The sequence below is a fragment of the Halobellus sp. GM3 genome (genome assembly GCF_052545375.1).
Genome location: NZ_JBQWLT010000014.1, coordinates 1 through 54,756, shown reverse-complemented (window position 1 = coordinate 54,756; position 54,756 = coordinate 1). Strand labels below are relative to the sequence as shown.

The following is a 54,756-nucleotide window of genomic DNA, read 5'->3' as shown; positions in this document are numbered from 1 at the left end:
CGCGCGGACGGTCTGGCCCTCCTGGGCGCCGGTGACGAAGACGGTGAATTTGCCCTTCTCGGCGACGCCGTCGCCCTTGCGGCCGGTGCCGGTGATCTCCAGTTCGTAGGTCTTGCCCTCCTCGATCGCCGGGCCAGACTGCGACTGGGTCTTGGCGGCGCGCTTCGCGACGGGACGGAAGGCCCCACAGGCCTCACAGCGGAGCATGTCGACGCCGTCTTCGGTGACCAAGCGCGTGTCGGGCAGTCCGCACTCGGTGCAGGTGACGTACTCGGCGACGTACTCGTCGATGGCGGCCTCGAAGTCCGCGACGGTGAACGAGCCGTTATATCGGGCGCGGTCGCCTTCGAGCTGGCCGTTCGTCCCCAGTTCGCGTTGGATGTTTCGGTGGACGTGTTCGACGTCGCGGCCGAGCGCGTCGGCGATGTCGCCGAGGTTCGTCAGGCGGGTGAACGCCCCGTCCGTCTCGCCGGCGGGATCCGGGATTCTGAGCCGCGACTGCTCTTCGTTTCGCTCCGGGAGCGTTTCCATCGCCCGGTCGAGGGAGTCGGCGTAGTCCATACCTTCGAAAGCGGACGGGGGCGTATATCCGTTCCGTGTTACGGCTTCGCGGGCTCGTGTCACGACCTCTCGAACGGGCCCGTGCGCGGAGTTGGGAGCCGCGGGGACCGGTCGAGCGCCGGGTCATACTGTTTGTTCTCGCTATCCACCGGTGTGCGCCGCCCCGTCGGCGGCGCGCACCGGTAAGAGACGAGAACAATCAGTATCAGTGCGTCTGCTGTGCCGCCCGCTCCCGCGCGGCGGCGACGACGAGCGGGAGCGTGACGGTCGCGTCGCCGACGACGGTGGCGTTCCGCGCCGACTTCTCGAGTTTCCCCCACGAGCGCGCCTCATCGAGCGTCGCGCCCGAGAGCCCGCCGGTGTGGTCGGGGTCCATCGTCAGCTGGACGGCGTAGTCGTAGGCGTCGGGAATCGTCAGCATCGTCTGCAGGACGTAGTTCTTCGGGACGCCGCCGCCGACGACCATCGCGCCGGCGCGGTCGGCGCCGAACGCCAGGTCCGAGAGGTGCGTCATATCGCCGAGCGCGTCCAGTCCGAACTCGGAGGTCTGCGAGTAGATCCACGACTGGATGCCAAGCACGGAGTCCTGAATCGCCGGGCAGTAGATGGGGACGTCGTGCTCGTACGCCGCGGCGGCGATGCCGGCGTCCTCGTCGACGTTTCGCTCCCGGTTCTGCTCGGCGTTCGCTCGCCCGAGCTCGGCGGTGAACTCCTGGATCGATACCCGGCGCTCGACCTCGGGGAAGACGTTCTCGCGGAGGTGCGACTCGAACAGCGCGAAGTGCTCCTGCGGCAGATAGACGTTGTAGATCCGGTCGACGCCCTCGTCGCGGAGGTGCTCGTCGTGCTCCCGGGCCGTCTCGCCCGTCGGCTCGGCGTCCGGCGCGGCCGGGTGCGGATCGTGCGGCTCCGCCCGCCCGTGGTGGTGCTTGCCGCCGACGGCCTCGATGGAGTCGTGCGTGAGGTTCGCGCCGGTCGTCACCAAGGCGTCGATGTGACCGTCGCGGATCAGATCGGCGACGATCGCCCGCATCCCGCCGGGGACCATCGCCCCCGCGAGGCCGAAGAAGTTCGTTACGTCCTCGCGGGCCAGCATCTCCGCGTAGACGTCGACTGCGCGGTCGACCGTGGCCGCGCCGATCCCCGCCTTCCCGTACTCGGTGGCGAGCTCGCCGACGGTCATCCCGCCGCGGACCCGCGCGTGTCCGATCGGCGCCTCGTGGAACTCCTCGCGGTGCGGCGCGTGGTGGTCGTCGGCGCTGTCGTCTCGGGATTCGCTCTCGCTACCGGATACGCCTCCCGCGTCGTCTTCGGATGTCTCACCGGTCATACTGGCACCTGTGACGTCCGTCCGGTTATGCACCGCGGTCCGCGTCGCGGCGACCGATGCGGCGGAGCCGCTCACAGCCCCGTCGGGTGCGAGAGGACCGTCGTCTCGAGGCCCCACTCGGCGACGAGGTCCGCGAGCCGTTCGACGCCGAACGTCTCGGTCGCGTAGTGGCCGGCGAGAAACACGTTCACGCCCGCCTCGAGCGCCTCGTGGTACACCTGCTGTTTGCCCTCGCCCGTGACGAGCGCGTCGACGCCGGCGTCGAGCGCCTCCCCGAGCCAGTCGACGCCGGACCCGGTGACGATGGCGACGTCGCGGATCGTCTCCGGCCCGAAATCGAGCACCCGAGGGTCGCGCCCGCCCGTGTCGAGTCTCGACAGTCGGTCGCGGAGTTCCTCGACGGTCCGGGGCTCGGACGTGCTCGCGCGCTGTCCGATCGTCACCGGCCCCAACGACCCGAACGGCTCGCGTTCCTCGTGGAGGTCGAGGTAGTCGGCGACCCCGGCGGCGTTCCCCAGGGTCTCGTGGCCGTCCAGCGGGAGATGCGAGACGTACAGCGCGAGGTCGTTCTCGACGAGCGCCGCGACGTTCTCGTACTCGCGGCCGGTCACGCGCTCGAGCCCGCCCCAGACGAGCCCGTGATGCGTCACGAGGAGGTCGGCACCGGCGTCGGCGGCCGCGTCGATCGTCGCCGCGGCCGCGTCGACGGCGAACGCGACGTGGTCGACTGACGCCCCGTCGGGTCCGATCTGGAGGCCGTTCGCGCTGGCGTCGACCTCGGCGTAGGCGGCGGTGTCGAGTCGATCGTCGAGTCGCTCGGCGAGCGTCGGGAGTTGCATACCTTCGGCGAGGGACGCCGGATGCTTGTATCTGTATGACGGCGTCGGCAGGGTACGGACGGGGCCGACAGTGCCTCGACGGCGCCGAGAGTCAGATGCTATCGGTCCGCGTGCGCGAAGACGAACTCCCGGACGAGCTTCGCCGCCAGCGACGCCGCCTGCCCGTCGTCTCGGTCGTTCACCTCGACGGCGTCGAAGCCGACCGCTAGCGGCGCGACGGCGCGGACGACGCCGCGGAGTTCCCGCGGCGTCAGGCCGAACGGCTCCGGGGTTCCCGTCCCCGGCGCGAACCCGGGGTCGGCGGCGTCGATATCGAGGCTGAGGTACGCGCTGCGGCCATCGAGATGCGCGCCGAGGTCGAAGTCGGCGACGTCCTCGGGCGGAACGACGGTCACGTCGTCGGCGTCGGCTCGCTCCCACTCTTCGGGCGAACCCGTTCGAGCGCCGAGAACGACCGCCTCCTCGACGCCCGCGCTGGCGCGTTCGCCGTCTTCGGCGCGTTCGTCGCCGAGCCCGTCCAGTATCCGCCGCGTGACGGTGGCGTGGCTGTGCTCGTTGCCGTCGTAGACCTCGCGGAGGTCGAGGTGGGCGTCGAGACAGACGAACACCTCCGGCGAGGTGGCCTCGACGCCGGCCGCGGTGACGGTGTGTTCGCCGCCGAGAAGCAGCGGCACGGCATCGTCCGCGACGACGTCGCGGAGTTCGCCCGCGAGCCACGCGAGGTACTCCGCGGCGTCGTCCCACGCGCGGACGTCGCCGTGGTCGTGGACGGAACACTCCGAAAAACGCAGGTCGGTCCGCCGGTCGTAGTCGTCGAACGGCCGGGCGAACCGCCGGATTCTCTCGGGACCGAAGCGGGTCCCGGGTCGGAACGAAGTCGAGATATCCAGCGGAGCGCCCGCGACGACGTACGCGGCGTCGGCACGCGATGCGGTCGCCCCGGGGAACATCTCGATCAGACGATCTTCCGCTGACCCTCGTACTCGAGGTACTCGATCTCGTCGTCGGGGTTGAGATCCTCGTCCTCGGGGATGCGCATCGTGAACGTCTGGTAGGTGTCGAGGTCCATAATCTGGGCGTCATCGCCGGTCACGGAGACGACCTGTCCCTGTTTGCGCTCGATGATCGGGACCCACACCTTCGCGTCGACCGGCTGACTCAGCGAGCGCTTCTTGCCGTCGAAGACGCCTCGGCCCTCAACACGGGCCTTCGCGCTGCCGTGTTTACCGGGCTTGGCCGTGCTGTAGGCGTTGATCTTGCACGGGGAGTCTTCCATCATCACGTAACTGCCTTCCTGCAGATCGCGGACCTGCTTCTGCTCTTTCGGCATACGTCCGGATTGACGTGTGGTCGGTATAAACGGTTTGGAAACGGCCCGTGCCCTCGGCTAAGCGAGGTCTCCGGCTCGCGCGGACGTGGCCATACGGTCGCGCTGACGGGGTCTCCGGTGCGCGCCGACGTCGCTGTCGGGCGCGTGGGCGCCGATCAGGCTTCCTCCGGATCGCCGTCGGTGCCCCCCTGTCGAGGCCGTTCGTCGGACAGACGGACGGTGGCGTCGCCGCCCGCTGAGGGGTCGTCCTGCCGCCTCGTTAGTGTCCCGAGGGCCCCGGCGGCGACGTTCGGGAGGCTCGCGCTCAGCAGGATCACCGCCGTCGCCTCGCCGGCGCTGTCCAGAAGCGGCAGGAGGAACTCGATCGGAAACGGCAGCGGCGCGTCCGTCACGACCGAGAGCGCGACCAGCCCCGGGATGAGCACGATCCCCCACGCCATCGCGGTCAGGAGGCCGTGCCACGCCCCGTCCTCCGGTCGCCCGCCGGCGAGATACCCCGCGAGCGCGCTCCCCGCGAGGCCGCCGACGAGCGTCACCCGCCCGGTCGCCGCGAAGACGAGCGCCTCGCTACAGGCCGCGAGCGCGAACCCGGCCGCGACGGACCGCCACCGCGTCATACCCCTCGGTCGTTCCGCATCACGAATAAACGTACGTATCAAATATTCAACCGTGATAACCGGTGGAGCGCGGCCAGCGGAGCTCTCGGCGATCGGCGGCCCCCGCGAGCGGCGATCCGATCGAGGCCGCGTCCGCTACTCCCGTCTGCGCCGGTCCCGCATGCTCTGTCTGGTGAACTGCGGCTGCGCCCGGATGCCGCGCTTCGCGCGGAACGAGCGGTACAGGCCGATCAGGGGAAGGACGGTGAGCGACGCCGCGACGACCGCCGGGAGCACGCTCGTCCCGTCGAACGCGTACAGGATGGCCGTCGAGAGCGCGCCGACGGCGACGAAGAGGGCGTAGACGACCCGTCGCGCGAGGCGGTCGATCGGCCCGCCCTCCCCCTTCAGCCGGATGTTGACCGTGAGGTTCTCGTTTTCGATGCGGTCGAGCGTCCGATTCAGCTTCGGCGGGACCTCGAACAGGGCGCGTGAGGTCTGTTGGACCTGTCTGCTCCCCGATTCGAGCAACTGCCGGGCCGTCTCCTCGTAGTAGCCCTCCTCCTGTAAGTAGTCGGTCGCGACGGCGATGAAGTCGAACTCGGGGTCGAGCGTCACGCAGACGCCCTCGACGACCGTCGCGACGCGGAGGATCAACGCGAGGTTTCGCGGCAGGCGCAGCGGGAACTCGTACATCGTCGATTCGACCTGCTCGATGATCTGCTGGACGCGGTACTGCTCGATGTCCTCGCCGCGCGCGTCCGCGATCGCGAGTTCCATCACCTCGCCCATCACCCGCCGGTCAGCGTCCGGCGAGAGCGTCCCCATCTCGACGAGCGTGTCGAGGATGCCGTCGATATCTTGGTTCGCGACGGCGACGTAGAAGTCGACGATCTTCTCTTGGACGTGCGGGTCGACCGTCCCCGACATCCCGAAGTCGTAGAAGATGATCTCGCCGTCGTCGGTGACCGCCAGGTTCCCGGGGTGGGGATCCGCGTGGAAGACGCCGTCGTTGATGATCATCTCGAAGTAGACGCGCTGGAGCGTCGTCGCCAGCGCGGTGCGATCGATTCCCTTTCGGTCCAGCGCCTCGACGTCGTTGATCTTCGTCCCGGGGAGGTACTCCATCGTGAGGACGCGGGGACCCGAACACGCCGGGACCGACCGCGGGATGGTGACCTTCGGGTTGTCGGCGAGGTTCGCCCGGATCTCGTCGAGAATCCGCTTCTCGCGGCTGTAGTCCATCTCCTGGCGGATGGTCTTCGCGAACTCGTCGGCGAGGTTCTCGAGCGAGAACGCGCGCCCCTGCCCGATGAACCGCCTCACGACCGGCAGCGACCACCGGACGGCTCGCAGGTCGGCCTCGACGAGCGACTCGATCCCCGGCCGGCGGACCTTCACCGCCACGGGCTCGCCGTCGTACCGGGCGGTGTACACTTGGCCGAGGCTCGCGCCGCTTATCGGGTCGCGGTCGAAGTCCTCGAAGACGTCCTCGACCGGCCCGAGCTCGTCCTCGATGACCGGCTCGGACTCCTCCCACGGGGCCGGCGGGACGTCGTCTTGGAGGCTGGAGAGGACGTCGATGTACTCCGGCGGGAGGATGTCCGGCCGCGTCGAGAGGAGCTGGCCGAGCTTGATGAACGTCGGTCCGAGCGTCAGCAGCGACTCCAGCAGGATCTCGGCGCGCTCGACCCGCGTCTCGGCGTCGACGGTGCGGCTGCCCCCGAAGAGGACGTATCGCCGTCGGTCGCGCGTGTACGCGACGATCAGCGGAAAGAACTGCCGGACGACGAGGAAGAACCGCCAGTACGCGCGGAGGTTCACTAGCGTGACCACCCGGGCGTTAGGCGTCGTCTCCGGCCGCGGTGATCGGAATCGATCGCTCGGGCGCGGCGTCGCGCTTCGGTACGCGGACGGTGAACACGCCGCGGTCGACTTCCGCGGACGCGCCGGCGCCGGTCGCGTCCGGCGGCAGCGGGAGTTCGGCGTCGAGAAAGAGCGGCCGCGACTCGTCGACGTACTCGAACGCCGTCGGCACGTCCTTCTCGCGCCGCGCCTCGACGACGAGCCGACCGCACTCGACCCGGAGGTCGACGGTCTCGGCCGTCGCACCGGGGAGGTCGAGGACGATCAGGTACGCGTCCTCGGACTCCAGCAGGTCGGCGAACACCGACTCCGGCAGTTCCCGAAGCGCGTCCCGCAGTGGTGACATACCCTCCCGTAGGGCCGGCGGGTCGAAAAAGCCCGCGGTTGGGTCCGCAGCGGCCGGCCACAAGAGCTTCAACGGATGATTTCGCCGCCGCGCTCGTCCCGTCCACGGCGGCGTGTCGTGACCCTCTCACGGTCCCCGTTCGCCGCCGTCACAATTCCCGCGTCCGCCGACGTCGCGGTTCTTTTTGTACTCGCGCTCGCATCCTCCGGTATGAACTCCCCGGACCCCGATGAGACGGCGCACGACCGTCGGTCGGCCGGATTCAAGGACCGAACGCGCGTGGCCGACGCGTGCCGCCGGGTCCTCGAGGCCGCGACGCCGACTGACCGAACCGAACGGCGCTCGCTCGTCCCCGCGGACGGCCGCGCGCTCGCCGAACCCGTCACCGCCTCGCGGGCCGTCCCGGACTACGAGCGGTCGGCGATGGACGGCTGGGCGGTCCGCGCGAGCGACACTTTCGGCGCCTCGGACCGCTCGCCGGGCGTCCTCCGCGTCGCCGACGCCGAACCGCGATCGGTCCCGGAGACGCCCGTCGCCCCCGAGACGGCGGTCCGGGTCCACACCGGGAGCGAACTCCCGGACGGCGCCGACGCGGTCGTGATGATCGAGCACGCCGAGCACGTCGGCGACGAACTGGAGGTGTTCGACGCCGTGACGGGGGGCGAGAACGTCGCGCCCGTCGGCGAGGACGTCGCCGAGGGGCAGACGCTGTTCGAGCCGGGACACCGCCTCCGACCGTCGGACCTCGGCCTCCTGAAGTCCGTCGGCGTCGACCGCGTGACCGTCTACGAGCGTCCGACGGTCGGCGTGATCCCGACCGGCGAAGAGCTCGTGCAGGCGGACCCCGGCCCCGGCGAGGTGGTCGAGACAAACGGGCTCACCGTCTCCAGACTGGTCGACCGCTGGGGCGGCGAGCCGACGTACCGCAACGTCGTGACCGACGACGAACACGCGCTCCGGGCGGCGATCCAGCGCGACCTGACGAAGGACGTGATCGTGACGACCGGCGGCTCTTCGGTCGGCGCCCGCGACCTCATCCCGGAGGTCGTCGACGACCTCGGCGAGGTGCTCGTCCACGGCGTCGCGCTCAAGCCCGGTCACCCCGTCGCGCTCGGCGTCGTCGAGGACACGCCCGTGGTGATGCTTCCGGGCTACCCCGTCGCCGCCATCGTCAACGCCGTGCAGTTCCTCCGTCCGCTCGTGAAGCGCGTCGGCCACCTCCCCGACGACCCGCCGCCGACCGTCGAGGCGGAACTCTCGCGGAAGATCCCGAGCGAGCCCGGTGTGCGGACGTTCGCGCGCGTCCGAGTGGCCGACGGAGAGCGCGGCTCCGGCGACGGAGACGCGTCTGACGCCGCCACGTCAGACGACAGTCCCGCGCTCCCCACCGCGACGCCGACGCGCGCGTCGGGGTCGGGGATCCTCTCTTCGGTGGCGCTGGCCGACGGCTGGGTCGTCGTGCCCGAGGGGCGGGAGGGATTCGACGCGGGTGAGACCGTCGACGTCGAGCGCTGGGAGTGGTCAGCGTGACCGACCGAAAGCAGTTCCGCGACCTCGCGACCCCCGGGGCGGCCCGGGAGGCCATCGCCTCGCTCGATCTCGCTCCGGGCGACGAGGCGGTCCCGCTGTCGGACGCGCGCGGTCGCGTCCTCGAAGAGCGGATCGACGCCGCCCTCGACGTGCCGGGCTTCGACCGCGCGAGTATGGACGGCTACGCCGTCCGCGGGCGCGACACCTTCGGCGCCGACGAGGCCGACCCGGTCGAACTCGACCTCGTCGGCACCGTCCACGCGGGGAGCGAACCCGACGTGACGGTCGACGCGGGCGAGGCGGCCGAGATCTCGACCGGCGCGGTGATGCCCGGGGGCGCCGACGCGGTCGTGATGGTCGAGCGGACCGAGCAACTGGTCGAGCGGGGCGGCGAGGCGCTCGCTGAGGGCGACGAGCGCGCCGGCGCCGTCGCGGTCCGCACCGCGGTCGCGCCCGGGGACAACGTGATGCTCGCCGGCGCCGACGTCGCCGCCGGCGCCCGCGCGCTCGGTCCGGGCACGCGGATCACACCGCGGGAGATCGGCCTGCTCTCTGCGCTCGGCGTCGACGAGGTGCCCGTTCGGGGCCGTCCCACCGTCGGCATCGTCTCGACCGGCGACGAACTCGTCCGGCCGGGCGGGGAGCTCCGGAGCGAGCGCGGCGAGATCTACGACGTCAACAGCTACACGATCGCCGCGGGCGTCGAGGAGGCGGGCGGCGAGGCGACACTGTACCCCCACGCCGGCGACGATTACGAGGCGATGGAGCGCCTGCTCGTCGAGGCCGCCGAGGAGTGCGACCTCGTGCTCTCGTCGGGGTCGACCTCCGCCTCGGCGGTCGACGTCATCTATCGCGTGATCGAGGACCGGGGGGACCTCCTGCTCCACGGCGTGGCGGTCAAGCCCGGCAAGCCGATGCTCGTCGGCGAGCTCGGCGACAGCGCCTACGTCGGCCTCCCGGGATACCCTGTCTCGGCGCTCACCATCTTCCGGACGTTCGTCGCGCCCGCGATCCGCGACGCCGCCGGCCTCCCGGAGCCGCAGACCGCGACCGTCCGGGGGAAGATGGCCGTCCGCGAGCGCTACGGCGAGGGTCGGCTCCGGTTGATGCCCGCGGGTCTCGTCACCGATTCGGGCGGCGAGACGCTCGTCTACCCGGTCGATAAGGGATCCGGCGCGACGACCTCGCTCGTCGAGGCCGACGGCGTCGTCGCGGTCGACCCCGACACCGAGTACCTCGGAAAGGGTGAAGAGGTCGAGGTACGGCTGTTCTCGCCCGACGTGCGCGCGCCGACGCTCCTGGTCGTCGGCGAGGACGACCCCGCGCTCTCGCGGCTGCTCGACCGACTCGAGAACCCCCGGTTCCTCCCGGTCGGGAGCCGCGAGGGACTCCGTCGGCTCGGCGGCGGCGTCCCGGACGTCGCCTTCGTCGCCGGGCCGACCGAGCGCGACGTCGAGAGCGTCGACCTCGGCGGCTGGACGCGCGAGTGGGGGCTCGTCGTCCCCGCCGGCAACCCCGAGGGCGTCACCGGACTCGCGGACCTCGTCGACGGCGACCTCGCGTTCGTGAACCGCGGCCGCGACGCCGGGATCCGCGCGAGCTTCGAGGCCGCCGTCGACGAGGTGGCGACCGATCGCGACGCGTCGCGGCGGGACCTCGTCGACGCTATCGACGGCTACGAGATCGGAACCAAGGGGTTCGAGAGCCCGGCGCGCGCGGTCGCCCGCGGGGACGCCGACGCCGGACTCGGCCTCCGCGCGACCGCCGAATCGCTCGGCCTCGGGTTCGTCGCGCTCGGAGAGGAGTCAGTACGGGTCCGCGCGAACCCGGAACGGACGGCAAAGCCCGGCGTCGAGGAGCTGGCGGCCGCGCTCGAGGCGATCGAGGAGAACGGGGACATTCTCGACTCGCTGGCCGGCTACGGGCGGTTATAACGAGCGCGGGCGGTTGTGACGAGATCTAGCGGTGTCACGAGAGCGAGTCCGCCCGACCCCGTCAATCGTCGCTCGCGACGCCGCCGTCGGCGGCGACGTCGAGGCCGAGCGTTTCCTGCGACAGTTCGTCGAACGTGGAGACGCGGTGGTCCGCGAGCACGCAGTGTCCCCGGTGGGTCGGCGAGTGCCGCTCGACGTGGATCCCGTCGAGCCCCGCGTTCCACGCGGCGCCGACGTCGCTCGCGCCGTCGCCGGCGAGGACGCCCCGTCCGGGATTCGCGGGGTCGATCCCGAGCCCCTCGATCGCGTGGCGGACGGGCGTCGGATCTGGTTTCCAGCCGGTGTCGGCCGTACAGGAGACGAACGAGTCGAACCAGTCGCCGACGTCGAGGTGCTCGACGACGGGGTCTGCGAGGAACGCCTGACAGTGCGTGACGACGCCGACGGGGACTCCGCCCGCGACGAGTTCGGAGACGAGCGCGGCGGCGTCGTCGTGGAGGTACGTCGCCTCCGCGCGCGCGGCCGGGTCCTCGACCGCGTGGAACGCCGGCCAGAACTCCTCGGGGTCGATCCCCCACGCCCGCAGTTGGGGGTCGCGCGCGCCGCCGAGGCCGTGCCAGATCACTTCCGCCTCGCGGTCGGTGAACGCCCGACCGAGTCTGTCGCCGACGCGGTCGAACACCTCGCGGGTGTAGGACCACTCGGCGTCGACGAGCGTCCCGTCGAGGTCGAACAGCCAGAAGTCGTAGGCGTCGTCGTACTCGTCGGCGTCCATCGGATGCCCGGAGGTACGGCGCGCCGCCGTAAGTGTATTTCGTCGGTCTGTGCGCCCCACCGATCCGTCGACATCGATTCGCAGTTCACCGACGCCGATCGCCGCTCCGTCGACTCGCGGCGGTCGTCACTCCCCGGCGACGCGAATGCTCGACCCGAGGTGCCGGTGGAGCACGTCACGTGGGTGGTCGCCGCCGAACGCGTCGGGGTTCGACGCGATGGCTTCCTCCAGTTTCTCTCGGTACGCCTCGTCGAGACGCAGTTCGCTGAACTGCACCGACTCGATCGGGACCGAGAGCCACGCCGCGGCGAGTTCGCGGGCGTGCCGCTGGTCGGCGACCGCCCCCCGCCAGAGCGCGTCGCGGAAGAGCAACCACTCACCCTCTCCGGGCGGGTCGGCAGCGACTTCGACGACCGTCTCGACGGATTCGGGAGTGACGCTGACGCCGGCACCCGTCTCGAGACGGACCGTCACCCGGAACACGTACGCGGCGTCCATCGTCGTCCCGCGTTCAGTACTCGGCGTCGAAGAGGTTCGCGAGGCGGATGTCCTGTTCGGTGATCCCGCCCTCCTCGTGGCTGGTCAGTCGCACCTCTACTTCCTCGTATCCCACGCGGATCTCCGGGTGATGGAACTCCTCCTCGGCGACTTCGCCGACGTGCATCACGAACGCGATCCCCTCGAGGTAGTCGTCGAACTCGTAGGTTCGGACGATCTCGTCTCCGTCCCGCTCCCACCGCTTCGGGAGGCTCGCCCGAACCTCGTCGTCGGATAGTAGCTCGGCCATAGGCGGGAAATCGCCCGCCTGCCGCATAACGTTTCTCCCGATTCCGCGGCCGATGACCTCCCGATACCGCACCGACGGCGGAGCGGTCAGTCGTCGGAGACGCTTTCGAGGACGTATTGCGGGAGTTCGCGCCCGCCGGTCCGCTCCTCTGCGGCCTGTTCGTTCCCGTCGCGGGCGATCCCCGTCGCGTCTTCGGGGCCCCCGAGGGCGTCGAGGTGGCCTTTCGCCCGGCCGCCGCGGTCGAACGCGGGATCGAAAAGCGCCATCGCCGTCTGTATCGTCGACCAGTCGTCCTCGGCGGCGGCCTCTCGGAGGCTCTTCGTCGGCGCGGAGAGTAACTGCCCGACGAGCGCGTCAGCCATCGACTCGACGATCTCGCGCTCCTCGTCGGTCAGCTCCCCGCGGGCGTCCAGCCGCGAGAGCGCGGTGTCGACCTCGCGGTCCTTCACCCGCTCGGCCGCCTCGTACATCGTGCTGATGGCGGCGTCGGCCTGCCGGCGCTTGTAGGCGTCGAGCAGGCGGTCGAACTCCGCGTCAATCATCTCCTCGACCTCTCGGGCTGCGGCTTTCCGGGACGCGCGGGTCTCTGCCGTCACCGACTCCAGCGCGTCGATGTCGTGGACGGCGACGCCCTCGACCGCCGACGCCTCCGGGTGGACGTCCCGCGGCTGCGCGAGGTCGATGACGAGCGTCTCGCCGGCGTCGACCACGTCCGTCGGATCGAGGAGGTAGTCGGGGCGGCTCGTCGCGGTCACGACGACGGACGCGTCGCCGAGGGCGTCCGCGAGCGCGTCGAGCGAGACGGCCTGCGCCTCGGTGTCGACCGAGGTGGCGACGTGCTCGGCGTGCGGGACCGTTCGGTTCGCGACAACCAGCCGCTCGACGCCCGCGTCGGCCAGCGCCGCGGCGGCGAGCGTGCCCATCTCGCCGGCCCCGACGACGAGCGCCGTGGAGCCGTCGAGGCCGGCCTCGCGCTCGGCGAGGCGCGCGGCCGCCGACCCGATCGAGACCGCGCCTTCGTTGATCCGCGTCTCCGTCCGCGCGCGCTCGCCCACGTGGACCGCCTTCGTCAGTCCGGTCTCCAGCGTCGGGCCGAGCGCGCCGACGCCGCGCGCGGTCTCGACTGCGCGCTTGAACTGGCCGATGATCTGGTCTTCGCCGATCACGAGCGACTCCAGCCCCGCGGCGACGCGCATCAGGTGCCGGAGGCTCTCCTCGTGGCCCATCTCGATGACGACGTCGTCGCGAACCGATGACATAACCGAGTCGAGCGCGCGGTGCCCGCCGTCGACGTTGGCGGCGACGACGTAGACCTCCGCGCGGTTGCACGTCTGGAGCGCGAACGCCTCGCTGACGCCGTCGCGTTCGAGTAACTCCTCGAGGACCGCTCGGACGTCCTCGCCCGCCGCGGCCTCGATCTCGTCGACGCTCGCGCGGTCGTGGGACACGCGCGCCCCGCAGATCACGCCTGCGTTCATCGGTCACCTCCTCTCGTGTTCCGTATCACGCGTGTCGCCTCTTGCCGGGCATTGGACACCCCCGTACGTAAAGCCTTCCAAACCTGCGGGTCTCGAACCACCGCTCGAATCGCCGCACGACGCGTCGATGGATCGAGGTCGGAGGCCCGCATCTCGGCGCGCAACTCGGCGGTCAGCGCCGCCATCGCCTCAGCGTCCTCGATCGTCTCCTCGATCTCCTCGCGCAGGTACTTGGCGAGCGCCGGGCTCCGCCCCCCGGTCGAGATCGCGACGCTGACGTCGCCGTCGGTGACGGTCGCCGGGACCACGACGTCAGCGACGCCGGAGTCCGCCGACCGGCCCGCATCGTCACCCGTCCGCTCGACCGCGCTCCTGTCGGCGCGGTTGACCAGCGCTCCGCGGTCCCGTCCCGCGGCCGTGACCGCGTCGTTCACCCGCTCGTCGTCCGTCGCGGCCACGACGAGCGCCGGTCGGGTACGCTCGATCCACGCTTCGACGTCCCCGGGTCCGGGGCGCGCTCGAACCAACTCGGCGTCGCCGAAGTCCCGCCGAGACGCTGAGTCGCGGTCGTCCGGCGCATCGTCGCCGACGTCACGGGTGTCCCTCGTATCGCCGCTGTTCGTCGCTTCGCCGCCGAAGTCGGGGCTGACGACGACGACCCGCGCCTCGGCGGCGAAGCGGCGGGCCTTGCGCGCACCGACCGCTCCGCCGCCGAATATCAGCACCGTCTCGCCCGTGAAGTCGTGATACAGCGGGATCATCGCGTGTGTCTTTTTTCCTCGTACGAGCTGGCGATTTCGTGGGCGCTGTCCTCGTGGGCGCTGTCGATCCCCGCCTGCTCTCCCGACGGTCCCGCGCTCACTGCGTGTTCGCCGCGGCCCGCTCTTCGAGCCTGATTCCGGTCTTCTTCAGGATCCGCGTCGAGAACAGCGAGTCCCAGTCGCCGTCGGCGACGTCCCAGTACTCCGCCATCGTCTCTCGCACCCGCTCGATGCGGCGATCGCTCTCGGCTTCTGACCGACCGTGCGTCATCGCGAAGAAGTTGTACGGCCAGACGCCCTCGTGTCGCGGCCGCCGGTAACAGTGCGTGACGAACGGCAGCGACGCCACCGCGGGGCCGACCTCCCCGACGACGTCGTCGGGGACGTCCCAGACGGTCATCCCGTTCTCGGTGTAGCCGAGCGCGTAGTGGTTCGGCACGACGCCGACGCGGCGGACCTTCCCCTCGCGCTCGAAGCGCTTGACCGTCTCGACGACCCACGGCGTCTCGGCGCCGATCGCGTCGGCGACGTCGGCGTACGGCGTCCCGGTGATCGGGAGGCCGCCCTGTATCTCGACGACCAGATCGCGCTCGAGGGGCGTCAGCGCCCGCCGATCGGTCGGTGTCACCGCTGGCCCGAGTCCCGAGAGGTCCACGTCGCCGTCGGGAATCGGGCCGTCGAGGAGGAACTTCGCCTCGACGCGGAACTCCCGCTGTTTCGGCAGGTTGTACGTCTCTTGACCGGTCTCGGTCTCGATCTCCTCGAGGACCTCGCCGACGCGGCCCTCATCGGCGACGCTGACGACGAACCACATGTTGAGATGCGGGTGCTCGCGCTCGTAGTTGTGCGCGACCTCGCGGTGGGCGTTGACCGTCTCGGCCACGGCCTCGAAGCGGTCCTCCGGCGCGTGCATCGCGACCAGCGTCGCGGCCCCGCCGATCTCCTCGGCGTTCACGAGCGCGCCGAAGCGGCTCAACACGCCCCGCTCGTCGAGTCTCCGGATCCGGTCGAGGAGTTCGGTCGCGGTCACGTCGAAGCCGCGGTCGCGGAGGGCGGCCGCGGCGGGCTCGAACGGCCGTTCGACGACCGGGAACCCGCCCTGGAACGCGTTGATCACGGCGCGATCGAGTTCCGCCAACGAGTCGATGTCCGCGCCTGCCTCGCTCATACGCCGTGTTCGGAGGCCCGGGCGCATAAGCGTCTCGGAGCGGGCTGTTCGCGGGGGAAGAAGCGAGTCTGTCCGGCGTTATGCGTCGTCCGACAGCAGTTCCTGAAAGCCGTCGTTGACCTCCGAGACCATCGCCGCCTGCTCTTCGACGGCGGCGCTGATGGCGTCGGTCTCGTCGCTGATCTCCTCGGCGTTCGCGGCGGTCTGATCCACCATCGAGGCGATCTCCTCGGTGCTCGCGGCCTGTTCGTCGGTCGCGTGGGCGACCTCCTCGACGCCGCCGTTGAGCTCCGTGATCGAGTCGTCGATGTCCTCGAGGTGCGACAGCGTGGACTCGACCTGATCGATACCCTCGTCGACGGCGTCCTCGTTGTCGTCCAATCCGTCGACCGCCTTCTCGGTGTTTCGCTGGACGCGGTCGACGAGCTCTTCGATCTCCTCGGCGTGGCGCTGGGACTTCTCCGCCAGCGATTTGATCTCCTCGGCGACGACGGAGAAGCCCTCGCCCGCCTCGCCCGCACGAGCCGCCTCGATCGAGGCGTTGAGCGCGAGCAGGTTCGTCTGGTCGGCGATGTCGTTGATCACCGCGACCATCTCGTCGATCTCCTCGACGCTGTCGTCGATCTTGCGGACGCGATTGCCCACCTCCTCGGAGGAGTCGTCGATGCGCTCCATCGCCGCGCGGGTGTCCCGCGCCGCCGAGCGGCCGTCGGAGGCGAGCTGATTCACCTGCTCGCTCTCGTTTGCGACCTCCTCGGCCGAGGAGGCGATCTCCTCGACCGCCGCGCTCATGTCCGATACCTCGCTTTGTACCTCGTACATCCCCTCCGCCTGCTCTCGGGAGAGCGCGGCGATCTCTTCGGTCCGCGTCGCGATGTCGTCGGAGGCGCTCTGGAGTTCCACGAGCGCGTGGGCCGCCTCCTCGACGTCGTCTTCCTCGTGGGTCTCGGCGTCATCGAGGGTCTGCTCCGCCTTTTCTATTGACATACACGAGCGCTGGGTGCGTTCGACAATAAGTGTTGATTCGCAAATATCGAGATTGATATCTGAAAAAGGTGTGAATATAATCCTTGTGGCCGATAAATATCTATACAAAATTCTTGTGGCAGATAGACATCCGTACATGAGTCTTGTGGCCGAAACGTATCCACAGGCGGAGCAGGCCGAGTGCCTCGTGGCTTGACCCCGAGGCGGTATCTTCCCAGTAGCGGAGGCCGTACGCGTTCCGCTCCGATCATCCCGGATGAGACTCACCGTTCGGCCGACGGTCGGAGTCGGATCCCGTCCTCAGGGCCTGTCCAGTCGGAGTCTGTCTACGGAAGTGCGAGGAAAAGCTTCACCGTTCAGGGAACGGGCGTCACGCGGTCGACGTACTCCAGCGACTCCAAGTCCTCGACAAGCGCGTCTTGGTCGGGGCCGGCCTCGTAGTAGAAGACGATGTCGAAGGACCCCTCCCGAAGCAGTTGCTGGCACTCCCAGACGAACGACTCGTCCTCGAGCGTGAGGCCCTGAAACTGGTTCGAGGAGAACTCTCCGGTGTCGTTCCCGGCGTAGATGTACGTCTCGCCCTTCTCGGCGTGATCGGCGATGACCTCGTTTATCGCCACGGTGAGTTCGTGCATCTCCAGATCCTCCTGCCCGGAGAGGTCGGTGTGGACGATCGAGCCGACGAGTTCGATCTCGCCGGGCTCGAGCAGCGCGAGGGTCCGCTGGTAGAGGTCCTCGTCGAGTGTCTCGCTCATACGTGGGCGTCGACCGCGCGGGATAAACGGGTGGCGGTTTCGATGTCGGATCGGTCTCGGCGTTCCCGAGCCGATGTCGCCGATACCGACGTCGACACTCACATCGGTACCGCCGCCACCCACATCAGTCCCGACGTCGGCACCGACGCGTCCCGCTCCGGACGGAACGCTTTTTTCGCCACCGGCCGCGGTTCAGGTATGGCCACCGGCGATCTCTTCGCAGTAGCGGGAACAGACGACGTCTCCCACGTCGATATCGGTCTCCACGGCGTCCCACGGCACGGCTCCGTGTACATCATCGACGCGGCGGAGCCGGCGATCATCGACTCCGGGACCGGACAGAACCGCGAGGCCGTCTTCGAGGCGCTCGACGAACTCGGCATCGACCGCGAGGACGTCGCGCACATCCTCCCGACGCACGTCCACCTCGATCACGCCGGCGGCGTGGGCTACCTCGCGGCGGCGTGTCCGAACGCGACCGTTCGGACCCACGAGATCGGGGTCCCGCACCTCGTCGATCCGACGCGGCTCATCGAGGGGACGAAGGAGGCCGTCGGCGGGCAGTGGGAGTTCTACGCCGATCCGAAGCCCGTTCCCGCAGACCGGATCGAACCGCTCGTCGACGGCGACGAGGTCGACCTCGGTGACCGGACGCTCTCGGTGATCCACGCGCCGGGGCACGCGCCCCACCAGACGCTGTTTTTCGAGCCCGACGACGGCGTGCTCTTCACCGGCGACGCCACCGGCATCTACGTGCCCGAGCGCGACGTGATCCGCGAGACCTCGCCGCCGCCGCAGTTCGACCTCGAGGGCTGCCTCGACGACGTCCGAACCGTTGAGGATCTCGACCCCGAGACGCTCTGCTTCGGGCACTTCGGCCCGCTGGCGTACGCGCCCGAGCGGATGGAGGGGTACAAGCGAACGCTTGTCGAGTGGGTCGAGGCCGTTCGGGCCAAGCGCGAGGAGCTCGGCGACGACGAGGCCGTGATCGAGCACTTCCAGGACAACGCCGAGATGGTCGAGGTCTGGGGCGGGCGGAAGGCGCGCGCCGAGGAGAGCCTGAACACACGGGGCGTGCTCATCTCGCTCGACAGGCAGCGAGAAAGCGGCGAGTAGCGATCGAAACGCCCGGAACGGCGTGAGAGAACGGGGAGTGGGCTTCAGGTCGGAAATCAGTCGTCCGCGGGTGCCGCGCTGTCGCCGCTGGAGACGCCCGTCCCGGGGCCGACGTCGATGCCGAGTTCGTCGAGGCGCTCGTCGGGGACGACGCCGTCGACCCACTGGCGTCGCTCGTAGTACTCTTCTTTCATCTCTTCGAGCTCGCATAGCTGCCCTTCGGCGGCCCCCTGTCCGGGGATCGCCTCCTCCCCCTCGATGAACCGCCCCGGCAGCGAGTCGTCCTCGCCGTCGAAGCCGACGAGGTTGTTGTAGTAGCGTTCCAGGGTGTAGATCCGGTCGCCGGTCTCCATGAGCTCCTCTTCGGTGATGTCGCGGCCGGTCATCCCGTTGTACTGTGCGACGTACTCGTCGACGCCCTCCGCGAAGGCGTTGAACTTGCAGATGTCGAAGGAGTCCGAGATGGCGTGGAGGTCCTGAAAGAGCGCGCAGAGCTCGCCCTTGCCCTCCCACTCGGTCGGGTCGACCTTCTCGGGGATCCCGAGGATCTCCGCCGACGGCGTGTAGCCGCGGAGGTGACACGCGCCGCGGTTCGAGGTGGCGTAACCGATCCCCATCCCCTTCATCGCGCGGGGGTCGTACGCCGGGATCGTCTGGCCCTTGACCGCGAGCGAGTTGTCGTGGGCGTCGCGCGCCTCGGCGATGCGGCGTGCACCCTTCGCCAGCAGTTTCCCGAGCTCGGAGTTCTGGTGGGCGATCTCCTCGAGGAGATCGAGCATGTGCTCGGTGTCGCCCCAGTCGAGGGCGTCGTCGAGGTCGTCGAGCTTGCCCTGTTCGGTCATCTCCATGGCCATCGCCATCATGTTCCCGGCCTCGATGGTGTCGATCCCGAGGTCGTTGCACATATCGATCATCACGGCGATGCTGTCGCGGTCGTCGTTCATCGAGTTCGGGCCGAGCGCGAACGCCGACTCGTACTCGTAGGACTCGCCGCGGACGTTCAGTTCTTCGCCCTTCCGCTCGTAGGTGACCTCGGTCTCCTTCTTGCAGGCGACCGGACAGGAGTGACACGTCGGTTCGTCGACGAGGATGTTCTCGCGGACGTTCTCGCCGGAGACCTTCTCGGCTTCGATGTTGGGTTCGCTCGGATCCTCGTCGGCCTCCGAGTGCGTCGAGGTGTATCGTCCGTTTCTGGTCGGCAGGCCGTCCATCTCCTCGGTGAGGTTCATCAGGACGTTCGTGCCGTACAGCGACAGCCCACCCTCGTTGGGGCCGGTGACGTCGGACTCACGGATGAGCTGCATCGCCTGCTGGTAGCCCTCGGTGAACGTCTCGGGCTCGGCGGGCTTCGGCATCTTCGTGCCGGATTTGATGACGACGGCCTTCAGGTTCTTCGAACCCATCACGCAGCCGGTGCCGCCGCGGCCCGAGGCGCGGTCGTCCTCGTTGATGATGCAGGCGTACTTCGTGCCGTTCTCGCCGCCCGGCCCGATGGCCATCGCCGAGAGGTTCTTGCCGAACTGGCCGTCGTGTTCCGCCTCGATGGTGTCCATCGCCTCGTGGACGCCGAGCCCCCACAGCTCGGAGGCGTCACGAAGTTCGACCTCGCCGTCCTCGACGTAGGCGTACACCGGCTCGTCGGCCTGCCCCTCGAAGAGGAGACCGTCGAAGCCCGCCCACTTGAGCCGAGCGCCGGACCAGCCGCCCTGGTGGGAGTCCGTGACCGTCCCCGTCAGCGGCGACTTCGTACAGACGGCGATCCGTCCGCTCATCGGGGCCTGCGTGCCGGTGAGCGGACCGTTCATAAACGCGAGCAGGTTCTCCGGTCCCTCCGGGTCCACGTCGGGACCCTGATCGAACACGTACTTCACGCCGAGGCCGCGTCCGCCGATGTACTTGCGCGCGTCCTCGTCGTCGATTCCCTCGTACCGAACGTCGCCGTCGGTGAGATCGACGCGGGCGACGTGGTCGTTGAATCCTCCAAGATCAGTCATAGTTAATGTCCATAGTTTAGTACGCAGCGAAATCGGTTAGTCGTTGTTGCCATCGGGTAATCGGATTCGGTTACCTCCGTGGACAGTCGTTCGGCGAGCGCCCGATCACCCGTCGAACAGACGACGGAGATTTACCGGATCATCGAGTAAGAGGGCACAATGAGTCAGCCGAGCCCCGAAGTCTACGAGCGGGGGAAGGGGATGGACGCCCACAATCAGGTGATGCGGGAGATCAGGGCCGAAAAGGAGAAGCACTACGACCCGCACGAGCCGACGCGGGTCTGGATCGACGAGGACAACACGCCGGACGGCGTCGTCCAGTCGCTCACGATCATCCTCAACACCGGCGGCTGCCGGTGGGCCCGCGCCGGCGGCTGCACGATGTGCGGCTACGTCGCCGAGAGCGTCGAGGGCGGCAGCGTCGCCCACGAGGCGCTGATGGACCAGATCGACGTCTGTCTCGAACACGAGGCCGAAGCCGCCGAGGAGCCGTCGCCGCTCGTCAAGATCTACACCTCGGGGTCGTTCCTCGACGAGCGCGAGGTCGGCGCCGAGAGCAGGCGGGCGATCGCGGAGACGTTCGCCGACCGCGAGCGGATCGTCCTCGAGTCCCTCCCCGACTTCGTCGACCGCGAGAAGATCGCCGAGTTCACCGACGTCGGCCTGTCGACGGACGTCGCAATCGGACTGGAGACCGCGACCGACCGGATCCGCCACGACTGCGTGAACAAGTACTTCGACTTCTCGGACTTCGAGGCCGCCTGCCAAGAGGTCCGCGACGCCCACTGGGAGGCCGACGGCGTCAGCGCGGGTGTGAAGGCGTACCTCCTGCTGAAGCCGCCGTTCCTCTCGGAGTCGGAGTCGCTCGAGGACATGATCTCCTCGGTCCGGCGATGCGCCGCCGTCGACGGCTGTCACACGGTCTCGATGAACCCCACGAACGTCCAGCGGTACACGATGGTCGACGAGCTGTTCTTCCGCGGCGGCTACCGCCCGCCGTGGCTCTGGTCGGTCGCCGAGGTCTTAGAGGCGACCGCCGACGTCGACGCCATCGTCATCTCGGACCCGGTCGGTCACGGCTCCGATCGCGGCGCGCACAACTGCGGCGAGTGCGACGACAGGGTCCAGACGGCGATCAAGGACTTCGACCGCCGGCAGGACCCCGCCGTCTTCGAGCAGGTCTCCTGCGACTGCGAGACCACGTGGGAGTACGTCGTCGAGGAAGAGACGAGCTACGGGATGCCGCTCACGCGGTAGCGGGCACGCCGTTTCTCCCACCGAGGGCATCGACGGAGCGATAACACAGCTCACTACGGGTATAAGCCCTCAGCGCGCTTCTACAAAGATAGTCAGACGACGTCGCTACCCGAGGTATCGTATCGGAGGCGAGCGCGTGATGATTTGACGAGAGAGTCACAACAATGACCACATTTGAGCACACAATCGAGATCGCAGCGCCCCTAGAGACCGTCTTCGCCTTCGACAGCGATCCGGAAAACTGGCCCCGAACGATGCCCAGCCTGCGAAATCTCGAGATCGTCGAGCGAACGGAGACCGGAGCCCGGATGCGAAGCACCTACAAGCTGCTGGGACGCTCGCTGGACACCGAGCTGGAGATGACGGTGGTCGAGCCGAACGAACGGCTCCACGTCACCGTCGTCGGGTCCGGAATGAATGGCGCGGTCGAGAACCACTTCTCGGCGACCGACGCCGGGACGCAGATCGCCCTCGAGGCCGACTACGAATTCGGCGATTCGGTCCTCGAACGCCTGCTCGAACCCGTCGCGACGCGCTACACGAACCGGCAGTTCAGGACACACCTGCAGAACACGAAGGACCTCATCGAGGCCGAAGTCGCCGCCGAGGCTCCCACCCCTGCCGCAGCCTGAGCCGCAAGCTGGCCCTCCACTGACGTTCCGCTACCCGATTTTCAGAAATCGAAGTCCAAACCCGACTCAGCGAAGTCCAAACCCGACTCAGGCGAACGCGCGCAGGACGCCCTGCCCGTCGACGGTCCGGCCGAGGTCGGGCAACGACGCCCGCTCGGGGTGCGGCATCATCACCGCGACGGTCTCCCGCTCGCCGAGGATCCCGGCGACGCTGCCGCGGGAGCCGTTGGGGTTCGCCTCGTTCGTGACGTTGCCGTCGGGGTCGCAGTACCGGAACAGAACCCGATCTTCGGCGATGAGCTCGTCGTAGCGGTCATCGGAGATCTCGAAGCGCCCCTCGCCGTGGGCGATCGGGATCTCGATCACGTCGCCCTCGTCGTAAGCGGCCGTCCACCGGGTGTCGGCGTTCTCGACGCGCAGGTGGACCGACTCACACTGGAAGCGCGCGCTGGCGTTCGTGGTGAACGCGCCGGGCGTCAGCCTCGATTCGCAGCCGATCTGTGCGCCGTTGCAGACGCCGAGGACGGGGACGCCGTCGTCCGCGGCGTCGCGGACGTCGCCCATAACCGGCGAGCGGGCGGCCATCGCGCCGCCACGGAGGTAGTCGCCGTAGGAGAACCCGCCGGGGAGGACGACGCCGTCGGCGTCCGACGGCAGTCCGTCCTCGTGCCAGACGCGCTCCGCGTCGACCCCGACGTGTCCGAGCGCGCGGACGGCGTCGCGGTCGCAGTTCGACCCGCCGAAGGTGATGACTGCAACGCTCATCAGGCTTCCGCCACCTCGACGTCGTAGTCGTGGATCGTCGGGTTCGCGAGCAGCCGTTCGGCCATCTCGTCGGCCCGCTCGGCCGCGGACTCGGGGGACTCGGCGTCGAGGTCGACCTCGAACTGATCCGCCGAGCGGAGCGCGTCGAGCTCGAAGCCGAGGCGCTCGAGCGCGCGCTTGGTCGTCTCGGCTTCGGGGTCCAGCACACCCCGCTTGAGGCGGACCGTCACCGTCGCGGTGTACGTCGTCATCGAGTGCTAGTGCGCGGTCGTGTGTAAAAGACGTTTTGGAGTGGTTCGGGTATGCACAAACGTGATATCAGTAGGGGGAGACGTCTCAGTGTATGGCATATTCACTCGGATAGAAAGAAATACTTTTAGCCGTCGCGGGATTCGACCCGACCGATGAGACCGCGCGATGCGGCAGCGAGGTGGAAGCGATGACGAACGATCTGACCGAAATCACCGTCGTCGGAGGGGACAAGACGGGACTCGTCGCGAACGTCACGACGCTGCTGTTCGAGCGCGGAATCAACGTCGAAGACATCGATCAGGCCGTCCGCGACGGCGTCTTCCGGATGACGCTGCACGCGGACACCTCCGAGATGGTCTGCACCGAGTCGACGCTGCGGGACGCCCTCTCGGACCTCGGCGCGGACCTCGGCGTCGATATCCGGGTCCGGTTCCCGACGGACCGCGAGACGCGCCGGATCGCCGCGCTGGTGACCAAAGAGAGCCACTGCCTCGAAGCGCTCCTGCAGGCCCGCGCCGACGGCGGTCTCGACGCCGAAATCGCCGTCGTGATCGGCAATCACGACGACCTCGAACCCCTGGCTGACGCCTACGACGTCCCGTTTGTCGACGTCGGCGACGAGACCGGCGTCCCCGACGAGACGCGCCTGTTAGAGGTGCTCGACGACCACGACATCGATCTCGTGGCGCTCGCGCGCTTCATCCGTATCCTCAGCCCCGAGGTCGTCTTCCGCTATGAGGACCGCATCATCAACGTCCACCCCTCTCTGCTGCCGGCGTTTCCGGGGGCGAAGGCCTACCGGCAGGCGAAAGAGGAGGGCATCCGGATCGCGGGCGTCACCGCCCACTACGTCACTACGGACCTCGATCAGGGGCCGATCATCACCCAGCGCGCGTTCGACGTCCCCGACGACGCTTCCGTCGAGGAACTCCGCGAGCGCGGCCAGCCGCTCGAAGCGGAGGCGTTCCTCGAAGCCATCCAGTTGCACTTAGACGCCGCCGTCTCGTCGCACCGCGGCCGAACCAGCCTCCGCGAGAGCGCCGACGCCGACGACTACCAGCTCGGGCTCTCGGGAGACGCCGAGGCGGCCCAGCCCGACGGCCCGGTCGACGACCTCGATGCGGCGCTCCGGAACGCGCCCGAGTCGCCGTCGGTCCCGGACCCGGCCGACGACTGATACGGTCGGGGCACGCCGACCCGTTTAGAGACCCACGGGACCGCGGTGATGAGGCCTTTCTAGAGGTCGCGGACGCGAGCGACCGCGTCGTCGACGGCGGGCGCATCGAACCACTCGGTGTCCGTGTAGGCGTTCGTTCCCGCGGCGTAGAGGTCCGAAACCGCGTCGAGGACGTCCGCCGGGAGCGTCTCGGGCGAGCGCTCACAGAGCGTCCGCCAGTCGGCGACGCCCTCCGCGCGCGCCCGCGACTTCGCCGCCGACACCGCGTCGACCCACTCGGGGTCGGTCCGCTTGTAGTACTGCCGGACGACCTCCTTGGAGACCTCCTGTCCACGGTAGGAGAAGCGGTTCTCGTCGAACGTGCCGACGACGTCGGCGACCTTTATCGTGCCGTCGTGGTACAGACACTCGATCTTGCCGTCCTCGTGGACGAACCCGGCCGACTCGGCGCGGCGGTTCAGCGCGTCGTTCACCGCGAGGGCGAGGGCTTCGAGCTCTGCGAGGTCGGCGACGCCGGCGATCAGGTCGGCCTCCTCGCGGGAGAGATAGCGGTCCTGCTCTTCGTACTTCGTGGAGAACTCGACCACCGGCTCCGGGAGGTCGACGACCTCGTCGGGCCACTCGCCGGCGTCGGCCTCGAGGCCGTACTCGTCGGCGTCGACGCCGTAGGCCGCCGGCGATCCCCGAGAGCGGAGACTCGACCCCACGGGGACCGTGTTCCGGAAGACGACCTCCAGCGGGATCAGGTAGTTCTCGCCGGCGGCGGCGTGGTAGGCGTCGTAGTCGTACTCGCCGTCACCGAGGTACGGGAGCTCCGGCACCTGCGTGAGCGCTATGGCCATCTCCGTCGGCGGCTCGTCGCACTCGGCGAGGGGAACGGGACCGGTGTTGTCGCCACCTGCGGCGGCGTTCTCGCTGTCCGCCGGGTAGACGCCCGCGTAGTGCGTCGGGACGCCGTCGTCGGCCAGCAGCTCGAAGTTGTACGCGCCCATCGTACACAGCGACGCCCCCTTCCGCGGGACGCGGTCGGGCATCTCGCCCCAGTCGAAGACGGAGTACTGGTCGGTGAAGACGAACCGACCCCGCCCGAGTTCGGACGCGGTCGGCTCCGCCTCGACGCGGAACTCCTTGACGCTCGTCATACGCCGAATGGGGTTACCGGCGCACAAGAAGGCTTCCACTCTCGCCGCCACACCCCGCTCGGCGCGTGAACGTCTGGATCGCCGGTACCGCCGGTACGCCCAAGTTTTTGAGTTTCGGCGCCCCGATGGGTGATATGCGCGAGTCAGCGGCGGCGTCCGGCGGCCGATCCGTCTCCGAATCAGGCGCCGACTTCGACTTCGATGTCGTCCCGGAGACGGACCAGTCGTTCGAGAACGCCCTCTCGAAGGCCCGCGCCGGCGATCGCCTGACCGTCGACGACGGGATCGAACTCATCACCACCGGGACCGATCGTCGAGGGATCGATCCCGTCCGCAAAGAGCGAGTCCTCGAGGCCGCGGACAGGCGCCGCGCCGAGGTCGTCGGCGAGGACGTGACGTTCGTCGCGAACCTGAACAACAACGTCACGACCGCCTGCAACACGGGCTGTCTGTTCTGCAACTACAAGGACACCGCCCACCAGTTCGAGACCGCATTCGAGGGCGAGCACGCGGGGTTCACCAAGACGCCCGCCGAGTCGCGATCGATCGTCGAAGACGCGCTCGAACGGGGAATCTACGAGGTGACGTCGGTGTCGGGGCTGCACCCGGCGTTCGCGCTGAACGACGAGCACCGCGAGATCCTCGCGTCGCACGACGATCCCGCCCGCGCGGTCGATTACAAGCCGCCCGAGAGCTACGAGACCGACCCCGGAACGTATGTCGAGCAGCTGCGCGCGATGTCCGTCGGCGGCGTCCACCTCCACTCGATGACCCCCGAGGAGGCTCAGCACGCGCGCCGAGGCACCGACTGGTCGTACGAGGACGTCTACCGGCGACTGCGGGAGGCCGGACTCGACTCCGCGCCCGGGACCGCGGCGGAGATCCTCGTCGACGAGGTCCGAGACGTCATCTGCCCCGGGAAGATCGGGACCGACGAGTGGGTCGCGGCGCTCGAGGGCGCGATCGCGGCCGGGCTGGACGTCACCGCGACGATGATGTACGGCCACGTCGAGAACGCGGCCCACCGGGTCCGCCACCTGAAGGTGCTCCGGGACCTCCAGGACCGCACGGGGGGGATCACCGAGTTCGTCCCGCTGTCGTTCGTCCACGAGCACACGCCGCTGTACGAGCGCGGCGTCGTCGACGGCGGCGCGACCGACGCCGAGGACGAACTGCTCGTCGCCGTCTCGCGGCTCTTTCTCGACAACGTCGAGAACGTGCAGTCCTCGTGGGTGAAGTTCGGCGACGCCAAGGCGCTGAAGCTGCTCAACTGCGGCGCGAACGACTTTATGGGGACGGTCCTCTCAGAGGAGATCACGACCCGCGCCGGCGGCACCTACGGCGAGTTCCGCTCCTTTGCGGACTACGTCGAGATGGTGACGGCGATCGGTCGGCGCCCGGTCGAGCGCTCGACGGACTACCGGACCCGACGCGCGATCGATCCCGACGATCCACCGCACGGCCCGCGGCTCGGCCCGCGTGCGGACGGGACGCCGATACTCGACCCGCGGTCGTCGGCGCCCGGGGCTGCGGGTGCTGACGACTGACGCCGGACGGCGGACACCGGACGAACGACCGATGCGACCGGCAGCGGCCGGAGCCTTATTGTCGTCGGCGACGAACCGCTCAGACAGCAATGAAGGTCGCGCTCATCGGCGTCGGGCAGGCTGGCGGCAAGGTCGCCGACGCCATCTTGGACTACGAGGCGTCGAGCCGGGTGGACTTCGTCACCGACGCCGTCGCCGTCAACTCCGCACGCGCGGATCTGCTCGGGATCCGGCGGATCCCGGTCGAAAATCGGGTTCTCATCGGCCAGTCGCGCGTGAAAGGCCACGGGTGCGGCGCCGACAACGAACTCGGTGTGACGGTCGCCGAGGAGGACATCGACGAGGTGATCGGCGCCGTCGACGACCTCCCGGTCCACGAGGTCGACGCGTTCCTCGTCGTCGCCGGGCTCGGCGGCGGCACCGGTTCGGGCGCGGGCCCGGTCATCGCCCGAGAGCTCTCGCGCCTCTACACGGAGCCGGTCTACGGGCTGGGGATCCTGCCGGGCAGCGACGAGGGCGGGATCTACACGCTGAACGCGGCGCGGTCGTTCCGGACGTTCGTCCGCGAGGTCGACAACCTCCTCGTCTTCGACAACGACGCCTGGCGGACGAGCGGTGAGAGCCTCCACGGCGGCTACGCGAGCCTCAACGAGGAGATCGCCCGGCGGATCGGCGTCCTCCTCGGCGCCGGCGAGGTGTCGGGGTCGGCGGTCCCGGAGTCGGTCGTCGACGCCTCGGAGATCATCAACACGCTCGCCGGCGGCGGCGTCTCGACGATCGGCTTCGCCAACTCGCGGCTCGACCGCGCGCCTCGGGGGCTGTTCGGCCGGCGAGAGGCCGCGCCCGACGAGACCGAGGTCCTCAACCGGATCACCACCGCCGTCCGCCGGGCCACGCTCGGCAACCTGACGCTCCCGGCGAACCCCAAGAGCACCGAGCGCGCGCTGGTCGTCGTCAGCGGCCCGCCGCAGTATCTCAGCCGGAAGGGCGTCGAAAGCGCCCGAAAGTGGCTCGAAGAGGAGATCGGGACGATGGAGGTCCGCGGCGGCGACTACCCCGTCCCCGAGTCGAACTACGTCGCCGCCGTCGTCGTCCTCTCGGGCGTCACCGACGTGCCCCGCATCAAAGAGCTCCAAGAGATCGGCGTCGAAACGCAAAAGAACCTCGAAGCGCGCGCCGCAGAGCGCCCGCAAGCGCTCCGCGACCTCGTCTGGGAGGGCGACGGAGAGATCGATCCGCTGTTCTAGCTGGGGATGATGGTCACGACGCACGTGGCCGCCGGACTGCTCCTCGCGGTGCCGGTGGCGTCCGTTACCCCGCAGTTCGCGCTCCCGGCGGCGATCGGTGCCGTCTTCGGCGGCGTCGCGCCGGATCTCGATCTCCTCGTCGGCGTCCACCGCAAGACGCTGCACTTTCCCGTCTACTACTCCGCGCTGGGCGTCGCATCGGGGGCCGCCGCGGTGGCTTCGCCGGGTGTGGTTTCGGTCACCGTCGCGCTCTTTTTCCTCGCCGCGGGGCTGCACTCGATCTCCGATTGGTTCGGCGCCGGCGGCGAGCTCCGCCCGTGGGACCGCACCTCCGATCGGGCCGTCTACGTACACCCGTTCCGACGGTGGCTCCGTCCGCGCTATCTCGTTCGCTACGACGGCGCGCCCGAGGACCTGCTGCTCACGGTCGTGCTGGCCGCGCCCGCGGCGGCGGTCTTCGACGGGTGGCTGCGGGCGATCATCGTCGCCGGCGTGGCACTCGCGGCGGCCTACACGGTCTTCAGGAAACGGATGCCCGAGTGGTTCGGGATCTGATCCCTATGCTCAGTCGCTCTGCGCCCCGTCGCTCAGCGTGGTACCCACGGTGAGCGGCGCGTCGCGACGAGCGACCCCCCGCAGTCGTTCGCCGTGGACGCCGTCGTCGGTGATCGCGTCGACGACTCGCTCTGGGAGCCACGGATGATTCGCCCTCGGCGTCGCCGCCGGTCGGCCGCCGAAGCCGTCTCGGCGGATCGGATCGGGGAGATACCGGTCGTACACCGGCAGTCGCTCGTACAGCGGGACCCCGGCGTCGTCGGCGAGGTCAGCCAGTTCGTCGAGCGCGGGCCACGCGTAGTCGGGGTTGACGTAGTCGTCCGTGACGGGCGAGACGCCGCCGAGGTCGTCGACGCCGCAGTCGAGCAGCTCGGCCGCGGGAGAGAGGTTCGGCGGCACCTGTACCGACACCTCCTCGGGGAGCGCCGCGCGCGCCATCGCGACGACGCGGCGCATCGCTTCCACCGAGGGTCGCTCGAAGTCCGAGCGCTCGTTCGGGACGACGTTCTGCACGATCACCTCTTGGACGTGGTCGTAGCGCTCGTGGAGGGCCGCGATGGCGAGGAGGCTCTCGGCGCGGTCGCGCCACGTCTCGCCGATACCGACGAGGATTCCCGTCGTGAAGGGAACGCCGACCTCGCCCGCGGCGCGTATCGTGTTCAGCCGCTGCCCGGGCGTTTTCCGACGCGTTCCCGAATGGGCGCGCACGTCCGCTGTCGTCTCTAGCATCACGCCCATACTCGCGTTGACCGGGGCGAGTCGCTCGAAGTCGGCCTCGGTCAGATCGCCCGGGTTCGAGTGGGGAAGCAGGCCCGCTTCGAGCGCCATCTCACAGCAGTCGCGGAGGTAACCGAGCACGCCGTCGTACCCCCACTCGGCGAGTTGGTTGTGGACGGCTGTGTAGCGCTCGTCGGGCGCGTCGCCGAAGGTGAAAAGCGCCTCCGTACAGCCGGCGTCGGCACCCACGCGGAGTCGCTGCCGGACCTCCTCGGGCGACAGCAGCGCGGCCTCGCCGGGCACGTCGTAGTAGGTGCAGTACGTGCAGGTGTAGCGACAGGCGGTCGTCAGGGGCAGGAAGACGTTCCGCGAGAAGGTGAGTTCGGCGGCCGACTCGACGTCGCTAGGGCCGACCGAGAGCAGCCGATCGACGGCCGACTCCTCGAGCTCGATGTCGATACCGTACTCGGCGGCTGCGGGAAACATCGTGCGAACGCTTCGACCGCGGCCGACAAAAACCGTTGTCCTCGCTCCCCGTCGCCGCCGTGAGTTTATATACGAATACGCGGGCAGAGGCCCTATGACGTAGGAGCCGCCCCGCGTCGCGTCGCGGTTGTTCGGCACACCGACGCGGGGACCTGAGGGAAATCTGCCGACTGTTCGCCACATTCGCCGTCTACGGCCATTTGTCTCGGTCGACTCGTCTGCAGCCGTTCGTCTCGTTCGACCCCGTCTACGACCGACGGACGCCGACGCGCCCGTCCCCGTCGGCGTCGACCACGAAGCCGGCATCGCAGAGCCACTCGCGAGCCTCGCCGCGGCCGTGTAACAGCACTTCTGCGAGGTCGGACGGTTCGTCGATGTCGACGGCGAGCCGCATCGAGTCGACCGTCTCGACGGAGAGCCCCACCCTCGCTGCGATCTGTCGGTGATCGCGGTCAGATGCGCCGTGGTAGTCGACCGAGAATCTCGGGTCCCGGACGACGAGGGCGTTCGTCCCGCCGCCGAGTCCCGGTGCGACCGCGACATCGCCGCCGACGCCGAAGAGCCGGCGGAGCGCCGTCGGCGTCGCAAGCGCGAGGTCTGCCATCACGACCGCGACCTCGCTCTCCCCACGCTCTCTCAGTCGATCGAGCGCGTCGTTCACCGCCGGCGTCAGCGGCCGCTCGTCGACCGTCACGGACACCGCGTCGGGCGCGTTCGATCCCTCGAAGAGCGTGCTATCGGGAGCGTCCGGAACGAGTAGCTCCGGCGCTCCGCCGGCCTCGCGGACGGCTCTGAGAACGTCGCGAAGCATCGCCCGCGAGAACTCGCGGCGTTCGGACTCGGAGAGCGCCGGGGCGAGCCGGCTCTTCGGGTCGCGATCGGTGTAGGGGACGAACACGCGCATCGGAAACGGGTGACGGGGGGGTCTCAGCCGAGTTTGTCGTGGCCCTGCCGCTGGGAGCGCCAGTACAGGACGCCGCCGACGAGGAGCCCGATGACGACGAGCCCGCCGACGCCGTAGAGCGCGAGCCGCATCCGCTCGTTCGACTGTCTGGTCTGTTCGGCCCGCTCCTCGGCCTGCCCGGCGAGGTCGATCGCGAGGGTGAACTCCTCGCCGTCGTACGCCTCGATCGCGTTCTGTAGCCGTCGGTCGGCCTCCGCGTCGTCTACCGCTTCGACGGCCGTCGCGGCCTCGTCGATGGCGTTGCGAGCCTCGCGGCTATCTTCCGTGTAGGGCGTCGCACTCCACGTGTCGATCTCGTTGGTCGACCCGCCCTCGCGCGTCTGTTCGAGGGCCATCACGGTGAACGACTGCGGCGGATCGTACGTGAAGTCCGTCACCTGCGGGACGGTCCCGGTGATCTCGACTTCGACCTCGCTCGTCCCGTCTGCAGTCGAAACCTGTGCGCCCGAGAACGTCTGCCCGTCGAAGGACTCTTGGTCGACCTTCGAGCCGGTCTGGTCGTAGTAGTAGACCGTCCACGTGACGTCGGTCAGTTCGGTGCTCCCTTCGAGCGTCCACTCCTCCAGCGAGGGGTTCTGATACAACTCCGTCAGCGTGACTGTCGCGGTGACCTCGCTTCCGACCTCGGCGTCGCTGGTGACGGTCGCATCCCCGACGGAGACGGCGGCGGCGGGGACCGAAGCGACCGAGAGGACGAAGAGGCAGGCCAGCGCGAGCTTAGAAAAGCGACTCCAGCTCGTCTTCGTCATCGTTTACTAGATTCTCAAGATTGTCTTCGCTCTCCTCTCGAATGTCGTCGATGTTGTCCTGTGTCTCGATTGCGATCTGCTGAAGCTCCTTGATTCGGGGGACGTTCGTCACGCCAGAGAGGAGAATGACGGACGCGACCTTGCCGGAGTCGGGGATCGGGTAATCGCCGCCGCGAACCTCCCTACTGCCGGTTTCCTCCTCGATCCACTTGCGGCCGCGCTCGATTCCTTTCCGATTGAGGTGCTGCGGCGGACCGGCTATCACGAGGAGCGCGCGCTCGGTTCCCTCGATCTCGCAGGGGAGCGTCAGTCGTCCGAGCGCAGCCTTGCGAACAAGCGAGGTGATGCGATTCGTCGTGTGCGCCGTGTCGAGTCCGTCGTCGTCGTTGCCGCCGGTGATTCGCGAGAGCAACCCGCCGCCGGAGGATTTGGTTTCGACGGCTTCGGAGGCGTACCCGACCGTCGAGACGCCGCCGCCGGCGAGCGTGTTGATGATCTCCGAGGAGTCGACGACGCTCTCGGCGACCACGCCGTCCTGTCCGATCTCGCCGGCGCCGAAGAGGACGCCGAAGCGGGTGACGATCTCTTCGTTGATCTCGTCGTAGCCGCTCTGTACCGATTCGCCGGATTTCCGCCAAGCGTCGTTGTCGAAGACGAGGAGGTTGTCGACCTCGCGGACGAACGTCTGGAACGACCGCGCCGCGTTCAGCGTGTAAACCCCTCCCTCCTCGCTGCCCGGCAGGATCCCCAACCCGTAGACCGGCTCCGTGTAGATCCGCTGGAGATGTTTCGCGAGAACGGGCGCACCGCCGCTTCCGGTGCCGCCGCCGAGTCCGGCGACGACGAGGAACGCGTCGATCTCGTGGGTAGGGATGCTGTCCATCGCACCCTGTATCTCGTCGATATCCGCTTCGGCGACTTTCGCGCCGAGTTCGTTGTCGGCGCCGACCCCGTGGCCCTTCACTTCCGATTGGCCGATGAGGACCTGTTGGTCCTCGGGGATGTGACTTAGTCCCCTCAGGTCCATCTTGGCCGAGTTGATCGCGATCGCTGTGCGGACGATCCCGGAACTGTGGCGCTTGTCGTATTCGACGAATTTATCGACGATCTTTCCCCCGGCTTGCCCGAAACCGATCATTGCGAGCTTCATGTGTCGGGTCCCCTCGCCATTGGGTGTATCCCAGTGCAAACGCAGACATAAACCTTGTGATGGCATGAAACCGCGGGGACGGAGAGAAAAAAGAGAAAACCGACACACGGCGCCGGGATGTTAATGAGTCGTTACGACCCGCCGATCCCGCCCTAACGACGTCTTTCTCAGGATTTATATTGGTCCGAGGTGTCAAATCGGCTCCCCAAACAGCGGCTTCGTCTGACGCGCGTCAGTCACGCGGCCGCCGCGGCGTCAGCCGCGCGACCGCCCGCGTGCCCGTTCAGGTACGCCTTCAGCGTTGTCAGTTCACCGATGCCCACGCCGAACGCGTCGACGTCGTTGTGGTCGGTGACGTTATCGAACTGCAGCGACCGGTACTGGTCTTTCCCCATCGGGAACCCCGGAACGAAGTCGAGGACGGAGAGGCCAACCTTCGCGATCCCCATCGGCAGGGGAACGACCGTCGTCGACCGCCCGTCAGAACGGTGGACCAACCGCGCGATCTCCGCCAGCGTGAGTTTGTCGGGGCCGCCGATTTCGTAGACTCGGCCGACGTGTTTCTCGTCTTCGATGGCGTCACCAGAACTCTCCGAGTTCTGGTTGCTTGTCGGACGCGGTCCGAGAACGTCGGCGAGCATCGGCACGAAGTCGCCGACCCAGATGGGCTGAAAACGGGTCTTTCCGCCGCCCGGGAGGATGCTGAGATACGGCGGTGCGAGGAGTTTCGTAAAGGAGATGAACTCGCCTCCCTCGCCGAAGACGACAGAGGGGCGGAAGATCGTGTAGTCGAGTACCGATTCGGTGACGATCTCCTCTGCCTCACCCTTCGCGCGAACGAACGCTGTCGGACCGTCGGGATCAGCCCCCAGCGCGCTTATCTGGACGAGGTGACCGACGTCGTTCTTCTCCGCGGCGCGGACGACGTGTTCAGTCCCCCTGCGATGGATCTCGTCGTGCATCCGGTCGCCGCCGCTCGGTTTGAACAGCGGCGAGAGCGAGACGAGATTGTAGACGGCATCGACACCCTCGAACGCGTCCCGGATTGATCCGTAATCTCTGACATTTCCCATCACTTTGTTGACTCCCTTCGGGAGGTCGTCGCCGCTGGGACTGCGGGACAGCGCTGTCACGTCGTGACCTCGGTCTTTCAGCGCTCGACAGAGCGCGCTTCCGATGAATCCGCTTCCGCCGACGACGAGTACTCTCATACTCGTGATATCTCTCCGTGCCGACGTAAAGCTAACTGCCGACCCTGCCCGGCGTCGCCCGACGCTGCCGCACCCTGTTTATTAACACTCTCTATTCGTAGATAGTAATATTATTATATCTGTGATCAGTGTTATTAAGAAGATGGAGCTATCCAGACGGCGATTGCTCGCGACAGCGGCGAGCGGACTCGGAATCGGATTGCTGGCCGGTTGCGTCGGCGACGCAGACGGATCCGGAGACGGGTCTCGGGACGCCGACGGGGGCGCCGATCGCTCGACGGTGCGGGCGTCGTTTTTCGTCTTCGGAGACGTCGCCGCGGCCGTCGCGGGCGACGCCGTCGACACCGAGTCGCTCGTTCCGATCGGACAGCACGGTCACGGCTGGGAGCCCGGTCCCCGTGTGCGCGAGGAGATTCACGGAGCGGACCTCCTCTTGCACGGTGCCGAGGGGTTCCAGCCGTGGATGGACACCATTCTTACCGATATCGACGCCGACGGGTCTGACGTCACGACCGTCGATGTGAGCGCGGCGGTCGACCTGCTGGGCGCGAGTGATGACCACTCCCATACAGATGGCGACGACCACGCGGGCGAACCCATCGATGAGGACCACGCCCACTCCGAAGAGGAGCACACAGACGACGGCCACGGAGACGACGAGCACCACGATGACACCGACGACGGCCACGAATCGCCAGTGGATCCACACTTCTGGATGGACCCGGTTCGCCTCGGGAACTCGGTTGAGACCGTCCGAGACGGCTTGGTCGACGTCGATTCCGAACACGCGGACACGTACGCGACCAACGCCGAGGCGTTCCGCGAGCGACTGGACTCGTTGCACGGACGTATCGAGTCGGTCGTCGACGGCGCTGCGACGGACGTCCTCCTCGTTGCCGGCCACAACTCGTTCCGGTACTTCCGCGATCGGTACGGGATCGAGATCGAGTCGCTGACCGGCGTGTCACCGGACGATCGACCGACAGCGCGCGATATCGAACAGGCACAGCACGCCATCGAGACGCACGGCCTCAAATACATCTGTGCGGACCCGCTCGAATCTCAACAGGCCGCGACGCAACTCCTCGAGGAGACTGATGCGGAAGACGTCCTGCCGTTGACCGCGATGCCGGGGATGACCGACGAGTGGGTCGAAGACGGGTGGGGCTACCTCGACGTGATGGAGCAGGTGAACGTGCCCACGCTGGAGCGCGCACTGGGGGCGACATGACGGCGACCGAGGTGCAGAGACGGTGACTGCCATCGAGGTCGAGGACGTCACGTACGCCTACGGTGGGCAGCCCGTCCTCGAAGGGATCAGCTTCGACGTCGACGACGGGGAGTTTCTGGGTCTCGTCGGCCCGAACGGTTCCGGGAAGACGACGCTCCTCGAACTGCTGATCGGGCTCCGTCGCCCCGACAGCGGGTCGGTCACGCTGTTCGGGGAGCCGGCGGCGACGTTCGACGACGGGGAGCGGATCGGCTACGTGGCCCAAGACGTCGCGAACGCGAACGGGGAGATGCCGGTGACAGTCGCGGAGGCCGTCCGGATGGGGCGCTACCCGCACCGGCTTTTGGGACGGTTCTCTGATGCGGACCGCCGCGCCGTCGAGGCCGCGATGGAACGCGTGGAGATAGCCGACCTCGCGGATCGTCGCGTCGGCCGCCTCTCCGGGGGGCAGCGCCAACGCGTGTTCATCGCGCGCGCGTTGGCCGGGAACGCGGACCTGCTCGCGCTCGATGAGCCGACGACCGGTGTCGACGCCGAGTCGCGCGAGGCGTTCTACGACCTGCTCTACGAACTGAACGACGGGGGGATGACGATCGTCCTCATCGAGCACGACATCGGCGTCGTCACCACGCACGCCTCCGAGATCGCCTGTCTCAACCGGGAACTGTTCTTCCACGGCAGCCCCGAGGCGTTCGTCGAGACCGACGCGCTGGCGGAGGCGTACGGCGGCGGCCAGCACGTCATCCACCACGATCACTGATGAGCGGACTCGGACTCACCACGTCGACCTCAGTGCTCCAGTTCGTCCCGGCCGCCGATCGCGTGTTGCGCGTCGTCCTCGACGACGGCTGGGGGACGCTCCTCGACGTACTGGCCGCGCTGACCGGCGTCGAGATGCTCGCGCTGCCGTTTATGCAGCGGGCCTACTTGGCGGCGGTCTGTATCGCCCTGATCGGCCCGCTCGTCGGGAGCTTCCTCGTCCACCGCGAGATGGCGATGATCGGCGACACGCTGGCGCACTCGGCGTTCGCCGGCGTCGCGGCCGGCCTGTTTGTCAACAGCGCCTTCGCGCTGACGGTCTCTCCGCTTTTGACGGCGCTGCTCGTCGCGGCCGTCGCCGCGCTCGTGGTTCAGGCGCTGATCGACCACGCGGGCGCGTACCGAGACACGTCGCTCGCGATCGTCCTGACCGGTTCGTTCGCCGTCGGGAGTGTCCTCGTGACCGCCACCGACGGCGGCATCGCGGTCGGCATCAACGCCTACCTCTTCGGTTCGCTCGCGACGGTCTCTCGGACGAATTCCGGCATCCTCCTCGGGATGAGCGCCGTCGTCGGCCTCGTCGTCGCGCTCGCCTACCGGCCGCTCGTCTACGTGACCTTCGACGAGGTCGGAGCCCGGGCGGCCGGCCTCGACGTCGCGCGCTACAACCGGCTGCTCGCTGTGTTGACTGCGGTCGTCGTCGTCGCCGCGATGCAGATTATGGGCGTGATCCTCGTCGCCGCGATGCTGGTGATTCCGGTGGCGGCCGCGACGTCCGTCCGTGGGTTCAAGCGATCGGTCGCAGGGGCCGTTCTCGCCGGACAGGTCGCGACGGTTTCGGGAGTCACGCTGTCGTATCGCTACGATGTCGCCGCCGGCGGAACGATCGTCCTCGCCGCGATCGCGGTCTACGGTGCCGTCAAGATCGGCGGCCGACTCCGCGGTCCGGGATCGACCGGCAGCATCGGTGACTGACAACGACACAGAGGAGTTTTAACGCTCCTCCGCGCCCCTCGAACTATGCTCCTCACGCTCGAGGGACTCGACGGCAGCGGGAAGAGTACGGTTTGGGAGGCGCTCAGAGACCGCTATCCCGACGTGGTGTTCACCCGCGAGCCGACAGACTCGTGGTACGGCGACGCCGTCGCGCGCTCGATGGGCGACGGCGACGCCGACCCGCTCGCGGAGCTCTTCCTTTTCACCGCCGATCACGCCGACCACCTCTCGCGGGTCATCCGCCCCGCGCTCTCGGAGGGATCGGTCGTCGTCTCCGATCGCTACACCGACTCCCGGTTCGCCTACCAAGCGGCGTCGCTCGCGGACTCGTATCTGGCCGGGGGACGCGACCCACTCGAATACATCCAAGAGATCCACGACGCCTTTACCCACCCCCCGGACGCGACGGTCTACCTCGACGTGGACCCCGAGACGGCCGCCGACCGGGCCGGCGCGACCAACAAATTCGAGCACGCCGCGTACCTCGAACGCGTCCGCGAGAACTACGAGCGCCTCATCGACCGCGACCCCGACCGCTTCGTCCGCGTCGACGCGACCCGGCCGCTCCCGGACGTCGTCGAGGTCGTCGAGGACGAAGCCGCGCGGCTACTCGGCGACGAAGTCTGATCCTCGAAGCAGTCGAAACTGAGTACGCCGCCGACCGCTCACTGTCGCTCCGGGAGGTCGTACTCCTCCGGCGGCGGGACGTAGAGCGTGTCGATCGTGAACCCGAGCGCGAGCGGAAGCCCGACGGCGGCCCCGAGGAGCGTGGTCCCGTCGAGGTTCAGCCCCGCGCCGATCGGGAAGACGCCGAAGAAGACGAGCGTCGTCACGAGTAACACGACGGGGATGAGCGTCAGCGAGTAGACCACGTACCCCCACTGCGTCTTCAGTCGGAGGCGGAAGAAGCGGGTCAACACCGCCGCAAAGAGCGTGTGAACCACGAGCACCGCGCCGAACAGGACGAGGCTGACGGCCGAGACCATACCGGCGCTAGGGAGGCCGAGGTCTTTACGCGTTCGCTCCTCGCAGCGGAGTCGTAACCGGGTGTCGTCTGATCAGTCGCAAGGTACAGTACCGCGAGGCGAGCGAATGCGAGCCTCGCGGCCTTTTTTGGTCCCGATTTTTTCGCCTCGGGGTCGCCTCCGTCGACCCCGAGGCGAAAAAAGGTGGGGTTAGTCATCCATCGCGATGTACGTCCGGGTGTCGGTGACGCCCCGCAACCCCTGAATCTCGTTCGAGGACGCATTCAGCACCTCGTACACCTCGTCCGCGTCGGTCTCGACGATGATGTCGTACTCGCCGGCGACGATGTGCGCCTCGGTCACGTTCCCGAGGTCCCCGATCGCGTTGACGAGCCGCTCAGATTCGCCCACTCCGGTCTTCACCATAATGAACGCGTGAACCATACTGTCGCAGTACGGTATGGCAAACCATAGCATTTGTGCCGTTTTCTCGGCGTCGCCGCGGCGGTCTCGCGGCACTGCGGTGCCGAAAGGCCGCTCGGAGAAACATTATTCACGTCCCCCGGCGTAGTCGTGGGTATGCGGTTCGTTATCATTGGTGCCGGTCGTGTCGGGCTCCGGACGGCCAGGGTCCTCAGAGAGGAGGGTCACGAGGTCACACTCGTCGAAAAGGACCGCGACAGGGCCGAGCGAGCCCGCGATTCGGGGTTCGAGGTCGTCGAGGGCGACGGTTCCCGGGAGGACGTCCTCTCGGCGGCCGGGATCGAATCGGCCGACGGTCTCGGCGCGCTCACGAGCGATCTGAACGTGAACTTCGCGGCGTGTTCGATCGCGAAGCACCACCGGACGTGGACGGTCCTCCGCGTCGACGAGGACTACCGCGAGGAGGTGTACGAGAAGTACGCCGACGAGGTCGATCAGGTCATCTACCCCGAGCGGCTGGGCGCGATCGGCGCCAAGAACGCGCTCTTGGGCGGGTCGATCCGCGCGATCGCTGACATCGCTCAGCACCTGCAGGTGGTGCTAATGACAGTCACCGAGACGTCGCCGATGCGCGGGTACACGATCGAGGAAGTCGCGCTGCCGGCGAACTCCCGGATCGTCGCGTTCGGGAAGGCCGACGAGCCGATGGGGCTTCCGCTGTCGGACGACTCACTGGAAGTCGGCGACCGGATCGCCGTGCTGGCGGACTTCGACGTCCTCGAGGAGGTCCGACAACTGATCGTCGGGGAGACGCTCGCGCCCGAGGGAGGCGTCGCCTGATGGTCACCGCCTACATACTGGTCAAAGCCTCGACCGGGGACGTCGATCGGCTGACCTCGGCCATCGACGCGCTCGACGACGGGATCGACAGCGTCAGCGTCGTCGCCGGCGACGTCGACTACATCGTGAAAGTGAACGTCGACGGCCCCGGCGACGTGCGGGAGATCGCCACGTCGATCCACGAGATGTCGGGCATCGAGAACACGCAGACGTACATCGCGATGGAGTGATGCGCGGCGTACGCGGTCACAGACGTTAGCGGGGGACTTCCTCCCCCCGCCGGATCAAAGCGGCGTTCCGCCCCGGCTCCCGCCCGCCGCGTCCGCAGCGCGCTGAACGAGGTGCGTCACCGGCTCCGTGTACTCGTAGCCGGGGATGATCCCCTGCACGTACGTCCCCTCCACGTACTCGGCCGCCGCGACGGCGTCGGCCGCCGCGCGCGAGGCGTCGAGATCGGAGATCCGCACGCGAACGACGACCTCGCTGCCCGCCCGCTCGACGTCGACGGCCGGTTCGTCGCCGCGTAGCGCGCCGCCGACGTCCTCCAGTCGGAGCGCGAGCGTCTCGAACCAGCCGTCCTCGACGACGTCGGCCACCGGTTCCTCGGTGACGGCGTCGAGCGCGGGCGCGCGAATCGTCGCGTCGAAGACGACCGCGCCCCCGTCGCCTCCGATATCGACGCGCCCGTCGAAGACGGTCGTCACAACGTCGTAGCGCCCGTCGGCCCGGTCCGCCAGCGACTCGTGGCGGTCGGCCGCGCGCCGGCCCCGTTCGATTGCACCGCTGTCTCCTCGGTCTGCGTCGCGATGGCTCATCGTCTCAAGGAGGGTCCGACGCGACAAAAGCGTCCCGCGTTATCGTCGCGTTTGCCCCCGATTTGCTCGCGTGCAAAAGCGTCACTAATATGACTCTCTCCGCCGCGTGCGGCACGCTTAAGTGCCTTCCAGCCTTCGCTTCACTTGACGCTTCGTCTGGAGGGCCGAAGCGTCAGCGGGGACCAATTCAGGGCGGCAGCGGCCGTCCGGGCCGTTCCCGGACGGCTGCTACCTTTTCAGAACACCGCGCGCAGAGCGGGAGCGCCGTTCGCCACCGTCTCACCGCCGTCGACCTCTCGCGTCGGCAATTCGAGCGATTGAAGTACTCACCCGGACAGGTATGCCGTATGAAGGACCAAGGACGTTCCAAGCGGAAGCGGACCGGCGGTCGGCTCCGACGATCGCACGACAAAAAGCGCCACCAGCTCGGCCGAGAGCCCGCCGAGACCACCGTCGGCGAACCGCGGTTTCAGATCATCGACTCCCGCGGCAACAACCGGAAGGTCCGCGCGCTCTCGACCGATATCGCCCAGGTCGCCGTCGACGGCGACGTGACTGAGGGCACGATCGAGAACGTCGTCGAGAACCCCGCGAACGTCAACTACGCGCGGCGAAACATCATCACCAAGGGCGCGGTCATCGAGACGAGCGAGGGTCGCGCCCGCGTGACGTCGCGACCGGGCCAGAGCGGCCAGGTCAACGCGGTTCTCCTCGACGAGTAGCCGTTCGGTCGTTTTTCCGATCCCGCCCCTGTACCGCGTTCCCGTGGATCGCTCAGTACTCTAGTAGCGTTTGCAACTGTTTGCGCATCCGATCGCACGCGGTCTTGCGATCGAGTGTGCAATGACCTGCAAACGCTACTACTGAATGCCAAAGGACAAACGTCGCTCTCCCGTACCCTCAGGTAATGAGCGAGTCAGGAGACACGGACACGGGTCCGAAAATCACGGTCGCAGTCGTAGATAAGACGCATGCGAACGAAATCCCGGATAACATCGATTCTGACCTATATACGACAACGAGACCGGAGTCATCGCTGGTCGAGTTTGCGGTTGACCCTGACGGTGAGTTGGCAGAGGCACTCAGGCGGAACGGGTTTGACGCGTGACGTGAACTACCGCTGATCTACGACATCGTCGCCGGCGCGGCGATCAGGGCGTCGGCGCGGCCTTCTGCAGTGCGGTTTCGGCGATGTTCCCGCCGTAGTCGGCGCTTCGCGAGACCGAGTCGACGATGAGTCCGAGCAGCTGCGCGCGCGCGGGATCAAGCTCCCGAAGCAGCTCGTCGACCTCGCGAGCGCGCTCGTCGATGGCCTGTACGGACTCGCGCGCGGCGTTCGCGAGGCGGGTCGCCTCGTCGCTGTCGTCCGTGAAGAGCGCGTCCATCCCGTCGTCGATGATCGAGTGCGACTCCTCGTGCAGTTTGTACAGCGCCTCGACGACCGACTCGGGGACGGGCTTTTCGAACTCCAGTGTGAGGTGGGCGATCTTGGTCGCGTGGTCGGCAATGCGTTCGAGCTGGCGCGCCGCGGACTGGTAGTCGAAGCAGGCCTCGCGGGAGACGCCGAGTTCCTCGGCGGCTTTCGGGGTCCTGAGCGTCGAGCGGAAGATGCGGGAGACGACCATCCACAGCCGGTCGACGTCGTCGTCGCGCTGGATGACGTCCCGGGCCATATCGGTGTCGAGTTCCGCGAGCGCGTCGATCGCGTCGCCGAGCATCGACAGCGAGATGAGACGCATCCGCCTGACGGCGGTGTGGATCGAGAGCTCCGCCGAGTCGAGAAGGTCCCGGATGACGACCTTGTCCCGCGTCTCCTCGAGGACTTCGAGGCCGACGAGGCTCTGTGTGGCCTTCCGGATCGTTCGCCGCTGATCGGTCGTGATCCGCGAGCTCTCGAGTGAGATGATGTCGAAGCCGCTTACGTACATCGTCATCACCGCGCGCGTGAGTTCGTCGCCCTCGAGATCGGTTACGTCGAGGACGCCCTCGGTCCGTTCGTCGCCGTTCGAGGGCGCCAGAAAGAGCGAGTCGCCCTCGGGGTAGAACTCGACGACGCTCCCGGCGGAGACCTCGTTTTCGGTCGCCCACTCTTTCGGGATCGACACCGTGTACGTCGAGCCCCCGGTGACCTGCACCTTCCGCGTTTCCACCATACGCGACCTTGCGAAGCTCCGAATATAAACTTGGTCATTACTATATAGTGGTCTCGTCGCCGTTTCCAGAGTGGACGTCCGAACACGAACTATCGCCGTGTCTCGGTATGGGTTGTCTTGTCTCGGTATGGGTTCCCTACGGTCGGTGCCTAGTCCCACATCAGGAACTCGGGCGTCAGTAACCACCTGCGGTCGATTCGACGGTTCTCCACGGATACACCGAGCCGTGGTATTTTCGCTCCCCGTGAATCGGTACCGACTCTCTCGTGTGCGGTGTGGAGAAGTATAGATCACTATGATTACTATATAGTTCTATTAGTAGTGGTTTTATTCGGACTCCGGAAAGCAATGAGTGATGACGCGCGAACCCGAGCGCAACCGCACGTTTTCACGCCGCGGGCTCCTCACGGTCGCAGGTGGGCTCGGCGTGGCCGGACTCGCCGGCTGCACGCAGGAGAACCCCAACGTCGGGAGCACCGCGGACTCGACGTCGGGTGACACCGGCGGCTCCGGGGGCGGCGGGAGCGGGGGTCCGCTCACCGGAGACATCTCGATCGCCGGGTCTTCGACGGTCTTCCCGATCGCGACGGCGATGGCCGAGCGCTTCGAGGTCGACCATCCGGACGTCGATGTCAGCATTCAGTCGACCGGTTCGGGAGGCGGATTCGCGAACTACTTCTGCACCGGACAGACCGACTTCAACAACGCCTCGCGGCCGATTCAGCCCGAAGAGGAGGAACAGTGCGCGGGAAACGATGTCGAGTCGATCGAGCTCAAGGTCGCGACTGACGCACTGACGGTCATCGTCAGCAACGACAACGACTTCATCGGCGACGGACTCACCGTCGAACAGCTCTATGAGATCTGGTCTGCGGAGTCGGCGGCCGAGACGTGGGCCGACGTCGACGACGAGTGGCCCGACGAGCCGATCGAGCTGTACGGCCCCTCCGATGCCTCGGGGACCTACGATTACTTTATCGAGGCGATCATCGGCGAGGAGAGCAGTCACCGACAGGACTACTCGCCGACGGAGCAGGACCGGACCATCCTGCAAGGGGTTTCCGGCTCGGAGTACGCGATCGGCTACCTCGGCTTCGCGTACTACAGCCAGAACGCGGACGCGGTGCAGGCGGTCCCGATCAAAGACGGCGACGGCGACTACGTCGAACCGTCGCTCGAAACCGCGCTCGCCGGCGACTACACGCCGCTGTCGCGGCCGCTCTTTACGTATCCCAAGGTGTCCGCGCTCGAGGAGGAGCACATCGAGGCGTTCGCGCGGTACTGGCTCGCCAACTCGACGAGCGAGGCGATCATCGCCGACGAGGTCGGGTACGTCCCACTCAGCGAGGCGGAGCGCGATCAGATGCTCGGACGGATCTACGCGGTCGTCGAGGGATTGAATTGACCCAGCAGTATCGCGGACCCGCCGGTATCGCGGTGCCGGACCGCCCAGCCGAGCGTCGTTCTCGCCGCGGCGTCACGAACCACCTGTGGACTCGCCGAACACACCTCAGACGATGAGCACAGACGAACTCGAATCCGACATCACGAGACAGACGGAGAACTCACCGCGAGAGCTACTCACGCGGACGTTCTTCTTTCTGTGCGCCGCGCTCTCGATCGTGACGACGATCAGTATCGTCGTCTTACTCGTGACGGAGGCGGCGAAGTTCTTCTCCGTGACGGCCCCCCTGATGGGCGTGACCGGGCAGACAGCGTCTATCGTCGACTTCCTCACCGGTACGACGTGGGAGATCAACAGCGGGGAGTTCGGCGTGCTCACGCTGGTCTCGGCGACGCTTATGATCACGATCGGCTCGGCGGTCATCGCCATCCCGCTTGGCGTCGCGACGGCGATCTTTCTCAGCGAGTACGCGAGCCAGCGCGCTCGCTCGCTCCTCAAACCGGCCTTAGAGATTCTCGCCGGCGTTCCCACGGTCGTCTACGGGTTCTTCGCACTCATCTACATCACGCCGGCGCTCTCGGTGGTCTTTCCGAGCATCGGGACGTTCAATATGCTCTCTGCGAGCATCGTGGTCGGGATTATGATCATCCCGATGGTGGCCTCCATCAGCGAGGACGCGATGTCTGCCGTGCCCGACGACCTCCGGCAGGCGGGCTACGGGATGGGCGCGACGAAGTTCGACGTCGCGACCGGCATCGTCGTCCCCGCGGCGCTCTCGGGGATCTTCTCGTCGTTCATCCTCGCGCTCTCGCGCGCCATCGGCGAGACGATGGCCGTGACGATCGCCGCCGGATCGCGGGCGCAGTTCCTCAACCCGGCCAATCCCGCGTCGTTTCTCGAGGGGTCGCTCCCGATGACGGCCGCGATGGTGCAGCTGCTCCTCGGGGACATCACAGGCGGCGGACTGGCCTACCGCAGCCTGTTCGCCATCGGACTCGTGCTCTTCGTCATCACGCTCGTTATGAACGTCATCAGCGACTTCGTCGCCCAGCGGTACCGGGAGGAGTACTGAGATGGCGGTCGAATCCGATACGGGAGATATCGAGGGGTTCGGGCAGGTCAGCCGGACGGTCGGAACCGTCTTCCGCTATCTGCTCCTCGCGGCGACGATGTTCGGTATCGTCACGCTGGCGGTACTCCTCGTCTACGTCGCCAACGACGCCCTCCAGCCGCTGACCGCCGACCCCGGCTGGTATCTCGTCTTCTTCCTCGCGCTCGTCCTCCCGACTGTCCTCGTCGGCTGGGCCGTCCGTCGCCGCGATCCGGCGGCGCTCTCGTTCGGCGCCCTGCTGGTCGGGACGCTGGTCGTGTCGCTGCTGTTCAGCGGCGGCGTCGCGCTTCTGTTCGTCGACGTCGTCCCGCCGCTCTACGCCTTCGCGATTGCGATCGGCGTCCTCGTTCCGAGTGCGGTCGCTGTCGGACTCACGCGATACGCACACCGGATCTCCTTCACGGCTCGCCTCGCCGCGACGACCGCCGCGTTCTACCTCTCGCTGTTCGGCGTCCCCGGCCCGATCGGCGCGCCGCGGATCGCCCCGGGGCTCGTCGAGTTCGTCCGGTTCCTCCCCGTGATCCCGGTCGATCAGGTGATGGTCGCGACGGTCGTCGGCGGCGTTGCCGCCGTCGCCGTCGGCTCCTACGTCGCCTCCGCGCGCACCGGAACCGCCGGTCTGTACGCCGCCGCCGGGGCGTTTGCGGCGAGCGTCGGCGCCGGCTACGCCGGCCCGTTCGTCGGTGTCACGCCGGTTCCGGCGGTCGTCATCACCGCGGTCGCACTCGTCCCGACGGCGGCGTACGCCTGGCGGGGCGCGTTCACCGACGAGGCCGCCCCCGCGGGACTGCTGTTCGCCGCGACGGTCGTCGGGGGCGCGCTCGTCGGCGCCGCAGCGGTCGACGCGTTCGGGTTCGCGGGGCCGCAGTCGTGGGTCGACTGGGCGTTCCTGACGAGCGCACACAGCGGTAACGCGGAGAACGCGGGGCTGTACCCGGCGATCGGCGGGTCGATCCTCCTGATGGTGACGGTCGCCGCGCTGTCGTTCCCGCTCGGGGTCGGCGCGGCGGTCTACCTCGAAGAGTACGCGCCGAATAACGCGCTGACCCGCTTCGTCGACGTCAACATCTCGAATCTCGCCGGCGTCCCGTCGGTCGTCTACGGCCTGCTCGGACTGGGCGTCTTCGTGACGTATCTCGGTCAGTCGGCCGGGACGGTCCTCGTCGGCGGCGCGACGCTGGCGCTTCTCATCCTCCCGATCGTCATCATCTCATCGCGGGAGGCGATCCGGTCGGTCCCGTCGGATATGCGGCAGGCGTCCTACGGGATGGGGGCGACGCGCTGGCAGACCGTCAAGAACGTGGTCGTCCCGGAGGCGTTCCCCGGCATCCTGACCGGTACGATCCTCGCGCTCGGCCGCGCGATCGGGGAGACGGCCCCGCTGATTATGATCGGCGCGCCGAACGTCGTGTTTAATCTCCCGTCCACGCTGGGATCGAAGGTGAGCGCGATGCCGCTGCAGGTGTACGCGTGGTCGGGCATCTTCGCCAGTGAGGACTTCTACACGAAGGCCGTCCCGGCCGGCGTGGTCGTCCTGCTCGCGGTGCTTCTCGCGATGAACTCCGTCGCGATCGTCCTCCGGAACAAGTTCGAGCGAACACAGTGAGTCACAAGCCAATGAGCCAACAGAACGCGAACACACGAGACGCCACCGACGACGCATCGCCCGATCCGACCGACGGCGGGATGGACATCCGAACGGACGTGAGCGACAGCGTCGGCTCCGCGGGGCCGTCGAACTCCCGCGACACCATCGTCCGCGCGGAGAACATCAACGTCTGGTACGGTGACGCACAGGCCCTTTCGGACATCACGATGGACATCCCCGAACAGAGCGTGACCGCGATGGTCGGCCCGTCCGGCTGCGGGAAGTCGACGTTCCTCCGCTGTATCAATCGGATGAACGACCTCATCGACAGCGCCCGCGTCGAGGGGACGCTTTCTCTCCGCGGCAAGAACGTCTACGACGACGACGTCGACCCCGTGGCGCTCCGCCGCCGCGTCGGGATGGTCTTTCAGAAGCCGAACCCGTTCCCGAAGAGCATCTACGACAACGTCACCTACGGACTGAAGATCCAGGACAAAGGCGGCGACTACGACGAGATCGTCGAGGAGTCGCTGCGGCGCGCTGCGCTGTGGGACGAGGTGAAAGACCAGCTCGACGAGTCGGGACTTGAGCTCTCCGGCGGCCAACAGCAGCGCCTCTGTATCGCCCGCGCGATCGCGCCCGACCCGGAGGTGCTCTTGATGGACGAACCCGCCTCCGCGCTGGACCCCGTCGCGACCTCCCAGATCGAGGACCTGATCGAGGAGCTCGCGAAAGACTACACGGTCGTCATCGTCACGCACAACATGCAGCAGGCCGCCCGGATCTCCGATCAGACCGCCGTGTTCCTGACCGGCGGCGAACTCGTCGAGTTCGACGACACCCAGAAGATCTTCGAGAACCCCGAGAGCCAGCGGGTCGAAGATTACATCACCGGCAAGTTCGGGTGACCGATCGTGGGTTCGATCGCTCCCCCCCGACGCCGGTCTCCGGCGTCGGGACAGTATTAAACCCTCACACGTGAGTCAATACCTATGCCCAGACAGGAGTACCAGGAGTCGCTGTCGAACCTCCGCGACGACGTCCTCTACATGAGCGAAGTCGTCGCCGAACGGCTTCGGCTGGGGCTCGACGCGCTCGAACAGAAGGACAGAGACACCGCCAAGGAGGTCGTCGACGGCGACGACGAGGTGAATCAGATGTACCTCGATCTGGAGGCCGAGTGCGTCAACCTGATCGCGCTCCAACAGCCGGTCGCATCGGACCTGCGATTCATCGCGGCGTCGTTCAAGATCATCACCGACCTCGAACGCATCGGCGACCTCGCGGTGAACCTCGCACAGTACGCCATGGACGCCGAGCGCGACGTCTTCCCCGAGGTCGACGTCCAGCAGATCGGCGTCGAGACGCTGGAGATGCTCGAAGCGTCGATGGCCGCCTACGCGAACGAGGACGCCGACGCCTGCTATGGGGTCGCCGACCACGACGACGACATCGACGCGATGTGCGAGGCCGCGAGCACGACCGTCGTCCGCGACCTCATCGAGTCCGACCCGTTCAGCGAGCAGACCATCGACGCCGAGGCGTACATGCAGGACATCTCCCGGCTCCTCCTCACGATCCGCGACCTCGAACGCGTCGGCGATCACGCGGTCAACATCGCCGCGCGGACGCTGTATATGATCGAGGACGACGCCGAGCTGCTGTACTGACTCGACGACGCCAACTCGTACTGACTCTTCTCACTGCGTCCCGGTGAGCGGCCACCTCGTTGACGGCGCTCACCGGGGCGAGACGAGAACGAGCAGTCTCAGAAGATCGTCGCCTGCCGGTAGACGCTGATCCCGTCGGCGGTGAGTTCGTAGGGCTTCGTCTCCCGAGAGTGATTCGCGTCTCTGATCTTCTGGATCTCGATCGCGAGCCGCGTCTCCCGAAAGTCGCTGGGGCGGACGTACTGCAGGACGAACACGGCGTCAGCGAGGTACTCGACGATGCCGAACCGCGAGGCGTAGGGGTTGTCCTCGCTCGCCTCGGAGGTCATGAGCGTCGTGACGCCGACGTTCTTCAGCGCCCGGGTGAACTCGAACACCTGGCTCCGTCGCTTCGAGGAGCGGTCGTACATCATCTCCAAGAGCGAGACGGAGTCGAGCACCAGCCGGTCGGCGCCGAAGGAGTCGATCAGCTTCGGGAGGTCGTTCTGGATGCTGTCGAGGCTGTTCGCCATCTCGGTCGGGTCGATGTCGACGATCGCCAGCCGCCCCGCTTCGACGTGGGACTCGAAGCCCCAGTCCTTCTCGTCGGCAGTCGAGATGATGCGGTCGTAGCTCTCTTCGAGCGTGATGAACACCGCGTTCTCGCCGTTCTCGAGGCCGTGGTGCAGAAACTGCAGCCCGAACGTCGTCTTCCCGGTCCCGGCGGAGCCGATCGTCACCATCAGCGATCGCTTCGGGACGCCGCCGAGGATCATGTCGTCGAGTCCCTCGATGCCGATATCGAGCCGATCGAGGTTCGACTCGAACTCCTCCTCGTCGAAGGACTCGGTCTCGCTCTCGAAGTCGGCGAATCCGAACTCCCCCCCGTCACCGCCGGACGCGTCGGCGGGCGCTCCGCCCGCCCGTCCGGGGGCCGCCGACCCCCCGCCCGTCGGCACGACTCGCTCGATGTCTTCGGGCCGATCGGTGTCGGATGACCCGGGAATTTCCGGGTCGGGCGCGTTCTCCAGCGCCGTCGCGAAATCCTCCCCGAAGGGGTCGTCGGCGTCGTCACCCGCGACGCCGCTCGGCTCGCCCGCGCCGTCCCCGTCGCGGTTCGGATCGCTCGCGTCGGTCCACGCCACCGTCCCGTCGTCGTCGGCGTCGTCGTCTTCGGCGGTTGTTCCGTCCCCGCGTGCGCTGTCCTCGGTGCGTTCACTGTCCGCCTCGGGCTGTGTGTCGGCAGCCTCGGGCTGTGTTTTGTCCCCCGCTCTTTGCTCGTCGGCCGCTGCGGCCGCCTCGGCCGCTTCCGAACGCGACTCGCCGTCCCCGTCGGACTCGGATTCGTCCCCGTCGGATTCGGATTCATCCTCCCGAAGCGCGCGCTCGAACCAGTCGTCGTCGTCACTCACGGCTCTCACCCCCGTGTCCCCGGAGATCGGCTCTCGACTCTCGACCCTGGCGCCCGATGGGCTGGCGCGTCTGTTCCATCGCCGTCGTCGGGACGAGGACCGGCGCGGCTATGAATGTTCCCCGTCGGTCGCGGACGACCCCGCCGATCTACTCGCGGTGATCTCGCTCGTCTCTGCCGCGTGACGGTGCCCTTTTTGGGCGGCGAGTCGAACCACGCGACGGAGATGAAGGTGGCCATCGTCGCGCAGTGGGGAAACGACCGGACCGCGGCGCTCGCCGGCGAGATCCGGGAGCGACTCGTCGCGGAGGGCGTGACAGTGTGGGTCGACGCGGCGACGGCCGCCGAACTCGACGTGCCCGGACGGGAGATCGAGGAGTTCGAGGCGGCCGATCTGGTGGTGAGCATCGGCGGCGACGGGACGTTCCTCTTCGCGGCCCACGGGGCCGGCACGACGCCGATCCTCGGCGTCAACCTCGGGGAGGTCGGGTTCCTCAACGCGGTCGGTCCGGACGACGCCGTCGAGGCGGCGGTGACGGAGGTCCGCCGGTTCAGGCGGGACGGCGAACTCCCGACGCAGTCGATGCCGCGGCTCTCGGCGCGCGGTGAGGGCTGGACGCTCCCGCCGGCGGTCAACGAGGTCGTGGTGCAGGGTTCGCGCCGCGGTCACGGCGGCGGGGCGTCGATCGAAGTCCGGATCGACGGCTCCGGGTACGCCGACGGCCACGCCGACGGCGTTCTCGTCTCGACGCCGACCGGCAGCACCGCGTACAACCTCAGCGAGAACGGGCCGCTGATTCACCCTTCCGTCTCGGGGTTCGTCGTCACGCAGATGGCCGCCGACTCGGGGATGCCGCCGCTCGTCGTCGACGACGGGACCGAGGTCACGGTCGCGGTCGGCGGCACCGAGGAGGCGGTCGTCATCGTCGACGGGCGAATCCGCGAGCACGTCGAACCGCCGGCCGAGGTGACCGTGGAACTCGCCGATTCCCCCGTCAGAATGGCCGGCCCCGCCTCGGACTTCTTCGAGGCGCTCGAAAAGCTGGAGTGACCGGAGGCTCCGTTGGGACCGGATCGATCGCGGCTGACCGGTTGTGATTCGTCACTCGTTCGGGGCGTGGGTGTGCGATGTCGGGGGCGTCCCCCGGCACAATCGATCATATCGACGAAAGCGGTCCGAAATTCTTCACGAACGTCCCGCCGTCCGTATAGCAATCCACATTAACCCCGAACACGAAGCGCCCGTATATGACTCAGTCGTACGTGATCATCGGCGACGGTGTCGCCGGGAGCTCCGCCGCCGAAACCCTCCGCGAGGAGGAGCCTGACGCCGACATCACGGTCATCACGGACGAAGGTGAACCCCTGTACAACCGCATTCTGATCAAGGAGTTCGCCAAGGGGAAGCTCCCGGAAGCCCCCATCTCGATCCACGACGAATCGTGGTACGTCGAGCGCGACATCGACCTCCGACTCAACACGCTCGTCGTCGATATCGACGTCGACGGCCACACCGTCGAGACGCACGACGGCGAGGTACTGGCGTGGGACAAACTGCTCATCGCCACCGGTGGGACCCCCTCGCAGCTGCCCGTCGGAAACTCCGACGCCGAGGGCGTCCATCACTTCTGGACCTTCCAGGACGCCCGAGCGATTAAATCGCACATCGAGGAGGCCGACAGTTCCGTCGTCGTCGGCGCCGGGCTGCTCGGCATCGACCTCGCCGCGATCACGGCCGCACAGGACGTCGAGGGCAAGTACCTGATGCGCGGCGACTGCTGGTGGCGGTACGCGCTCTCGGAAGAGGGCGCAGAGATCATCCACGAGGCGCTCCGCGAGCGTAACGTCGAGCCCGTCTTTCAGTCGGGCGTCGACCACTTCGAGACCGACGACGACGGTCGCGTGAGGACCGCTGTCGATCCCAACGGCGAGGAGTACGACGCCGACTTCGTCGGCATCGCGATCGGGCTGAACTTCAACACCGAGATCCTCCAAGGCACGCCGATCGAGTACGACGACGGGATCTTCGTCGACGAGTATATGCGGACGAACCACGACGACGTCTTCGCCGCCGGCGACATCACCGAGTTCAACGACCTCATCCTCGGCGAGCGCGCCCAGAACGGGGCGTGGGGCTCCGCGAAAGAGCAGGGGTCGATCGCCGCGAAGAACATGGTCGAGTACGGTTCAGAGCCGTTCGAGTGGGTCTCCTCGTACTCGATCACGCACTTCGATTTCCCCTTCCTCTCGTTCGGTCACCCGACGCTCGGCGACGACGAGGCCGAGGCGAAGTACTCCGATACGGAGTGGCGCCGGCTGGCCTTCAAGGACGGACAGATCGTCGGGGGCGTGCTCATCGGCGACCTCTCCCCGCAGTCGAAGTACAAGCAGCTGATGCGCGAACAGCGCGCCGTCGCCGATCAGAAGGACGTGCTGATGAAGCAGAACTTCGAGTTAGAGGAGCTCGACTTCGAGGAGACGCCCGCGGAGTGAGGTGACCTCGCCGATGGGGTGCTGCGCCTCGTGAGGTGACGATTCCCGTGCGGTGACACGGCGGCTTTCGGTGTGATCTCGATCCCCCCGAGCTCGCACTCCGGGGACGATGACCGCGGTGGCACTCGATCGTCCGTTCGCCGGAATCTTTATGTTGATAAATGGTTATTGTTACCGTATGTCACGATCTATCCGCGGTCGGGGGGACGCGGAGGCGGCGCTCGACGTCGTCCGGTGCGCGCCGGCGGACGTCGACCCCACGGATCGCGTCCGGGATCTCGATCAGCTCCCGCCGGCGGACCAAGCGGCGTTCCTCGAAGCGGTCGAGCAGCCGGGTCGAACGCCGGACCTCAGTTCTCTCACCGCCGGCGACGTCGTCCGGTTCTCCGAGTACTACCGCGTCGTGTGATCGAACGCGGGGCTGAGAGAACGACCGGGGGACCCGACGGGCAGGAGGGGAACATCGTTCCTCGCCGACCGATGCAGTTTTCGGCGGGTAGCCGATAGGGTCGGGTATGAGCGACGAGCCCTCGGCTGCGGGCGGTCCTGACGCGGACACGGACATGACGCTGGCGTTCGAACTGGAGGCGCTGCAGCGCCTCGCCGACCCGAACGCCGTGTTCAACGACGCGCGTCAGTGGACCGAGTACGTCGGCGTCGTGAGCGAAAAGCCCACCTACGTCGTCACGAACTTCACGCGGAAACACCGGGTGCGACAGGACTTCTTCTCGGGGCCGCGCGGCGTCACAGAGAGTCTCGAGAACGTCAAATCGCAGTTCGACACCGCCCGCCACGTCTTCGTCGGGACGAGCGACGACGACGCGGCCCTCGCGGAGTCGGTCGGGTGGGAGTACCTGCCGCTCGAACAGGCCGCGGAGGCCGCCGATTGGGAACTGGCCGGCGAGAGCGAATCTGCCGATCCCTTCGAGTCGAGCGACCGAGACGACTGGCCCTAGGCGTCGGCAGTTCTCGAACCGGTCGCGGACCCCCCGTGTAGACGACGTTTCAGAACGGTTAACAGGGGATGAGTCCCTCGTTCCGGTATGGCTTTTCGGGACTCGGGGTACCGGGCGCTCTTCGAGCACGATCCCGACGCGCTCGTCGTTGTCGACCCCGAAACGTATCGCATCCGCGAGTGTAACCACCGATTCAGTGAGCTGTGTGGCACCGACCGTGAGGAGCTTCTCGACCGCGACTTCACGACGCTGACGACGACCGACTCGGCCTCGGAGACGGCGCTCACGGCGCTCCTGCGGTCGGGACCGATCGACGACGAGACCGTCGAATCGCGGCTTCGGACGGATCGCGATGGATCGGTGCCGGTCGAGATGCGACTGTCGACGGCGACTGTCGACGGCGACGACCTCGTCCTCGTCCGGGCGACAGACGTCACCGAACGGAGAGAGCGCGACTGTCGGCTCGAGCGGAAATCGCGCGCCGTGGAGGCGGCGCCGATCGGGGTCACGATCAGCGATCCGACTCGAGAGGACAACCCGCTCGTCTTCGCGAACGAGCGGTTCCGTCGCTTGACCGGCTACTCGGAAGCCGAGGTCCTCGGTCGGAACTGTCGGTTCCTTCAGGGCCCGGACACGAACCCGGAGACCGTCGCGGAGATCCGTGCGGCGATCGACGCCGAAGAGGCGATCACCACGGAGATCCTGAACTATCGCAAGGACGGCGAGGCGTTCTGGAACCGCGTTATGATCGCGCCCGTCCGTGACGACACCGGGACGGTCGTCAGCTTCGTCGGCTTTCAGGGGAACGTCACCGAACAAAAACAGTCCCGGCACGAACTGGAGTTGGCACACGGGCTGTTGGAGACCGTCCCGAGCGGCGTCTTCAGAACCGATCCAACCCCCCACGGCACCTTCGAGTACGTCAATCCCGCGCTCGTCTCGCTGTTGGGGGCGGATTCCCCCGCGGCGCTCCGCGAGCACCGCGTCGAGGAGTTCTACGTCGACCCCGCCGAGCGAGAGGAGCTCATCTCGACGCTCGAAGATACGGACAAGCGACGCGTCAGTCGGGAAGTCCGCCTCGAAACGCTCGACGGGAAGCGGATCGACGCGATGATCACGGCGTCGATCTCGGAGGACGAGACGGGAACCAAACACGTCCAGAAGGTCGTCCAAGACATCTCCGAACGGAAGCGGTACGAGCGACGCCTCAGAGAGCAGCGGGACAACCTCGACATACTGAATCAGGTCGTTCGCCACGACATTCGCAACGACCTCCAGCTCGTGACCGCCTACGTGGAGTTCCTCGCGGACCTCGTCGGCGAGGAGGGCGAGACGTACGTCGAGACGATACGCGACAGTGCGGACCACGCGGTCGAGCTGACGCGAACCGCGGGCGATATGGCCGACGTGATGCTCGCCGACGAGCGCGACCGACAGTCCGTCCCCCTCCGGAACGCGCTCGAGAGCGAACTCGACGAGGTCCGATCGAAATACGACGCCGCGGTCGTCACGGTTTCGGGATCGATCCCGGGAGTGCAGATCGTCGCCGACGAGATGCTGAACTCGGTCTTTCGAAACCTGCTTTCGAACGCGATCCAGCACAACGACAAGGCGGTGCCCGAAGTGTCCGTCTCCGTTACCGAGCGCGGGGAGACCGTCGTCGTCCGCGTCGCCGACAACGGCCCCGGCGTTCCCGACGGGCACAAGGACGCGATATTCGGGAAAGGCGAGAAGGGCCTCGAAAGTGCGGGGACCGGACTCGGCCTCTACCTCGTGAAAACGCTCGTTGAGAGCTACGACGGTGACGTCTGGGTCGAGGACAACGACCCGGAGGGAGCGGTCTTCGTCGTCGAACTGTCGCAGGCTCGCTCGTGAGGAACGGTCGTGTTTAGTTAAGGATGAAGAGTGAGGCGGGAGAATTCCTTGGTGATCTATGCCAGAAATCGCCCGCCTCAGC

57 protein-coding genes (1 of these 57 only partly in view) are annotated in these 54,756 nt (G+C 67.6%); 27 read left to right on the top strand and 30 right to left on the bottom strand.

Annotation, left to right across the window (positions count from 1 at the left end; translation table 11 throughout):
- The 8 genes from ACT3HL_RS16435 to ACT3HL_RS16400 form a co-directional block, all read right to left on the bottom strand.
- Positions 1-561: the 5' portion of a translation initiation factor IF-2 subunit beta gene (locus ACT3HL_RS16435; protein ID WP_445087840.1), read on the bottom strand. 48 nt of this gene lie to the left of the window's left edge; the window shows 561 of its 609 coding nt (coding positions 1-561); its start codon is at positions 559-561; its stop codon lies beyond the left edge, outside the window.
- A gap of 205 nt (positions 562-766) precedes the next feature.
- On the bottom strand, positions 767-1,891 hold the full coding sequence (locus ACT3HL_RS16430; protein ID WP_445087839.1) for a deoxyhypusine synthase: 1,125 nt from the start codon (positions 1,889-1,891) through the stop codon (positions 767-769).
- A gap of 71 nt (positions 1,892-1,962) precedes the next feature.
- Positions 1,963-2,730 (bottom strand): Nif3-like dinuclear metal center hexameric protein, encoded by a 768-nt coding sequence (locus ACT3HL_RS16425; protein ID WP_445087838.1) that lies wholly within the window; start codon positions 2,728-2,730, stop codon positions 1,963-1,965.
- 98 nt (positions 2,731-2,828) lie between these two features.
- Positions 2,829-3,680, bottom strand: a complete 852-nt coding sequence (locus tag ACT3HL_RS16420; protein WP_445087837.1) for an arginase family protein — start codon at positions 3,678-3,680, stop codon at positions 2,829-2,831.
- Between the two features lie 5 nt (positions 3,681-3,685).
- Positions 3,686-4,060, bottom strand: a complete 375-nt coding sequence (locus tag ACT3HL_RS16415; RefSeq protein ID WP_445087836.1) for a translation initiation factor IF-5A — start codon at positions 4,058-4,060, stop codon at positions 3,686-3,688.
- 155 nt (positions 4,061-4,215) lie between these two features.
- Positions 4,216-4,677 (bottom strand): DUF5518 domain-containing protein, encoded by a 462-nt coding sequence (locus ACT3HL_RS16410; RefSeq protein WP_445087835.1) that lies wholly within the window; start codon positions 4,675-4,677, stop codon positions 4,216-4,218.
- A 135-nt stretch (positions 4,678-4,812) separates the two neighbouring features.
- Positions 4,813-6,492 carry an AarF/UbiB family protein gene (locus ACT3HL_RS16405; protein WP_445087834.1) on the bottom strand — a complete coding sequence of 560 codons (1,680 nt, stop codon included), beginning with the start codon at positions 6,490-6,492 and terminating at the stop codon, positions 4,813-4,815.
- A 7-nt stretch (positions 6,493-6,499) separates the two neighbouring features.
- Positions 6,500-6,868 carry an Hsp20 family protein gene (locus ACT3HL_RS16400; protein ID WP_445087833.1) on the bottom strand — a complete coding sequence of 123 codons (369 nt, stop codon included), beginning with the start codon at positions 6,866-6,868 and terminating at the stop codon, positions 6,500-6,502.
- 210 nt (positions 6,869-7,078) lie between these two features.
- Here ACT3HL_RS16400 and ACT3HL_RS16395 point away from each other — a divergent pair, with 210 nt between their 5' ends.
- Positions 7,079-8,398: a molybdopterin-binding protein gene (locus tag ACT3HL_RS16395; RefSeq protein WP_445087832.1), complete on the top strand. Its 1,320-nt coding sequence runs from the start codon at positions 7,079-7,081 to the stop codon at positions 8,396-8,398.
- Positions 8,395-10,332 (top strand): molybdopterin biosynthesis protein, encoded by a 1,938-nt coding sequence (locus ACT3HL_RS16390; protein WP_445087831.1) that lies wholly within the window; start codon positions 8,395-8,397, stop codon positions 10,330-10,332. Before ACT3HL_RS16395 ends, ACT3HL_RS16390 begins: the two co-directional genes overlap by 4 nt.
- A 61-nt stretch (positions 10,333-10,393) precedes the next feature.
- Here the strand turns inward: ACT3HL_RS16390 and ACT3HL_RS16385 are convergent, their stop codons facing one another.
- From ACT3HL_RS16385 to ACT3HL_RS16350, 8 genes are all read right to left on the bottom strand, one after another.
- Positions 10,394-11,107, bottom strand: coding sequence for an HAD family hydrolase (locus ACT3HL_RS16385; RefSeq protein WP_445087830.1), 714 nt, complete (start codon positions 11,105-11,107; stop codon positions 10,394-10,396).
- 126 nt (positions 11,108-11,233) lie between these two features.
- Entirely contained in the window at positions 11,234-11,605 is a 372-nt protein-coding gene (lwrS, locus tag ACT3HL_RS16380; RefSeq protein ID WP_445087829.1) for an LWR-salt protein, read from the bottom strand.
- A 13-nt stretch (positions 11,606-11,618) separates the two neighbouring features.
- Positions 11,619-11,894 carry a 4a-hydroxytetrahydrobiopterin dehydratase gene (locus ACT3HL_RS16375; protein ID WP_445087828.1) on the bottom strand — a complete coding sequence of 92 codons (276 nt, stop codon included), beginning with the start codon at positions 11,892-11,894 and terminating at the stop codon, positions 11,619-11,621.
- Positions 11,895-11,980: 86 nt separating this feature from the next.
- Positions 11,981-13,372 carry a glutamyl-tRNA reductase gene (hemA, locus tag ACT3HL_RS16370; RefSeq protein ID WP_445087827.1) on the bottom strand — a complete coding sequence of 464 codons (1,392 nt, stop codon included), beginning with the start codon at positions 13,370-13,372 and terminating at the stop codon, positions 11,981-11,983.
- Positions 13,369-14,133 carry an NAD(P)-dependent oxidoreductase gene (locus ACT3HL_RS16365; RefSeq protein ID WP_445087826.1) on the bottom strand — a complete coding sequence of 255 codons (765 nt, stop codon included), beginning with the start codon at positions 14,131-14,133 and terminating at the stop codon, positions 13,369-13,371. The genes hemA and ACT3HL_RS16365 overlap by 4 nt, the downstream gene beginning before the upstream one ends.
- A gap of 97 nt (positions 14,134-14,230) precedes the next feature.
- Complete coding sequence (gene ahbB, locus ACT3HL_RS16360; RefSeq protein WP_445087825.1) at positions 14,231-15,301, bottom strand: siroheme decarboxylase subunit beta; 1,071 nt, start codon at positions 15,299-15,301, stop codon at positions 14,231-14,233.
- A 78-nt stretch (positions 15,302-15,379) separates the two neighbouring features.
- Positions 15,380-16,288 (bottom strand): methyl-accepting chemotaxis protein, encoded by a 909-nt coding sequence (locus ACT3HL_RS16355; protein WP_445087824.1) that lies wholly within the window; start codon positions 16,286-16,288, stop codon positions 15,380-15,382.
- A gap of 356 nt (positions 16,289-16,644) precedes the next feature.
- On the bottom strand, positions 16,645-17,043 hold the full coding sequence (locus ACT3HL_RS16350) for a DUF5778 family protein (RefSeq protein ID WP_445087823.1): 399 nt from the start codon (positions 17,041-17,043) through the stop codon (positions 16,645-16,647).
- 198 nt (positions 17,044-17,241) lie between these two features.
- On the opposite strand from ACT3HL_RS16350, the gene ACT3HL_RS16345 reads away from it, so the two are divergent.
- Positions 17,242-18,159 (top strand): MBL fold metallo-hydrolase, encoded by a 918-nt coding sequence (locus ACT3HL_RS16345; protein WP_445087822.1) that lies wholly within the window; start codon positions 17,242-17,244, stop codon positions 18,157-18,159.
- 56 nt (positions 18,160-18,215) lie between these two features.
- On the opposite strand, the gene ACT3HL_RS16340 is transcribed toward ACT3HL_RS16345, so the two are convergent.
- On the bottom strand, positions 18,216-20,153 hold the full coding sequence (locus ACT3HL_RS16340; RefSeq protein WP_445087821.1) for an aldehyde ferredoxin oxidoreductase C-terminal domain-containing protein: 1,938 nt from the start codon (positions 20,151-20,153) through the stop codon (positions 18,216-18,218).
- Positions 20,154-20,312: 159 nt separating this feature from the next.
- Here ACT3HL_RS16340 and ACT3HL_RS16335 point away from each other — a divergent pair, with 159 nt between their 5' ends.
- A complete protein-coding gene (locus tag ACT3HL_RS16335; RefSeq protein ID WP_445087820.1) occupies positions 20,313-21,410 on the top strand; it encodes an archaeosine biosynthesis radical SAM protein RaSEA in 1,098 nt (365 codons plus the stop codon).
- Between the two features lie 164 nt (positions 21,411-21,574).
- Complete coding sequence (locus tag ACT3HL_RS16330) at positions 21,575-22,042, top strand: SRPBCC family protein (RefSeq protein WP_445087819.1); 468 nt, start codon at positions 21,575-21,577, stop codon at positions 22,040-22,042.
- 87 nt (positions 22,043-22,129) lie between these two features.
- Here the strand turns inward: ACT3HL_RS16330 and purQ are convergent, their stop codons facing one another.
- Positions 22,130-22,807 (bottom strand): phosphoribosylformylglycinamidine synthase I, encoded by a 678-nt coding sequence (gene purQ / locus ACT3HL_RS16325; RefSeq protein ID WP_445087818.1) that lies wholly within the window; start codon positions 22,805-22,807, stop codon positions 22,130-22,132.
- Positions 22,807-23,058 (bottom strand): phosphoribosylformylglycinamidine synthase subunit PurS, encoded by a 252-nt coding sequence (gene purS / locus ACT3HL_RS16320; RefSeq protein ID WP_445087817.1) that lies wholly within the window; start codon positions 23,056-23,058, stop codon positions 22,807-22,809. The genes purQ and purS overlap by 1 nt, the downstream gene beginning before the upstream one ends.
- A 188-nt stretch (positions 23,059-23,246) precedes the next feature.
- Here purS and ACT3HL_RS16315 point away from each other — a divergent pair, with 188 nt between their 5' ends.
- Entirely contained in the window at positions 23,247-24,236 is a 990-nt protein-coding gene (locus ACT3HL_RS16315; protein ID WP_445087816.1) for a formyltetrahydrofolate deformylase, read from the top strand.
- Positions 24,237-24,295: 59 nt separating this feature from the next.
- Here ACT3HL_RS16315 and ACT3HL_RS16310 read toward each other — a convergent pair whose 3' ends face one another.
- A complete protein-coding gene (locus tag ACT3HL_RS16310) occupies positions 24,296-25,378 on the bottom strand; it encodes a phosphoribosylaminoimidazolesuccinocarboxamide synthase (RefSeq protein ID WP_445087815.1) in 1,083 nt (360 codons plus the stop codon).
- A gap of 134 nt (positions 25,379-25,512) precedes the next feature.
- Between ACT3HL_RS16310 and cofH the strand changes: the two genes are divergently transcribed.
- From cofH to ACT3HL_RS16295, 3 genes are all read left to right on the top strand, one after another.
- Complete coding sequence (gene cofH, locus ACT3HL_RS16305; RefSeq protein ID WP_445087814.1) at positions 25,513-26,925, top strand: 7,8-didemethyl-8-hydroxy-5-deazariboflavin synthase subunit CofH; 1,413 nt, start codon at positions 25,513-25,515, stop codon at positions 26,923-26,925.
- Positions 26,926-27,014: 89 nt separating this feature from the next.
- Positions 27,015-28,172 carry a tubulin/FtsZ family protein gene (locus ACT3HL_RS16300; protein ID WP_445087813.1) on the top strand — a complete coding sequence of 386 codons (1,158 nt, stop codon included), beginning with the start codon at positions 27,015-27,017 and terminating at the stop codon, positions 28,170-28,172.
- 6 nt (positions 28,173-28,178) lie between these two features.
- A complete protein-coding gene (locus ACT3HL_RS16295; RefSeq protein WP_445087812.1) occupies positions 28,179-28,727 on the top strand; it encodes a metal-dependent hydrolase in 549 nt (182 codons plus the stop codon).
- Between the two features lie 9 nt (positions 28,728-28,736).
- Here the strand turns inward: ACT3HL_RS16295 and cofG are convergent, their stop codons facing one another.
- The 5 genes from cofG to ACT3HL_RS16270 all read right to left on the bottom strand — a co-directional run bounded on the left by cofG (position 28,737) and on the right by ACT3HL_RS16270 (position 34,004).
- A complete protein-coding gene (gene cofG / locus ACT3HL_RS16290; protein ID WP_445087811.1) occupies positions 28,737-29,930 on the bottom strand; it encodes a 7,8-didemethyl-8-hydroxy-5-deazariboflavin synthase subunit CofG in 1,194 nt (397 codons plus the stop codon).
- A 247-nt stretch (positions 29,931-30,177) separates the two neighbouring features.
- The gene (cofC, locus tag ACT3HL_RS16285) at positions 30,178-30,834 is read right to left on the bottom strand and encodes a 2-phospho-L-lactate guanylyltransferase (protein WP_445087810.1); all 657 of its coding nucleotides are present in this window, start codon (positions 30,832-30,834) and stop codon (positions 30,178-30,180) included.
- 23 nt (positions 30,835-30,857) lie between these two features.
- Positions 30,858-31,643 carry a hypothetical protein gene (locus ACT3HL_RS16280; RefSeq protein ID WP_445087809.1) on the bottom strand — a complete coding sequence of 262 codons (786 nt, stop codon included), beginning with the start codon at positions 31,641-31,643 and terminating at the stop codon, positions 30,858-30,860.
- Positions 31,612-32,793 carry a tubulin/FtsZ family protein gene (locus ACT3HL_RS16275; protein WP_445087808.1) on the bottom strand — a complete coding sequence of 394 codons (1,182 nt, stop codon included), beginning with the start codon at positions 32,791-32,793 and terminating at the stop codon, positions 31,612-31,614. Before ACT3HL_RS16275 ends, ACT3HL_RS16280 begins: the two co-directional genes overlap by 32 nt.
- A 236-nt stretch (positions 32,794-33,029) precedes the next feature.
- Positions 33,030-34,004, bottom strand: coding sequence for an NAD(P)H-binding protein (locus ACT3HL_RS16270; protein ID WP_445087807.1), 975 nt, complete (start codon positions 34,002-34,004; stop codon positions 33,030-33,032).
- 142 nt (positions 34,005-34,146) lie between these two features.
- On the opposite strand from ACT3HL_RS16270, the gene ACT3HL_RS16265 reads away from it, so the two are divergent.
- From ACT3HL_RS16265 to tmk, 4 genes are read left to right on the top strand one after another with little or no spacing between them, the layout of a single operon-like run.
- Positions 34,147-35,235 (top strand): metal ABC transporter solute-binding protein, Zn/Mn family, encoded by a 1,089-nt coding sequence (locus ACT3HL_RS16265; RefSeq protein WP_445087806.1) that lies wholly within the window; start codon positions 34,147-34,149, stop codon positions 35,233-35,235.
- 22 nt (positions 35,236-35,257) lie between these two features.
- Positions 35,258-35,995: an ATP-binding cassette domain-containing protein gene (locus ACT3HL_RS16260; protein WP_445087805.1), complete on the top strand. Its 738-nt coding sequence runs from the start codon at positions 35,258-35,260 to the stop codon at positions 35,993-35,995.
- Positions 35,995-36,969, top strand: a complete 975-nt coding sequence (locus tag ACT3HL_RS16255; RefSeq protein WP_445087804.1) for a metal ABC transporter permease — start codon at positions 35,995-35,997, stop codon at positions 36,967-36,969. Before ACT3HL_RS16260 ends, ACT3HL_RS16255 begins: the two co-directional genes overlap by 1 nt.
- Positions 36,970-37,014: 45 nt before the next feature.
- On the top strand, positions 37,015-37,617 hold the full coding sequence (gene tmk, locus ACT3HL_RS16250; RefSeq protein WP_445087803.1) for a dTMP kinase: 603 nt from the start codon (positions 37,015-37,017) through the stop codon (positions 37,615-37,617).
- Positions 37,618-37,655: 38 nt separating this feature from the next.
- Here tmk and ACT3HL_RS16245 read toward each other — a convergent pair whose 3' ends face one another.
- Both ACT3HL_RS16245 and ACT3HL_RS16240 read right to left on the bottom strand, forming a co-directional pair.
- Entirely contained in the window at positions 37,656-37,976 is a 321-nt protein-coding gene (locus tag ACT3HL_RS16245) for a hypothetical protein (protein WP_445087802.1), read from the bottom strand.
- A gap of 189 nt (positions 37,977-38,165) precedes the next feature.
- A complete protein-coding gene (locus ACT3HL_RS16240; protein ID WP_445087801.1) occupies positions 38,166-38,399 on the bottom strand; it encodes an Lrp/AsnC ligand binding domain-containing protein in 234 nt (77 codons plus the stop codon).
- Between the two features lie 135 nt (positions 38,400-38,534).
- Here ACT3HL_RS16240 and ACT3HL_RS16235 point away from each other — a divergent pair, with 135 nt between their 5' ends.
- Both ACT3HL_RS16235 and ACT3HL_RS16230 read left to right on the top strand, forming a co-directional pair.
- Positions 38,535-39,218, top strand: coding sequence for an FAD-dependent oxidoreductase (locus ACT3HL_RS16235; RefSeq protein ID WP_445087800.1), 684 nt, complete (start codon positions 38,535-38,537; stop codon positions 39,216-39,218).
- Positions 39,218-39,448: an Lrp/AsnC ligand binding domain-containing protein gene (locus ACT3HL_RS16230; protein WP_445087799.1), complete on the top strand. Its 231-nt coding sequence runs from the start codon at positions 39,218-39,220 to the stop codon at positions 39,446-39,448. Before ACT3HL_RS16235 ends, ACT3HL_RS16230 begins: the two co-directional genes overlap by 1 nt.
- A 54-nt stretch (positions 39,449-39,502) precedes the next feature.
- Here the strand turns inward: ACT3HL_RS16230 and ACT3HL_RS16225 are convergent, their stop codons facing one another.
- Positions 39,503-40,033, bottom strand: coding sequence for a DUF5813 family protein (locus ACT3HL_RS16225; protein ID WP_445087798.1), 531 nt, complete (start codon positions 40,031-40,033; stop codon positions 39,503-39,505).
- 347 nt (positions 40,034-40,380) lie between these two features.
- On the opposite strand from ACT3HL_RS16225, the gene ACT3HL_RS16220 reads away from it, so the two are divergent.
- Positions 40,381-40,755 (top strand): 30S ribosomal protein S8e, encoded by a 375-nt coding sequence (locus tag ACT3HL_RS16220; protein WP_445087797.1) that lies wholly within the window; start codon positions 40,381-40,383, stop codon positions 40,753-40,755.
- Positions 40,756-40,940: 185 nt separating this feature from the next.
- The gene (locus tag ACT3HL_RS16215; RefSeq protein ID WP_445087796.1) at positions 40,941-41,141 is read left to right on the top strand and encodes a hypothetical protein; all 201 of its coding nucleotides are present in this window, start codon (positions 40,941-40,943) and stop codon (positions 41,139-41,141) included.
- 43 nt (positions 41,142-41,184) lie between these two features.
- Here ACT3HL_RS16215 and ACT3HL_RS16210 read toward each other — a convergent pair whose 3' ends face one another.
- A complete protein-coding gene (locus ACT3HL_RS16210; RefSeq protein WP_445087795.1) occupies positions 41,185-42,186 on the bottom strand; it encodes a PhoU domain-containing protein in 1,002 nt (333 codons plus the stop codon).
- Between the two features lie 355 nt (positions 42,187-42,541).
- Between ACT3HL_RS16210 and ACT3HL_RS16205 the strand changes: the two genes are divergently transcribed.
- The 5 genes from ACT3HL_RS16205 to phoU all read left to right on the top strand — a co-directional run bounded on the left by ACT3HL_RS16205 (position 42,542) and on the right by phoU (position 47,960).
- A complete protein-coding gene (locus ACT3HL_RS16205; RefSeq protein WP_445087794.1) occupies positions 42,542-43,591 on the top strand; it encodes a phosphate ABC transporter substrate-binding protein PstS family protein in 1,050 nt (349 codons plus the stop codon).
- A 112-nt stretch (positions 43,592-43,703) separates the two neighbouring features.
- Positions 43,704-44,663, top strand: coding sequence for a phosphate ABC transporter permease subunit PstC (pstC, locus tag ACT3HL_RS16200; RefSeq protein ID WP_445087793.1), 960 nt, complete (start codon positions 43,704-43,706; stop codon positions 44,661-44,663).
- 1 nt (position 44,664) lies between these two features.
- Complete coding sequence (gene pstA, locus ACT3HL_RS16195; protein ID WP_445087792.1) at positions 44,665-46,308, top strand: phosphate ABC transporter permease PstA; 1,644 nt, start codon at positions 44,665-44,667, stop codon at positions 46,306-46,308.
- An 11-nt stretch (positions 46,309-46,319) separates the two neighbouring features.
- The gene (gene pstB, locus ACT3HL_RS16190; RefSeq protein WP_445087791.1) at positions 46,320-47,198 is read left to right on the top strand and encodes a phosphate ABC transporter ATP-binding protein PstB; all 879 of its coding nucleotides are present in this window, start codon (positions 46,320-46,322) and stop codon (positions 47,196-47,198) included.
- Between the two features lie 84 nt (positions 47,199-47,282).
- Entirely contained in the window at positions 47,283-47,960 is a 678-nt protein-coding gene (gene phoU, locus ACT3HL_RS16185) for a phosphate signaling complex protein PhoU (protein WP_445087790.1), read from the top strand.
- Between the two features lie 98 nt (positions 47,961-48,058).
- Here the strand turns inward: phoU and ACT3HL_RS16180 are convergent, their stop codons facing one another.
- Positions 48,059-49,351: a KaiC domain-containing protein gene (locus ACT3HL_RS16180; RefSeq protein WP_445087789.1), complete on the bottom strand. Its 1,293-nt coding sequence runs from the start codon at positions 49,349-49,351 to the stop codon at positions 48,059-48,061.
- A gap of 225 nt (positions 49,352-49,576) precedes the next feature.
- On the opposite strand from ACT3HL_RS16180, the gene ACT3HL_RS16175 reads away from it, so the two are divergent.
- From ACT3HL_RS16175 to ACT3HL_RS16155, 5 genes are all read left to right on the top strand, one after another.
- Positions 49,577-50,401, top strand: coding sequence for an NAD(+)/NADH kinase (locus ACT3HL_RS16175; RefSeq protein ID WP_445087842.1), 825 nt, complete (start codon positions 49,577-49,579; stop codon positions 50,399-50,401).
- 197 nt (positions 50,402-50,598) lie between these two features.
- Positions 50,599-51,843, top strand: a complete 1,245-nt coding sequence (locus ACT3HL_RS16170) for an FAD-dependent oxidoreductase (protein ID WP_445087788.1) — start codon at positions 50,599-50,601, stop codon at positions 51,841-51,843.
- A 178-nt stretch (positions 51,844-52,021) separates the two neighbouring features.
- On the top strand, positions 52,022-52,252 hold the full coding sequence (locus ACT3HL_RS16165) for a hypothetical protein (protein WP_445087787.1): 231 nt from the start codon (positions 52,022-52,024) through the stop codon (positions 52,250-52,252).
- Between the two features lie 154 nt (positions 52,253-52,406).
- Entirely contained in the window at positions 52,407-52,799 is a 393-nt protein-coding gene (locus ACT3HL_RS16160; protein WP_445087841.1) for a DUF7124 domain-containing protein, read from the top strand.
- An 87-nt stretch (positions 52,800-52,886) separates the two neighbouring features.
- The gene (locus ACT3HL_RS16155) at positions 52,887-54,674 is read left to right on the top strand and encodes a PAS domain S-box protein (protein WP_445087786.1); all 1,788 of its coding nucleotides are present in this window, start codon (positions 52,887-52,889) and stop codon (positions 54,672-54,674) included.
- The last annotated feature ends 82 nt before the right edge of the window (positions 54,675-54,756 follow it).

Bases quoted from the DNA above. Each gene is read 5' to 3' on its own strand.
- ACT3HL_RS16270 (WP_445087807.1), bottom strand. From the start codon at position 34,004: ATGAGAGTACTCGTCGTCGGCGGAAGCGGATTCATCGGAAGCGCGCTC.
- ACT3HL_RS16235 (WP_445087800.1), top strand. From the start codon at position 38,535: ATGCGGTTCGTTATCATTGGTGCCGGTCGTGTCGGGCTCCGGACGGCC.
- ACT3HL_RS16230 (WP_445087799.1), top strand. From the start codon at position 39,218: ATGGTCACCGCCTACATACTGGTCAAAGCCTCGACCGGGGACGTCGAT.
- pstC (WP_445087793.1), top strand. From the start codon at position 43,704: ATGAGCACAGACGAACTCGAATCCGACATCACGAGACAGACGGAGAAC.
- ACT3HL_RS16165 (WP_445087787.1), top strand. From the start codon at position 52,022: ATGTCACGATCTATCCGCGGTCGGGGGGACGCGGAGGCGGCGCTCGAC.
- ACT3HL_RS16295 (WP_445087812.1), top strand. From the start codon at position 28,179: ATGATGGTCACGACGCACGTGGCCGCCGGACTGCTCCTCGCGGTGCCG.
- cofH (WP_445087814.1), top strand. From the start codon at position 25,513: ATGCGCGAGTCAGCGGCGGCGTCCGGCGGCCGATCCGTCTCCGAATCA.
- ACT3HL_RS16210 (WP_445087795.1), bottom strand. From the start codon at position 42,186: ATGGTGGAAACGCGGAAGGTGCAGGTCACCGGGGGCTCGACGTACACG.
- ACT3HL_RS16425 (WP_445087838.1), bottom strand. From the start codon at position 2,730: ATGCAACTCCCGACGCTCGCCGAGCGACTCGACGATCGACTCGACACC.
- lwrS (WP_445087829.1), bottom strand. From the start codon at position 11,605: ATGGACGCCGCGTACGTGTTCCGGGTGACGGTCCGTCTCGAGACGGGT.
- ACT3HL_RS16280 (WP_445087809.1), bottom strand. From the start codon at position 31,643: ATGACGAAGACGAGCTGGAGTCGCTTTTCTAAGCTCGCGCTGGCCTGC.
- ACT3HL_RS16330 (WP_445087819.1), top strand. From the start codon at position 21,575: ATGACCACATTTGAGCACACAATCGAGATCGCAGCGCCCCTAGAGACC.
- ACT3HL_RS16220 (WP_445087797.1), top strand. From the start codon at position 40,381: ATGAAGGACCAAGGACGTTCCAAGCGGAAGCGGACCGGCGGTCGGCTC.
- cofC (WP_445087810.1), bottom strand. From the start codon at position 30,834: ATGCGCGTGTTCGTCCCCTACACCGATCGCGACCCGAAGAGCCGGCTC.
- ACT3HL_RS16375 (WP_445087828.1), bottom strand. From the start codon at position 11,894: ATGGCCGAGCTACTATCCGACGACGAGGTTCGGGCGAGCCTCCCGAAG.
- pstB (WP_445087791.1), top strand. From the start codon at position 46,320: ATGAGCCAACAGAACGCGAACACACGAGACGCCACCGACGACGCATCG.
- pstA (WP_445087792.1), top strand. From the start codon at position 44,665: ATGGCGGTCGAATCCGATACGGGAGATATCGAGGGGTTCGGGCAGGTC.
- ACT3HL_RS16225 (WP_445087798.1), bottom strand. From the start codon at position 40,033: ATGAGCCATCGCGACGCAGACCGAGGAGACAGCGGTGCAATCGAACGG.
- hemA (WP_445087827.1), bottom strand. From the start codon at position 13,372: ATGAACGCAGGCGTGATCTGCGGGGCGCGCGTGTCCCACGACCGCGCG.
- purQ (WP_445087818.1), bottom strand. From the start codon at position 22,807: ATGAGCGTTGCAGTCATCACCTTCGGCGGGTCGAACTGCGACCGCGAC.
- ACT3HL_RS16275 (WP_445087808.1), bottom strand. From the start codon at position 32,793: ATGAAGCTCGCAATGATCGGTTTCGGGCAAGCCGGGGGAAAGATCGTC.
- ACT3HL_RS16255 (WP_445087804.1), top strand. From the start codon at position 35,995: ATGAGCGGACTCGGACTCACCACGTCGACCTCAGTGCTCCAGTTCGTC.
- ACT3HL_RS16205 (WP_445087794.1), top strand. From the start codon at position 42,542: ATGACGCGCGAACCCGAGCGCAACCGCACGTTTTCACGCCGCGGGCTC.
- ACT3HL_RS16160 (WP_445087841.1), top strand. From the start codon at position 52,407: ATGACGCTGGCGTTCGAACTGGAGGCGCTGCAGCGCCTCGCCGACCCG.
- ACT3HL_RS16300 (WP_445087813.1), top strand. From the start codon at position 27,015: ATGAAGGTCGCGCTCATCGGCGTCGGGCAGGCTGGCGGCAAGGTCGCC.
- ACT3HL_RS16350 (WP_445087823.1), bottom strand. From the start codon at position 17,043: ATGAGCGAGACACTCGACGAGGACCTCTACCAGCGGACCCTCGCGCTG.
- ACT3HL_RS16395 (WP_445087832.1), top strand. From the start codon at position 7,079: ATGAACTCCCCGGACCCCGATGAGACGGCGCACGACCGTCGGTCGGCC.
- ACT3HL_RS16155 (WP_445087786.1), top strand. From the start codon at position 52,887: ATGGCTTTTCGGGACTCGGGGTACCGGGCGCTCTTCGAGCACGATCCC.
- ACT3HL_RS16410 (WP_445087835.1), bottom strand. From the start codon at position 4,677: ATGACGCGGTGGCGGTCCGTCGCGGCCGGGTTCGCGCTCGCGGCCTGT.
- ACT3HL_RS16170 (WP_445087788.1), top strand. From the start codon at position 50,599: ATGACTCAGTCGTACGTGATCATCGGCGACGGTGTCGCCGGGAGCTCC.
- ACT3HL_RS16335 (WP_445087820.1), top strand. From the start codon at position 20,313: ATGAGTCAGCCGAGCCCCGAAGTCTACGAGCGGGGGAAGGGGATGGAC.
- ACT3HL_RS16240 (WP_445087801.1), bottom strand. From the start codon at position 38,399: ATGGTTCACGCGTTCATTATGGTGAAGACCGGAGTGGGCGAATCTGAG.
- ACT3HL_RS16310 (WP_445087815.1), bottom strand. From the start codon at position 25,378: ATGACGAGCGTCAAGGAGTTCCGCGTCGAGGCGGAGCCGACCGCGTCC.
- ACT3HL_RS16400 (WP_445087833.1), bottom strand. From the start codon at position 6,868: ATGTCACCACTGCGGGACGCGCTTCGGGAACTGCCGGAGTCGGTGTTC.
- ACT3HL_RS16340 (WP_445087821.1), bottom strand. From the start codon at position 20,153: ATGACTGATCTTGGAGGATTCAACGACCACGTCGCCCGCGTCGATCTC.
- purS (WP_445087817.1), bottom strand. From the start codon at position 23,058: ATGACGACGTACACCGCGACGGTGACGGTCCGCCTCAAGCGGGGTGTG.
- ACT3HL_RS16345 (WP_445087822.1), top strand. From the start codon at position 17,242: ATGGCCACCGGCGATCTCTTCGCAGTAGCGGGAACAGACGACGTCTCC.
- ACT3HL_RS16315 (WP_445087816.1), top strand. From the start codon at position 23,247: ATGACGAACGATCTGACCGAAATCACCGTCGTCGGAGGGGACAAGACG.
- ACT3HL_RS16265 (WP_445087806.1), top strand. From the start codon at position 34,147: ATGGAGCTATCCAGACGGCGATTGCTCGCGACAGCGGCGAGCGGACTC.
- ACT3HL_RS16365 (WP_445087826.1), bottom strand. From the start codon at position 14,133: ATGATCCCGCTGTATCACGACTTCACGGGCGAGACGGTGCTGATATTC.
- ACT3HL_RS16175 (WP_445087842.1), top strand. From the start codon at position 49,577: ATGAAGGTGGCCATCGTCGCGCAGTGGGGAAACGACCGGACCGCGGCG.
- ACT3HL_RS16245 (WP_445087802.1), bottom strand. From the start codon at position 37,976: ATGGTCTCGGCCGTCAGCCTCGTCCTGTTCGGCGCGGTGCTCGTGGTT.
- phoU (WP_445087790.1), top strand. From the start codon at position 47,283: ATGCCCAGACAGGAGTACCAGGAGTCGCTGTCGAACCTCCGCGACGAC.
- ACT3HL_RS16420 (WP_445087837.1), bottom strand. From the start codon at position 3,680: ATGTTCCCCGGGGCGACCGCATCGCGTGCCGACGCCGCGTACGTCGTC.
- ahbB (WP_445087825.1), bottom strand. From the start codon at position 15,301: ATGAGCGAGGCAGGCGCGGACATCGACTCGTTGGCGGAACTCGATCGC.
- ACT3HL_RS16215 (WP_445087796.1), top strand. From the start codon at position 40,941: ATGAGCGAGTCAGGAGACACGGACACGGGTCCGAAAATCACGGTCGCA.
- ACT3HL_RS16355 (WP_445087824.1), bottom strand. From the start codon at position 16,288: ATGTCAATAGAAAAGGCGGAGCAGACCCTCGATGACGCCGAGACCCAC.
- tmk (WP_445087803.1), top strand. From the start codon at position 37,015: ATGCTCCTCACGCTCGAGGGACTCGACGGCAGCGGGAAGAGTACGGTT.
- cofG (WP_445087811.1), bottom strand. From the start codon at position 29,930: ATGTTTCCCGCAGCCGCCGAGTACGGTATCGACATCGAGCTCGAGGAG.
- ACT3HL_RS16385 (WP_445087830.1), bottom strand. From the start codon at position 11,107: ATGGACGCCGACGAGTACGACGACGCCTACGACTTCTGGCTGTTCGAC.
- ACT3HL_RS16430 (WP_445087839.1), bottom strand. From the start codon at position 1,891: ATGACCGGTGAGACATCCGAAGACGACGCGGGAGGCGTATCCGGTAGC.
- ACT3HL_RS16415 (WP_445087836.1), bottom strand. From the start codon at position 4,060: ATGCCGAAAGAGCAGAAGCAGGTCCGCGATCTGCAGGAAGGCAGTTAC.